Source organism: Phyllobacterium endophyticum (genome assembly GCF_003010935.1).
Lineage (GTDB): Bacteria > Pseudomonadota > Alphaproteobacteria > Rhizobiales > Rhizobiaceae > Phyllobacterium > Phyllobacterium endophyticum.
Genome location: NZ_PGGN01000004.1, coordinates 173,015 through 230,685, shown reverse-complemented (window position 1 = coordinate 230,685; position 57,671 = coordinate 173,015). Strand labels below are relative to the sequence as shown.

Annotated in this window: 52 protein-coding genes, 1 other RNA gene and 2 pseudogenes (1 of these 55 cut by a window edge); 32 read left to right on the top strand and 23 right to left on the bottom strand. The window is 56.8% G+C overall.

Features of this window, described 5'->3' with window-relative positions; genetic code table 11:
• The first annotated feature begins 140 nt into the window (after positions 1-140).
• The 3 genes from CU100_RS19335 to CU100_RS19325 are packed head-to-tail and all read left to right on the top strand — an operon-like array spanning position 141 to position 2,645.
• Positions 141-1,181, top strand: coding sequence for a methionine ABC transporter ATP-binding protein (locus tag CU100_RS19335; RefSeq protein WP_106718651.1), 1,041 nt, complete (start codon positions 141-143; stop codon positions 1,179-1,181).
• Positions 1,171-1,836, top strand: a complete 666-nt coding sequence (locus tag CU100_RS19330) for a methionine ABC transporter permease (RefSeq protein ID WP_106718230.1) — start codon at positions 1,171-1,173, stop codon at positions 1,834-1,836. Before CU100_RS19335 ends, CU100_RS19330 begins: the two co-directional genes overlap by 11 nt.
• A gap of 29 nt (positions 1,837-1,865) precedes the next feature.
• The gene (locus CU100_RS19325; RefSeq protein WP_106718650.1) at positions 1,866-2,645 is read left to right on the top strand and encodes a MetQ/NlpA family ABC transporter substrate-binding protein; all 780 of its coding nucleotides are present in this window, start codon (positions 1,866-1,868) and stop codon (positions 2,643-2,645) included.
• A 25-nt stretch (positions 2,646-2,670) separates the two neighbouring features.
• On the opposite strand, the gene ugpC is transcribed toward CU100_RS19325, so the two are convergent.
• The 9 genes from ugpC to CU100_RS19280 all read right to left on the bottom strand — a co-directional run bounded on the left by ugpC (position 2,671) and on the right by CU100_RS19280 (position 11,536).
• Complete coding sequence (gene ugpC / locus CU100_RS19320; RefSeq protein WP_106718229.1) at positions 2,671-3,750, bottom strand: sn-glycerol-3-phosphate ABC transporter ATP-binding protein UgpC; 1,080 nt, start codon at positions 3,748-3,750, stop codon at positions 2,671-2,673.
• Positions 3,751-3,757: 7 nt separating this feature from the next.
• Positions 3,758-4,606 carry a sn-glycerol-3-phosphate ABC transporter permease UgpE gene (gene ugpE / locus CU100_RS19315; protein ID WP_106718228.1) on the bottom strand — a complete coding sequence of 283 codons (849 nt, stop codon included), beginning with the start codon at positions 4,604-4,606 and terminating at the stop codon, positions 3,758-3,760.
• A gap of 9 nt (positions 4,607-4,615) precedes the next feature.
• Complete coding sequence (gene ugpA, locus CU100_RS19310; RefSeq protein ID WP_106718227.1) at positions 4,616-5,506, bottom strand: sn-glycerol-3-phosphate ABC transporter permease UgpA; 891 nt, start codon at positions 5,504-5,506, stop codon at positions 4,616-4,618.
• A 65-nt stretch (positions 5,507-5,571) separates the two neighbouring features.
• Positions 5,572-6,882 (bottom strand): sn-glycerol-3-phosphate ABC transporter substrate-binding protein UgpB, encoded by a 1,311-nt coding sequence (ugpB, locus tag CU100_RS19305; RefSeq protein WP_106718226.1) that lies wholly within the window; start codon positions 6,880-6,882, stop codon positions 5,572-5,574.
• A gap of 153 nt (positions 6,883-7,035) precedes the next feature.
• Positions 7,036-7,635, bottom strand: a complete 600-nt coding sequence (pncA, locus tag CU100_RS19300) for a bifunctional nicotinamidase/pyrazinamidase (RefSeq protein ID WP_106718225.1) — start codon at positions 7,633-7,635, stop codon at positions 7,036-7,038.
• 53 nt (positions 7,636-7,688) lie between these two features.
• A complete protein-coding gene (nagA, locus tag CU100_RS19295) occupies positions 7,689-8,849 on the bottom strand; it encodes an N-acetylglucosamine-6-phosphate deacetylase (RefSeq protein ID WP_106718224.1) in 1,161 nt (386 codons plus the stop codon).
• Positions 8,846-9,856, bottom strand: a complete 1,011-nt coding sequence (locus CU100_RS19290) for an SIS domain-containing protein (RefSeq protein WP_106718649.1) — start codon at positions 9,854-9,856, stop codon at positions 8,846-8,848. Before CU100_RS19290 ends, nagA begins: the two co-directional genes overlap by 4 nt.
• Positions 9,857-9,873: 17 nt before the next feature.
• On the bottom strand, positions 9,874-10,662 hold the full coding sequence (locus CU100_RS19285) for a GntR family transcriptional regulator (protein ID WP_106718223.1): 789 nt from the start codon (positions 10,660-10,662) through the stop codon (positions 9,874-9,876).
• Positions 10,655-11,536 (bottom strand): BadF/BadG/BcrA/BcrD ATPase family protein, encoded by an 882-nt coding sequence (locus CU100_RS19280; RefSeq protein WP_106718648.1) that lies wholly within the window; start codon positions 11,534-11,536, stop codon positions 10,655-10,657. The genes CU100_RS19285 and CU100_RS19280 overlap by 8 nt, the downstream gene beginning before the upstream one ends.
• A gap of 199 nt (positions 11,537-11,735) precedes the next feature.
• Between CU100_RS19280 and CU100_RS19275 the strand changes: the two genes are divergently transcribed.
• From CU100_RS19275 to CU100_RS19230, 10 genes are all read left to right on the top strand, one after another.
• Positions 11,736-12,647 carry an N-acetylmuramic acid 6-phosphate etherase gene (locus tag CU100_RS19275; RefSeq protein ID WP_106718222.1) on the top strand — a complete coding sequence of 304 codons (912 nt, stop codon included), beginning with the start codon at positions 11,736-11,738 and terminating at the stop codon, positions 12,645-12,647.
• 55 nt (positions 12,648-12,702) lie between these two features.
• Entirely contained in the window at positions 12,703-13,962 is a 1,260-nt protein-coding gene (locus CU100_RS19270) for an ABC transporter substrate-binding protein (RefSeq protein ID WP_106718221.1), read from the top strand.
• 151 nt (positions 13,963-14,113) lie between these two features.
• Positions 14,114-15,064, top strand: coding sequence for a carbohydrate ABC transporter permease (locus CU100_RS19265; protein WP_106718220.1), 951 nt, complete (start codon positions 14,114-14,116; stop codon positions 15,062-15,064).
• Between the two features lie 12 nt (positions 15,065-15,076).
• A complete protein-coding gene (locus CU100_RS19260; protein ID WP_106718219.1) occupies positions 15,077-15,916 on the top strand; it encodes a carbohydrate ABC transporter permease in 840 nt (279 codons plus the stop codon).
• Entirely contained in the window at positions 15,913-16,974 is a 1,062-nt protein-coding gene (locus CU100_RS19255; RefSeq protein WP_106718218.1) for a Gfo/Idh/MocA family protein, read from the top strand. The genes CU100_RS19260 and CU100_RS19255 overlap by 4 nt, the downstream gene beginning before the upstream one ends.
• A gap of 28 nt (positions 16,975-17,002) precedes the next feature.
• The gene (locus CU100_RS19250) at positions 17,003-18,007 is read left to right on the top strand and encodes an ABC transporter ATP-binding protein (protein ID WP_106718647.1); all 1,005 of its coding nucleotides are present in this window, start codon (positions 17,003-17,005) and stop codon (positions 18,005-18,007) included.
• A gap of 41 nt (positions 18,008-18,048) precedes the next feature.
• Positions 18,049-18,240, top strand: coding sequence for a type II toxin-antitoxin system HicA family toxin (locus tag CU100_RS19245; protein ID WP_342588318.1), 192 nt, complete (start codon positions 18,049-18,051; stop codon positions 18,238-18,240).
• Positions 18,241-18,249: 9 nt separating this feature from the next.
• Positions 18,250-18,639: a type II toxin-antitoxin system HicB family antitoxin gene (locus tag CU100_RS19240; protein WP_106718217.1), complete on the top strand. Its 390-nt coding sequence runs from the start codon at positions 18,250-18,252 to the stop codon at positions 18,637-18,639.
• 120 nt (positions 18,640-18,759) lie between these two features.
• Positions 18,760-19,806: an L-glyceraldehyde 3-phosphate reductase gene (gene mgrA, locus CU100_RS19235; protein WP_106718216.1), complete on the top strand. Its 1,047-nt coding sequence runs from the start codon at positions 18,760-18,762 to the stop codon at positions 19,804-19,806.
• A gap of 89 nt (positions 19,807-19,895) precedes the next feature.
• Positions 19,896-21,215, top strand: a complete 1,320-nt coding sequence (locus CU100_RS19230; protein ID WP_106718215.1) for a UDP-glucose dehydrogenase family protein — start codon at positions 19,896-19,898, stop codon at positions 21,213-21,215.
• Positions 21,216-21,225: 10 nt separating this feature from the next.
• Here CU100_RS19230 and CU100_RS19225 read toward each other — a convergent pair whose 3' ends face one another.
• The 6 genes from CU100_RS19225 to CU100_RS19200 all read right to left on the bottom strand — a co-directional run bounded on the left by CU100_RS19225 (position 21,226) and on the right by CU100_RS19200 (position 27,971).
• A complete protein-coding gene (locus CU100_RS19225; RefSeq protein ID WP_245419130.1) occupies positions 21,226-22,908 on the bottom strand; it encodes an ArnT family glycosyltransferase in 1,683 nt (560 codons plus the stop codon).
• A gap of 13 nt (positions 22,909-22,921) precedes the next feature.
• Positions 22,922-23,242 (bottom strand): lipid-A-disaccharide synthase N-terminal domain-containing protein, encoded by a 321-nt coding sequence (locus CU100_RS19220; protein WP_106718214.1) that lies wholly within the window; start codon positions 23,240-23,242, stop codon positions 22,922-22,924.
• Entirely contained in the window at positions 23,235-23,966 is a 732-nt protein-coding gene (locus CU100_RS19215; protein WP_106718213.1) for a glycosyltransferase family 2 protein, read from the bottom strand. Before CU100_RS19215 ends, CU100_RS19220 begins: the two co-directional genes overlap by 8 nt.
• 221 nt (positions 23,967-24,187) lie before the next feature.
• Positions 24,188-25,840 carry a thiamine pyrophosphate-binding protein gene (locus CU100_RS19210; protein ID WP_106718644.1) on the bottom strand — a complete coding sequence of 551 codons (1,653 nt, stop codon included), beginning with the start codon at positions 25,838-25,840 and terminating at the stop codon, positions 24,188-24,190.
• Entirely contained in the window at positions 25,824-27,011 is a 1,188-nt protein-coding gene (locus CU100_RS19205) for a CaiB/BaiF CoA transferase family protein (RefSeq protein WP_106718212.1), read from the bottom strand. Before CU100_RS19205 ends, CU100_RS19210 begins: the two co-directional genes overlap by 17 nt.
• 3 nt (positions 27,012-27,014) lie before the next feature.
• A complete protein-coding gene (locus CU100_RS19200; protein ID WP_106718211.1) occupies positions 27,015-27,971 on the bottom strand; it encodes an alpha/beta hydrolase in 957 nt (318 codons plus the stop codon).
• Positions 27,972-28,603: 632 nt separating this feature from the next.
• Between CU100_RS19200 and ettA the strand changes: the two genes are divergently transcribed.
• The 3 genes and pseudogenes from ettA to bluB all read left to right on the top strand — a co-directional run bounded on the left by ettA (position 28,604) and on the right by bluB (position 31,682).
• Positions 28,604-30,253: an energy-dependent translational throttle protein EttA gene (gene ettA / locus CU100_RS19195; protein WP_106718210.1), complete on the top strand. Its 1,650-nt coding sequence runs from the start codon at positions 28,604-28,606 to the stop codon at positions 30,251-30,253.
• A 120-nt stretch (positions 30,254-30,373) separates the two neighbouring features.
• Positions 30,374-30,983 (top strand): annotated as a pseudogene (locus CU100_RS19190) (MOSC domain-containing protein).
• A 12-nt stretch (positions 30,984-30,995) separates the two neighbouring features.
• Positions 30,996-31,682, top strand: a complete 687-nt coding sequence (bluB, locus tag CU100_RS19185; protein WP_106718209.1) for a 5,6-dimethylbenzimidazole synthase — start codon at positions 30,996-30,998, stop codon at positions 31,680-31,682.
• Here bluB and CU100_RS19180 read toward each other — a convergent pair.
• Positions 31,675-31,992 carry a DUF2293 domain-containing protein gene (locus CU100_RS19180; RefSeq protein WP_106718643.1) on the bottom strand — a complete coding sequence of 106 codons (318 nt, stop codon included), beginning with the start codon at positions 31,990-31,992 and terminating at the stop codon, positions 31,675-31,677. The genes bluB and CU100_RS19180 overlap by 8 nt on opposite strands.
• Before the next feature lie 124 nt (positions 31,993-32,116).
• Between CU100_RS19180 and CU100_RS19175 the strand changes: the two genes are divergently transcribed.
• Together CU100_RS19175 and metF are read left to right on the top strand one after the other, a co-directional pair.
• Positions 32,117-33,124: an ArsR/SmtB family transcription factor gene (locus CU100_RS19175; RefSeq protein ID WP_106718208.1), complete on the top strand. Its 1,008-nt coding sequence runs from the start codon at positions 32,117-32,119 to the stop codon at positions 33,122-33,124.
• A complete protein-coding gene (metF, locus tag CU100_RS19170; RefSeq protein ID WP_106718207.1) occupies positions 33,124-34,053 on the top strand; it encodes a methylenetetrahydrofolate reductase [NAD(P)H] in 930 nt (309 codons plus the stop codon). Before CU100_RS19175 ends, metF begins: the two co-directional genes overlap by 1 nt.
• A 493-nt stretch (positions 34,054-34,546) precedes the next feature.
• Here metF and CU100_RS19165 read toward each other — a convergent pair whose 3' ends face one another.
• Positions 34,547-35,488 carry a DMT family transporter gene (locus CU100_RS19165; RefSeq protein WP_407070362.1) on the bottom strand — a complete coding sequence of 314 codons (942 nt, stop codon included), beginning with the start codon at positions 35,486-35,488 and terminating at the stop codon, positions 34,547-34,549.
• 139 nt (positions 35,489-35,627) lie between these two features.
• Between CU100_RS19165 and CU100_RS19160 the strand changes: the two genes are divergently transcribed.
• Both CU100_RS19160 and CU100_RS19155 read left to right on the top strand, forming a co-directional pair.
• Positions 35,628-36,854 carry an alanine racemase gene (locus tag CU100_RS19160; protein WP_106718206.1) on the top strand — a complete coding sequence of 409 codons (1,227 nt, stop codon included), beginning with the start codon at positions 35,628-35,630 and terminating at the stop codon, positions 36,852-36,854.
• A 63-nt stretch (positions 36,855-36,917) separates the two neighbouring features.
• A complete protein-coding gene (locus tag CU100_RS19155) occupies positions 36,918-37,169 on the top strand; it encodes a hypothetical protein (RefSeq protein WP_106718205.1) in 252 nt (83 codons plus the stop codon).
• A gap of 89 nt (positions 37,170-37,258) precedes the next feature.
• Here CU100_RS19155 and CU100_RS19150 read toward each other — a convergent pair whose 3' ends face one another.
• Complete coding sequence (locus CU100_RS19150) at positions 37,259-38,470, bottom strand: lytic murein transglycosylase (RefSeq protein ID WP_106718204.1); 1,212 nt, start codon at positions 38,468-38,470, stop codon at positions 37,259-37,261.
• Positions 38,471-38,587: 117 nt separating this feature from the next.
• Positions 38,588-39,406: a glycoside hydrolase family 25 protein gene (locus CU100_RS19145; protein WP_106718203.1), complete on the bottom strand. Its 819-nt coding sequence runs from the start codon at positions 39,404-39,406 to the stop codon at positions 38,588-38,590.
• Positions 39,407-39,619: 213 nt separating this feature from the next.
• Between CU100_RS19145 and CU100_RS19140 the strand changes: the two genes are divergently transcribed.
• Positions 39,620-40,642: an alpha/beta hydrolase family protein gene (locus tag CU100_RS19140; protein ID WP_146141879.1), complete on the top strand. Its 1,023-nt coding sequence runs from the start codon at positions 39,620-39,622 to the stop codon at positions 40,640-40,642.
• A gap of 4 nt (positions 40,643-40,646) precedes the next feature.
• On the opposite strand, the gene CU100_RS19135 is transcribed toward CU100_RS19140, so the two are convergent.
• Both CU100_RS19135 and CU100_RS19130 read right to left on the bottom strand, forming a co-directional pair.
• Positions 40,647-41,303 carry a class I SAM-dependent methyltransferase gene (locus CU100_RS19135; RefSeq protein ID WP_106718201.1) on the bottom strand — a complete coding sequence of 219 codons (657 nt, stop codon included), beginning with the start codon at positions 41,301-41,303 and terminating at the stop codon, positions 40,647-40,649.
• Positions 41,304-41,308: 5 nt separating this feature from the next.
• Entirely contained in the window at positions 41,309-42,562 is a 1,254-nt protein-coding gene (locus tag CU100_RS19130) for a DUF3419 family protein (protein ID WP_106718200.1), read from the bottom strand.
• Positions 42,563-42,837: 275 nt separating this feature from the next.
• Between CU100_RS19130 and CU100_RS19125 the strand changes: the two genes are divergently transcribed.
• Positions 42,838-44,760: an LTA synthase family protein gene (locus tag CU100_RS19125; protein ID WP_407070355.1), complete on the top strand. Its 1,923-nt coding sequence runs from the start codon at positions 42,838-42,840 to the stop codon at positions 44,758-44,760.
• A gap of 8 nt (positions 44,761-44,768) precedes the next feature.
• Here CU100_RS19125 and CU100_RS19120 read toward each other — a convergent pair whose 3' ends face one another.
• Positions 44,769-45,281: a GNAT family N-acetyltransferase gene (locus CU100_RS19120; protein ID WP_106718199.1), complete on the bottom strand. Its 513-nt coding sequence runs from the start codon at positions 45,279-45,281 to the stop codon at positions 44,769-44,771.
• Positions 45,282-45,284: 3 nt separating this feature from the next.
• Positions 45,285-48,920, bottom strand: coding sequence for a hydantoinase B/oxoprolinase family protein (locus CU100_RS19115; RefSeq protein WP_106718198.1), 3,636 nt, complete (start codon positions 48,918-48,920; stop codon positions 45,285-45,287).
• A gap of 222 nt (positions 48,921-49,142) precedes the next feature.
• Here CU100_RS19115 and CU100_RS19110 point away from each other — a divergent pair, with 222 nt between their 5' ends.
• The 10 genes and pseudogenes from CU100_RS19110 to CU100_RS19065 form a co-directional block, all read left to right on the top strand.
• Positions 49,143-49,517: a hypothetical protein gene (locus tag CU100_RS19110; RefSeq protein WP_106718197.1), complete on the top strand. Its 375-nt coding sequence runs from the start codon at positions 49,143-49,145 to the stop codon at positions 49,515-49,517.
• Positions 49,518-49,660: 143 nt separating this feature from the next.
• Positions 49,661-50,380 carry a J domain-containing protein gene (locus CU100_RS19105; protein ID WP_106718196.1) on the top strand — a complete coding sequence of 240 codons (720 nt, stop codon included), beginning with the start codon at positions 49,661-49,663 and terminating at the stop codon, positions 50,378-50,380.
• Entirely contained in the window at positions 50,377-51,141 is a 765-nt protein-coding gene (locus CU100_RS19100) for a peptidoglycan recognition protein family protein (RefSeq protein ID WP_106718195.1), read from the top strand. The genes CU100_RS19105 and CU100_RS19100 overlap by 4 nt, the downstream gene beginning before the upstream one ends.
• Before the next feature lie 214 nt (positions 51,142-51,355).
• A complete protein-coding gene (locus CU100_RS19095; protein WP_106718194.1) occupies positions 51,356-52,108 on the top strand; it encodes a lytic transglycosylase domain-containing protein in 753 nt (250 codons plus the stop codon).
• An 87-nt stretch (positions 52,109-52,195) separates the two neighbouring features.
• Positions 52,196-52,629, top strand: an RNA gene (gene rnpB, locus CU100_RS19090) — RNase P RNA component class A.
• Positions 52,630-53,032: 403 nt separating this feature from the next.
• Complete coding sequence (gene mraZ, locus CU100_RS19085; protein WP_106718193.1) at positions 53,033-53,491, top strand: division/cell wall cluster transcriptional repressor MraZ; 459 nt, start codon at positions 53,033-53,035, stop codon at positions 53,489-53,491.
• The gene (rsmH, locus tag CU100_RS19080; RefSeq protein ID WP_106718192.1) at positions 53,491-54,498 is read left to right on the top strand and encodes a 16S rRNA (cytosine(1402)-N(4))-methyltransferase RsmH; all 1,008 of its coding nucleotides are present in this window, start codon (positions 53,491-53,493) and stop codon (positions 54,496-54,498) included. The genes mraZ and rsmH overlap by 1 nt, the downstream gene beginning before the upstream one ends.
• Before the next feature lie 3 nt (positions 54,499-54,501).
• Entirely contained in the window at positions 54,502-54,984 is a 483-nt protein-coding gene (ftsL, locus tag CU100_RS19075; RefSeq protein WP_183635437.1) for a cell division protein FtsL, read from the top strand.
• Between the two features lie 77 nt (positions 54,985-55,061).
• A pseudogene (locus CU100_RS19070) lies at positions 55,062-56,723 on the top strand (peptidoglycan D,D-transpeptidase FtsI family protein); the annotation flags it as partial.
• Positions 56,724-56,792: 69 nt separating this feature from the next.
• Positions 56,793-57,671, top strand: partial view of a UDP-N-acetylmuramoyl-L-alanyl-D-glutamate--2,6-diaminopimelate ligase gene (locus CU100_RS19065; RefSeq protein ID WP_106718190.1) — the 5' portion only. Its footprint extends 591 nt past the window's final position; the window shows 879 of its 1,470 coding nt (coding positions 1-879); the start codon lies at positions 56,793-56,795; the stop codon falls past the right edge of the window.

Genomic DNA, 57,671 nt, shown 5'->3' with positions numbered 1-57,671 from the left:
TGTATAGACGGCCGTAAAAAGGCAACAGGGCGGACGTGCGAGCGCCGCAAATGAATATGGCTGTTATAAGAGACGCGGCAACGAGCGCGCCGCAAGTGCTTCCGGTTGACAAAGCGACCATGTCCAGGACGACCAATCCAATGGTTGCGTTCGAACGCGTCTCCAAGCGCTTTGCCGCTGGGAAAACCGGCGCCGAAGTGGTGGCGCTGGACGACATCGAACTCGTGGTACCCCGTGGGTCGGTAACCGGAATCATCGGACGTTCCGGCGCGGGAAAGTCAACTCTGATCCGGCTCGTCAATGGACTGGAAAAGCCAAGTTCAGGCCGTGTTCTCGTCGACGGTGTGGATATTTCGGGAGTGGACGAAAAGAACTTGCGCGCTGTGCGCCGTTCGATTGGCATGATCTTCCAGCATTTCAATTTGCTCTCCTCGCGTACTGCCTTCGGCAATGTCGCCTTGCCGCTGGAGATTGCCGGCATGGGCAAGCAAGACATAGAAAACCGCGTGGGGCCTCTGCTAGATCTGGTCGGCCTGGCTGACAAGCGTGGGCGTTATCCTTCGGAGCTTTCAGGCGGTCAGAAGCAGCGCATCGGCATCGCCCGAGCGCTTGCGACCGAGCCGAAGCTTTTGCTCTCCGACGAAGCCACCTCGGCACTTGACCCGGAAACTACGCGTTCAATCCTTGCCTTGCTGCGGACGATCAACAAGGAACTCGGCCTTACCGTTCTTCTGATCACCCATGAAATGGAAGTTGTGAAGGCCATCGCCGACCATGTGGCGGTCATCGACGGTGGCCGCATCGTCGAGAAGGGGTCGACATTCGATGTGTTCACCGGACATACACACGAAACGACGCAGGCGCTGCTCGGCGGCCTTGCGGGCATGCACCTGCCGGAGTTCCTGACGAGCCGTATGTCGCCGCAACCCGAGCCCGGCTCGCGCACCATTCTCCGTGTCATATTCAAGGGCGAGAATGCGACGGAGCCCATGCTTGCTCGACTCGGCAGCGAACTGGGTATCGAAGTCAACATCATGGCCGGTGCGGTCGATGAAATTGCCGGACGTCCATTCGGTATGCTGGTGGTTTCCCTGCGTGCCGACGAGGTAAAAATTGCTGCGGCCCGGCAGTTCCTCGCCACTCACGGCCTGTTATCGGAGGTGGTAGGTTATGTCCGCTGACATCATCGCTCTTATCGTCAAGGCTACGGGTCAGACATTGTACATGGTGGCGGTCGCTGGCCTGATCGGTTCCCTGTTCGGTATCCCCCTCGGCGTTTTTCTGGCGACGAGCGGCCGGGGTGAACTTTTTGCTGCACCTTGGGTCAACAAGGTGCTTGGCGCCATCGTCAACGCGACGCGTTCCACGCCATTCATCATCCTTGTGGTTGCCATCATTCCGTTCACACGGCTCGTCGCCGGGACCTCGATCGGAACCACTGCTGCAATCGTTCCGCTGACGATTGCGACAATTCCCTTCGTTGCCCGACTGGTCGAAACAGCAGTTCGCGAAGTCGATCCTGGTCTGACTGAAGCAGCGCGTGCCATGGGTGCAAGCCCGATGCAGATCGTCTTCAAGGTGCTGCTTGCCGAGGCCCGGCCCGGCATTGCGTCCGCGCTCACCCTGACGATCGTAAGCCTGATAGGATATGCGGCAATGGTCGGCGCGATTGGCGGCGGTGGTCTGGGCGACCTCGGTATTCGCTACGGCTATCAGCGCTTCATGCCTGACGTCATGGCGGTGGTGGTCGTGGTGCTTATCGTGCTGGTCCAACTCGTCCAGAGCGCAGGCGACCGGTTGGCGCGGCAATTCGACAAGCGCAGCCGGCCCCGTTGAATTCATATAAAAAGCAGGAGTATGAAATGTTGAAAAAAATACTTGGCGTAGCAGCCCTGGCGGCTATCCTCGGCGCGACCGGTGCGCTGGCCGAAACTATCAAGATCGGAGTTACACCCGGCGAGCACGCGCAAATTCTGGAAAAGGTCGCGGAGGTCGCCAAGCCGAAGGGTCTCGATATAGAGATTCTGGAGTTCTCAGACTACGTCGTACCAAATCAGGCGCTGAACGACGGTGAGCTCGATGCAAACTCATTCCAGCACAAGCCTTACCTCGACAATCAGATCGCTGATCGCAAGTTCGATCTGGTCGATGTCGCCTATACAGTCAATTTTCCCATGGGCGTCTATTCGAAAAAGGTGAAGAGTTTCGATGAGTTGGCCGATGGGGCAACCATCGCAATTCCGAACGATCCGACGAATGGTGGCCGTGCCCTGCTGATCTTGGCCGACAGGGGCGCGATCAAGTTGAAGGAAGGCACAGGCCTGAAGGTGACGCCTGCCGACATCACGGAAAACAAGAAGAACTTCAAGTTCGTCGAGCTTGATGCCGCCCAATTGCCGCGTTCGATTGACGACGTGGATGCCGCCGCGATCAATACCAACTACGCACTCGAGGCGGGTCTCGATCCGATGAACGGCACGATCCTCAAGGAAGGCGAAAAAGCACCCTACATCAATCTTATCGCTGTTCGCACCGCCGACAAGGACAAGCCTTGGGTGAAGACGCTCATCGAGTCCTACCACTCGGATCCGGTGAAGCAGTTTATTCTTGAAAAGTACAAGGGTGCCGCTGTTCCAAGCTGGTAACGTGCAGTTGAAAGAGAGTCTCAGCTTACTCGGATGAGATTCTCTTTCCGTCGGTTCCAAAGAGATGCAGCTTGTCCGCCGGTATGATCACACGCAGGTGATCCTCGGTCTGCGAGGTTGAGCGGCCAGGAACCCTCACCACAACACGTTCACCGCCAACCATGCCATAGACGTAACTTTCCGCGCCCACCGGCTCGACGCCGAGGACCTTGAGATCAAGAGCCAGCCCTCCGGCATGCGTGTCTGTGCCAGCGGATACTTCAAGGTCTTCGGGACGGAAACCGATCAACGCTCCATTGCCTGGAATAACCAGTCCTTCAGCACCGATGCGTGTGCCATCACCCAGCACCAGTCCCGAGCCGTCGGCTGTGACCGGCACGAGATTCATGGGCGGTGCGCCGATGAAGCTGGCGACGAACGTGCTGGCCGGCTTCTCGTAAATATCGAGCGGTGCGCCGATCTGTTCTACCGAACCGGCGTTCATGACAACAAGAATGTCTGCAAGTGTCATGGCTTCAAGCTGGTCATGGGTAACATAGACGCTCGTCACGCCCAACTGCCGCTGCAGGTTCTTGATCTCGACCCGCATCTGGCCGCGCAGCTTGGCATCAAGGTTGGAAAGTGGCTCATCGAAAAGAAACACTTTCGGACTGCGCACTATAGCGCGGCCCATGGCGACACGCTGGCGCTGGCCGCCTGAGAGTTCCTTGGGGCGGCGTTCCAGAAGCTGAGTCAGTTCAAGGATTTGGGCCGCATCTTTCACACGTTTGTCGATCTGGTCCTTTGGCATTCCACGGTTTCGCAGACCGTAGGCCATGTTGTCGTAGACTTTCATATGCGGATAGAGCGCATAATTCTGAAATACCATCGCGATATCGCGTTCGGCAGGTCCGAGGTCATTGACCAGCTTGTTGTCGATTTTGACGGTGCCATCCGTAATGGATTCGAGCCCCGCGATCATGCGCAAGAGGGTCGATTTCCCGCAACCCGAGGGACCGACCAGCACGCACAGCGCACCATCATCGATGGCGATGTTGATGCCCTTCACTGCTTCGACGGAGCTACCATAGACTTTGCGGACATTTGTCAATTCTACATTTGCCATATCGGTATCATTTCTCCGTTTCGACCAAACCGCGCACGAACCATCGCTGCATCAACACGACGACGAGGACTGGAGGCAGTATGGCGAGAATGCAGGTCACCATCACCAGGTGCCATTCGGTATCGGCATCGGCGAAGGAAATCATTTTTCGCAGACCAATGACGATGGTCGACATGTCGTTGCGGTTCGTCATCAAAAGGGGCCAGAGATATTGCGTCCAGCCATAGATGAAGAGGATCACGAAGAGGGCCGCGATATTGGTCTTCGACAGCGGTAGCAGAATATCCTTGAAGAACCGCCATGGTCCTGCGCCGTCGACGCGTGCAGCTTCGACAAGTTCGCCGGGGATTGTCATGAAAAACTGGCGAAAGAGCAGGGTTGCGGTTGCAGAGGCCATGAGCGGCAGGATCAACCCCGTATAAGTGTCGATCAGACCGAGATCGACCATAATCTTGTAGGTGGGCAATATGCGGACTTCGACGGGCAGCATCAGGGTTATGAAGATGAGCCAGAAAAAGATCATGCGCCCGGGAAAGCGGAAAAAGACGATCGCGTAAGCCGACAGGATCGAAATACAGATCTTGCCGATCGCAATTCCGAGAGCCATGACCAGAGTGTTGAACAGGAGCCGATCCACGCCGACACCACCGATGCGGCCTACGCCACCGAAGAGCGCTGCCGAGTAATTCTCCCAAAAGTGCCCACCGGGCAGCAATGATAATGGCGGGCGCAGGATTTCCTGGAGCGATTGGGTCGAGGCGATGAACGTATAGTAGATCGGGAACGCCACGATCAATATACCGATGATCAATATGGCATGGGCGATCAGCCGGCCGATGGGATTGTTCTGGATCATGATCTGTCCTCAGCCATAGTGCACTTTGCGCTCGACATAGCGGAACTGAATCGCCGTCAGACCGATGACAATGATCATGAGGATCACTGATTGAGCGGCCGAGTCGCCAAGGATGAGATTGACGAAGCCGTCATTGTATACCTTGTAGACCAGTGTTTCCGTAGCCTTGCCTGGGCCGCCTCCGGTTACCGCGTGAATGATGCCGAACGTATCGAAGAAGGCATAGACGGTATTGACCACCAGCAGAAAGAACGTTGTCGGAGCAAGCAGCGGAAAGACGATGGTCCAGAAGCGCTTTGTTTCGCCTGCCCCATCGATGGCTGCGGCTTCGATCAGTGATTTCGGGATGGACTGCAGGCCGGCGACGAAGAACAGGAAATTATAGCTGATCTGTTTCCATGCGGCTGCCGAGACGATCAAAACCATCGCCTGATCGCCATTAAGTAGAGGGTCCCAATTATAGCCAGTCGAGCGGACAAGATAGGCGAGAGTGCCCATAGACGGATTGAACAGAAAAAGCCAAAGCATGCCGGCAATAGCCGGTGCGACCGCATAGGGCCAGATCATCAGCGTTCGATAGATGCCTTTGCCGCGGATAACCTTGTCGGCCATTACGGCAAGGAGCAAGGCAAGCGCCATAGCGATGAGCGCAGTGGCTACGGAGAAAATCAGAGTGACCTGGAGCGAATTAAGATAGTTCGGGTCCCCGAGTACCCGCCGGAAATTGTCGAGACCAACAAACTGCGTGGACAACCCGAAAGGATCCTCCCGCAGAACGGATTGATAGATTGCCTGTGATGCGGGCCAATAAAAGAATATTGCTGTGATGGCGAGTTGTGGTGCCAGGAGAACATAGGGCAATAGCTTGTTTGGGAAAGTGACGCGCGTTGACGATGCCATGAATGTCCCGTTCGTAAAAAGCCCCGCCCGCAGGATTACGGACGGGGCGGTCACCACGTGAAAATCTACTGGCCGATTGCCTGTTTTATTGCAGCATTGCCACGCTTGACGGCATTGTCGAGAGCCTGCTGGGCAGTCTGCTTTCCAGACAGCATGTTTTCGAATTCCTCATTCTGAATATCGCGAACCTGCGGCAGGTTGACAAGCCGGACACCCTTGGAGTTTTCGGTCGGTGCCTTGCCCATCATCTGCTGGATCGGCGTCTCGCGGCCGGGATTCTTGTCGTAGAATCCAGACTTTTTCGTTTCCTCGTAGGCCGCCAGAGTTACCGGCAAATAGCCCGAAACCTGATGCAGGCGGGCCTGGATTTCGGTCTTGGAGAGGAAATTGAAGAAGGCTGCTACGCCCTTGTACTGGTCGTCGCTCTTGCCTGCGAAGACCCAGAGGCTTGCACCGCCAGGGATCGTGTTCTGGGGAGCGTCCTTTGCCTCGGGCTCATAGGGCAACTGTCCGGTGCCGTAATTCATACCCGACTTGATGACATCACCAAGACCGCCGGACGAGTCGTTGTAAATGCCGCATTCGCCCGAAAGGAAAAGCTGTTTGGCTTCAGAAGTACGGCCTCCGTAACGGAAAGTACCATCCTTCGCGAGATCGGCGAGTTCCTGGAAGTGCTTGACGTAGATCGGTGCGTTGATCTCCAGCTCGACATCGGTGCCGCCGATGCCGTTTTCGTTCGAACCCCAGGGCAGGTTGTTCCAGGCGGCGAAATTTTCCGTGTGGATCCAGGTCAGCCAAGCCGATGTGTAGCCGCATTTGGCAGCACCGCTTGTCTTGATTTTCTTCGCTGCTTCCCAGACTTCCGGCCATGTCTTCGGCGGATTGCTGTCGTCGATCCCGGCCTTCTTGAAAATGTCCTTGTTGTAATAAAGGATTGGCGAGGAGCTGTTATAAGGGAAAGACAGCATCGTGCCGTCGGGTTTGGAATAATAGGCGACGATGCCAGGCAGGTAGAGGCTCTTGTCGAACTTGGCACCGCCCATGGAAAGGATGTCGGCCACGGGCTTGATCGCGCCCTCGGCAGCCATCATGACCCCGGTGCCGGCGTCGAATACCTGGATAATGTCAGGTGCCTGCTTGGCGCGGAAGGCCGCGATGCCTGCATTCAGCGTCTCGGGATAAGTGCCTTTGAACACCGGAACGACCTTATAGTCGCTCTGGCTTTCGTTGAATTCCTTGGAAAGCGTATTGACAACCTCGTTGTTGGCACCAGACATCGCATGCCACCAGCTTATCTCCGTGACGGCGAACGAGGAGGTGGATGAGGCGAGGACAACGGCGAGGGCCAGGCTCAGTGAAGTGCCGCGAAAGGTCATATGAATCTCCCATAACATACAAGGCGTCATCTAGGTGCGCTTGGGAGCAGTATCCTCATTATGTGACAGACAAACAACAGTTTTATGGCCGCAAACTCATATCCTGGTTGAAGGCTGTGGAAAAATGCTCAGCTGTTCACTCTTGAGGGCCTGTCAAACCAGCACAACGCCGGCCTTGCGCATCTTTGCCGTCATGGCAGCGAGCGAACCGCCCAGATCGATGCCGCGGCATGCATCGAGCAGCACCTCTGCGGTAAACCCGTGCTCGATAGCGTCCAGCGCGGAATATGCGACGCAATAATCCGTCGCGAGGCCAGCGAAAGTTACATTCGTGATACCGCGCTCGCGCAGATAGCCGGCAAGGCCGGTAGGGGTCTTGCGATCGTTTTCAAAGAACGTCGAGTAGCTGTCGATGTGAGGATGGAAACCTTTGCGGACCACCAGCTCGGCTTTTGTCCAGACCAGATCGGGGTGAAAGTCTGCCCCTGTCGAACCCTGGATACAATGATCCGGCCAGAGCGTCTGCTCACCATAGGGCATGACGATCGTTTCGAACGGTGCCTTGCCTCGATGCGAGGATGCAAAGCTCGAATGCCCTTGTGTATGCCAATCCTGCGTGAGGATAACGCGATCGAAGCGCTGGATAAGCTTGTTGATGATGGGGACGATCTCATCGCCGCCATCTACCGCCAGGGCGCCCCCCGGACAGAAGTCGTTCTGCACATCGACGACGATCAGCGCGTCCTTGGCCATCTCGGTTCTCCCATGAGGTGATGGTGATAAGTATGGCCGGCGGGCCTGTTCCGTCAACGGACGTAGTGAGAGTCTCCGCCAATCCAGACGTGATCGACCTCCAGCTCGTCGTCGAGATGTACGATGTTTGCACTATAGCCCGGGGCGAGCCGGCCATAATGATGGTCGATGCGGATGCTTTCGGCCGGATAGAGTGATGCCATCCGGAGGGCTTCATCCAGCGGTAGACCGAGTTCGCGGTGCACGAAGCGGACGGCGGAGATCATATCGAGGTCGGCACCTGCAAGCGTACCATCGTCCAGTGTAAGGCGACCACCGGCGCGCGTTATCGTACGGCCATTGAGCGTGAACGAAGTTATGTCGGTGCCTATCGTCGACATCGCGTCCGTGACCAGGAATATCTTCGCCGGCCCCTTCTTCGCTCGCAGCGCGATCCTCATCGACGCCTTGTCGACATGAAACCCGTCGGCGATCAATCCGGCCGACAGGTCACCTGATTCAAGTACGGCACCCACGACGCCTGGACTGCGATGGCCAAGTTGGCTCATGGCGTTGAACAGATGCGTTGCCATGGTTGCGCCTGCATCCTTGGCCGCCATAGCTATTTCGTAGGAGGCGCCGCTATGGCCGAGACTGACGATGACCCCCGCATCTACCATCGCCCTGATCTTGTCAGCCGGCACGGTTTCCGGTGCGACGGTGGTGAGCAGCACCGGCAAATGCTGCACGGCTTCGATGATGGCGAGCAGATCGGCGTCGCCCATTGGCCGGATCAATTTGGGGTCGTGCGTACCCTTATGCGTCAATGACAGGTGCGGCCCTTCTAGGTGCAGGCCAATGAAGCCTGCGACTTTTTCCTGGGCGGCTGCCTTACCAGCGGCGATAGCTGCTGCCGTGATTTCTGGCGTGTCGGTAATCAACGTCGGGAGCAAAGCAGTGGTGCCGAACGCAAAATGCGCATCGCATATGGTGCGAATAGCGTCGACATTTGGCCCGTCGTTGAGAAGTACGCCGCCACCGCCGTTGACCTGGACGTCGATGAATCCCGGCACCAGCTTGCCGCCATTCAATTCGACATGTCGAATGTCATTCGACACATCCGATCGCGCCGTGATGCTCTTGATCACGCCACCCTCGACAACCAGCGCTGAATCCCTGTGCCAGATTTCGCCGTCGAAAATCTCGGAGCCCGTCAGGGCATAAATCGTGCTCATATGGTTTCGGTCACTTTTCGTAGATGCGGCGGTTCGTCGGGATTGAGCCCGCGGCTGCGGGCGAAGCCTTCCACGAAAGCATAGAACGAGACAAGCAGCGCCAGTGGATCGGTCAGCGGGTGTGAGGTTGCCACAAACGGCAGTCCAGTCGCTTTCGATGGTTTGGATGATGTCAAAAAGACCGCAGCGCCTTGCTCGGCCAAACGACCTGCAGCGTCGACCAGGGAATCTTCGGCTGCATCTCGTGCCGCGAGAACAAGGATCGGGAAGCCCTTGCCGACAATCGCTTTGGGCCCATGCATGACTTCCGCAGCACTGAACGCTTCCGCGTGAACCGCACTTGTTTCTTTGAACTTCAATGCCATTTCGTTAGCAATAGCCAGCGATGGACCGCGTCCCAGCACGAATAGCGAATTCTCGTCCGTCACCGCGCCTGCAAAGGGCGACCAGTCACAGGCGACTGCCTTGGCAAGAGCCGCCGGAAGATCGTCAATGGCGGCCAGCAATTTCCGATCACCCGTCCAGTGACCGATCAGTGCCAGGCCGGCAACGGCCGAACTTACGAACGATTTCGTGGCGGCGACACTGCGTTCTGCCCCGGCCAGAATGTCGATCGGGAAGTCGACGGCATTGGCCAGATCAGAGTTGATGACGTTGGTGATGGCGATGGTAAGCGCTCCACTGTCGCTTGCGGCTTTGGTCATGCTGACAATATCCGGGCTTTTGCCCGATTGCGAGATGGACAGTGTTGCAGCGGAGCCGAGCTTCAACGTCACCCCGTAGATCGATGCAACGGAAGGACCGAGCGAGGCGACGGGAATACCTGCGGTAAGCTCACTCGAATATTTCAGGAACGCACTTACATGATCGGACGAGCCACGGGCGATCGATGCAAGGAAGGGCGGGTTCTTCTCGCGCAACTTTGCGCCAGCGGCAGCAAGGGTCTCGCGGGAGGCGTCGAGGAACCGAGCTGTCACATCGGGGATCGATACGATTTCTTCCCGCATGAGGGTCGTTTTGGTGTTCACAGCACTGCTCCTGATATTTCCGAAGATTCGCCGAGCTTCAATTCGGCGACGAATTCATAGGCGTCGGCCCGGTATATCGACCGGGTAAACTCGATCACCTTCCCCGACTCGAGATAAGATATCCGCTCGATGTTCAAGCTGGCGGAACCCGCCGGAACCTGGAGCAGTTTAGCATCATTTTCCTTCAGTATGGCCGCTGAAATGCGTTGGATGGCTCTTACCGGGCGGTTTCCGCTCTCTGCCAATACCGCATAGAGTGAAAGTGTGACGAGTTCCGGATTTGGCAGTACATGAATGGACAGCGCGGCTCGTTCGATAGCCATTGGCGTATCGTTGGCCACGCGTAATCGGCTGATCCGGGCCACCTTTTCTCCGGACGATAACCCGAGCGTTACCATTTCTTCTGGCGAAGGTGCATAAACTCCGCGGTCGAGCCACGTGGAGCGGACGATCATTCCACGCCTTGCCATGTCTTCCGTGAAAGATGTGAGGTGGGACAAGGATTGCTCGACGCGTGCCGAACGCGGTGCAACAAACGTGCCGGACCCATGACGCTGAACAAGAAGGCCTTCATTCACGAGGCCCTGAACGGCTTTGCGAACGGTCACCCGCGATATCTCCGCGATTGCAGCAAGTTCTCGCTCTGGCGGCAGCGCATCTCCGGGCATAAGCCTCCCGTCGCGCACCGCTTTTTCAATCAACCGTTGAAGCTTGACGTAAAGCGGACCGCCGACTGCAGAACTATCGTTCAGCGAGGGGAGAATATCGATCAGTCCGTCACCCATGAGCAACCTCCCTTGATGCGAAATTGCGCGCAGCGAGCTGGACTGCGCCTGTCAGCGCATCATTCGATGGTGCCTGCAGTATGGCGCGATAATGCGGTGACAGACGCGCACCGTAGAGAGCGCCGAGGCCCCCCAACAGGGAAAGGCGCATCCCGGTATCGGGCATGATGGCGTCCAGCCCTTCCTCGATCTGCGCAAGGGTCTTGTCCAAAAGAGCAAGCGCGACTTCGTCGTTCTTCGAGGCATATTCGAAGACAAGGGGAGCAAACGTGCCAAAATCACTCGGCGTTGCCGAATGAGCGAATTGAACGATCCGGTGCGGATTCCCACCGAATCGTTCCATGATGGCATCCGTCATCAACGAGCGGCGGTGAAACCGATCGTAGGCTAGCAAGGTCTCTTCCAGGGCGTCCCGACCAAGCCTGGCGCCGCCTCCGAGATCGCTAACCTTGAAGCCCCAGCCGCCGGCGAAACGGATATCGTTGCCGAGCCTCGTCACATAGGCCGAACCGGTGCCGAGTATCACTACAGTACCGTCATGATCGCCGAGTGCACCCTGAAGCGCGATCAGCCCGTCTGAATATACAAGCGATTTTTGAAACGGCAGCAAGGCTTCGAGCTTTGCGCCGTTGCCGCCAACATTGGCTCCCGCCAGACCGAGCACAGCAAAAACCGTTCCGCTGGCGGCAGCGTCAATGCCCGCCGCCTTGAATGCTGCTTCCGTCGCATCAAGTATGTTCAGGCGCGCGGTGTTCATGTCGGTCATGATATTGGCCGAACCACTCCTGCCGATGCCAATAACATTGCCGTTCAAGTCGGCCAATGCCGCCCTGCAGGCCGTTCCACCACCGTCAATTCCAAGGAGATAAGTCACGTTCAATCGTCCTCCAGCACTCAGAATACCAATAAAATACCAATAGCCAAGCGTTAATTTCTGTGTGACCTCTGTTTTCTTAATGTAGCTGATTTTGCTTACTAAATTGCCTATGGACTAAATGATTGCCGATTTATTTTAAGAATTGCTGGACAAGTGGTATTTTTTTGGCATTAATTATGGGAACGAGGAGCAAACAGTGGCACTTACCCGCACAGAGCAGCACAACGACAAGGCATGGGGGCTGGACGAAAGATCTCCAGTAGATGTTTTGCGGCTGCTGCATGAGGCGCAGCTTGAAGCTGCCGCTTCGGTCGTGCAGGCCATGCAATCAATCGCAGAAGCTTCCATCATCGCTGCCACCACGCTCGCGTCAGGTGGGCGTCTTGCCTATGCCGCAGCGGGCAGTTCAGGGCTGATGGCGATGGCGGATGCGCTTGAACTGCCCGGCACCTATGGTATTGCTCCCGACCGTGTCGTTATTCTGTTGGCTGGCGGTGTCGCCAGTCTCAACCGTCTGGCGGGAACCTACGAAGATGACGCCAGCCAGGCCGCTAGCGATATTTCAGCGGCCGGACTTGTCGCAGGTGATTGCCTGATCGCGATTTCCGCCAGCGGCACAACTCCCTATGCACTCGCCGCAATCGACGAAGCGAAGAAACGCGGCCTCAAGGTCATTTCGATCGCCAATAATCCTGCCGTGCCGATGTTTGAAAAGGCGGACGTAGCGATTGCGCTGGAAACACCGGCGGAAATGGTTGCGGGTTCAACCCGCATGGGGGCGGGCACCGCGCAGAAAATCGCACTCAATCTGTTGTCCACTTTGATGGCCATCCGTCTTGGTCATGTCCATGACGGGTATATGGTCAATCTCGTAGCGGACAATATCAAGCTGCGCGAGCGTGCAACGCGCATCGTCTCGGCGATCAGCGCTTGTGATGAGAGCCATGCAGCAAAATTGCTGAAAGCAAGCGGCGGCTCGGTCAAGCTGGCGATTCTTCTCGCCGCTGGTGCGGAGAACGCCGAAAATGCATCAAACCTTCTCGAAAGCAATCAACAGAGGCTTCGCCCGGCGCTTTCGGAACTCAAAGAGGGTCTCGGTTCTCGTTAAGAATCCGGGGCTCTCATCAACGGCACTGCTCAAAAGGGTGCAACAGGAGACTAAAATGGGAAGCACGACTTTAAAAACTTTGCTTATGGCGACGAGCATTCTGGCTACTGCCGGATTTGCGCGCGCTGCCGACACAACTCTGACGATCGAAAGCTGGCGTACCGACGACCTTAGCGTCTGGCAGGAAAAACTCATTCCCGCTTTCGAAGCCAAGAACCCGGGTATCAAAGTGAAATTCGCTCCGACGCCGCCGACGGAATATGATGCTGCCCTCGGTGCGCGCTTCGATGCCGGCAGTGCTGGTGATATCATCACCTGCCGTCCTTTCGACAAGTCACTGGAACAGTTCAAGCGCGGCAATCTGACGAGCCTCAATGACCTTCCGGGCATGAAGAACTTCTCTGACGTAGCCAAGTCCGCGTGGACGACCGACGACGGCAAGGACACGTTCTGCGTGCCGATGGCATCGGTCATCCACGGCTTCATCTACAACAAGGACGCCTTCGACAAGCTCGGGATTGCCGTTCCGACGACAGAAGCCGAGTTTTTCGCGGCTCTCGACAAGATCAAGGCCGATGGCACGTACATACCGATGGCCATGGGCACCAAGGACCTCTGGGAAGCCGCGACGATGGGCTACCAGAACATCGGGCCAACATACTGGAAGGGCGAGGAAGGTCGCGCCAAGCTCATCAAAGGCGAGGCAAAGCTGACTGATCCCGAGTGGGTCGAGCCCTACAAGGTTCTTCTCAAGTGGAAGGATTATCTCGGTGATGGCTTTGAAGCACAGACCTATCCGGATAGCCAGAACCTGTTCACCCTTGGACGTGCGGCTATCTATCCGGCCGGTTCGTGGGAAATCGGCCTGTTCAATACGCAGGCGCAGTTCAAGATGGGAGCATTCCCGCCGCCGGTGAAGAATGCCGGTGACGCCTGCTACATCTCGGACCACAACGATATCGGTGTTGGCCTGAATGCCAAGAGCGCGCATGCGGAAGAAGCAAAGAAGTTCCTGGACTGGGTCGCCTCGCCGGAATTCGCCGAAATCTATGCCAACGCTCTGCCGGGCTTCTTCAGCCTGAATTCAACGCCGGTAAAGATGCAGGATCCGCTGGCACAGGAATTCGTGTCATGGCGTGAAAAGTGCAAGCCGACAATCCGTTCGACCTATCAGATCCTGTCGCGCGGCACGCCGAATCTCGAGAACGAAACTTGGGTTGAAGCGGCCAACGTCATCAACGGCACGGATACGCCCGAGGCTGCCGCCAAGAAGCTTCAGGACGGTCTCGACAGCTGGTACAAGCCTGCGAAATAATTAGTCTATTGCCGGGGCCGTCTTTGCGATGGTCCCGGCTATTTCCTTATCTGGTCGCCGGGTCCGCCCTTGCGCTACCATGATCGAAAAGCGGCAGTCGCGGGCCGCGTTCTTCTGCGACCAATAATCATAAGCAGGGGTCTCAAAATCAATGAGCACAGTCGAACAATCATTTGTCAGTCAAGGCGAGGATAAGCGGCGCCGGCGCTGGCACATCCTTGTTTTCCTGTTGCCAGCCCTGCTCGTCTACACGGCTGTGATGATCCTGCCGCTTGTCGAAACGCTCCGGCTTTCGCTGTTCAACGTCAGGGATAACCAGAGTGTCTTCGTTGGCCTCGACAATTTCCAGGTCCTGTTCGGCGATCCGCGATGGGCCGCCAGCTTCTGGAATGCGCTGCGCAACAACTTCGTGTTCTTTGTCATCCATATGCTGGTTCAAAACCCGATCGGGGTAGCCCTTGCTGCGCTGTTGTCAGTGCCGAAGCTGCGCTTCGGTGCCTTCTATCGTACCGCAATGTTCCTGCCGACATTGCTGTCCTTTGTCATCGTAGGGTTTATCTGGAAGCTCATTCTCTCGCCGATATGGGGCGTTTCGCCTTTCCTGCTCGATCTGGTCGGACTGAAATCGCTGTTCTCGCCGTGGCTTGGCAAGCCTGGCAGCGCCTTGATCGCTGTTTCGCTGATCTCGGTCTGGCAATATGTCGGCATTCCGATGATGCTGATCTATGCCGCCATGCTGAATATTCCCGACGAGGTTCTTGAGGCGGCGGAATGCGATGGCGTTACCGGCTGGAGCCAATTCTGGAAGATAAAGCTGCCGCTTATCCTGCCGTCCATCGGCATCATCTCGATCCTGACTTTCGTCGGCAATTTCAATGCGTTCGATCTGGTTTATACAGTTCAGGGTGCGCTCGCGGGACCGGACGGCGCGACGGATATTCTAGGCACCTTGCTTTACCGGACGTTCTTCGGTTTTCAGTTGCAAATCGGCGACAAATCCATGGGCGCGACGATCGCGACAGTGATGTTTCTCATCATTCTGTCGGGTGTCTGCCTCTATCTGTTTGCCATCCAGCGGCGAATGCGCCGCTATCAGTTCTGAGGGCTCGAGATCATGGCAAAGCCAACAGCATCGCCCGTCCGCACCGGTATCGTCCATCTGGCGCTCATCATCTATACGCTGATCGCGTTGTTTCCGGTATTTCTGACCGTCATCAACTCGTTCAAGGATCGTGCATCGATTTTCCGCGATCCGCTGGGATTGCCTACGCCGTCGACCTTCAGCCTGATCGGCTACCAGACTGTACTTGGACAGGGTGATTTCGTTCTGTACTTCCAGAACAGTTTCATCGTGACAGGCGTCTCGATCTTCTTCGTCCTTCTGTTCGGAGCAATGGCAGCTTTCGCACTGTCGGAATATCGCTTTCGCGGCAATACGTTGATGGGGCTTTATCTGGCGCTTGGTATCATGATCCCGATCCGCCTCGGCACGGTGGCGATCCTGCAGGGCATGGTTGCTGCCGGACTGGTCAACACGCTCACCGCTCTCATACTCGTCTACACCGCACAAGGCCTGCCCCTGGCCGTCTTCATTCTAACGGAATTCATGCAAACCGTGTCGGATGATTTGAAGAATGCCGGGCGCATCGATGGCTTGTCTGAGTACTCGATCTTCTTCCGGCTGGTGCTGCCACTCGTGCGGCCCGCTATGGCCACTGTGGCTGTTTTCACCATGATCCCGATCTGGAACGATCTTTGGTTCCCGCTCATCCTTGCGCCGAGCGACGCTACCAAGACCGTGACGCTCGGCTCGCAGGTGTTCATTGGCCAGTTCGTGACCAACTGGAATGCGGTGCTTGCGGCGTTAACGTTGGCTATTGTGCCGGTTCTTGTTCTCTATCTCATTTTCTCGCGGCAGCTCATCCGCGGCATTACCTCGGGAGCGGTAAAATGATCGAAGAAAAGCCGGTTCGGGTACTCGTGGCGGGACTGGGCAATATGGGGCGCAGCCATGCGCTCGCCTATCACAACAACCCCGGCTTCAAGATCGTCGGGCTTGTCAACCGTTCCGTTGTGCCATTGCCGGATGAACTTGCCGGCTACACGATCCACTCCTCCTTCGAGCAGGCGCTGGTGGACTTGAAGCCGGATCTTGTTTCGATCAATACCTATTCCGATAGCCATGCGGGATATGCGATTGCCGCCATGGAGGCAGGCGCGGACGTTTTCGTCGAGAAGCCATTGGCAACGACGGTTGCAGACGCAGAGCGCGTTGTGGCCGCCGCCAGAACACATGGACGCAAACTGGTCATCGGCTATATCCTCCGCCACCACCCCTCCTGGATGCGACTGATCAGCGAGGCACGCAAACTCGGCGGCCCCTATGTTTTCCGCATGAACCTCAATCAGCAATCGAGCGGCGCGACGTGGGAAACGCACAAGTCGCTGATGAAGACCACGTCGCCTATCGTCGATTGTGGTGTGCACTACCTCGATGTCATGCTTCAAATTACCGACGCCAACCCCGTTCAGGTGCGCGGCATGGGCGTGCGCCTCTCCAATGAGATTGACCCCGACATGTATAATTACGGTCATCTCCAGGTGTTGTTCGATGACAAGACGGTCGGCTGGTACGAGGCCGGGTGGGGACCGATGATCTCAGAAACCGCTTTCTTCGTGAAGGATGTGATTTCACCTAACGGTTGCGTTTCCATCGTCATGGACCAGAACGCAAAGTCGGATGATATCGACTCGCATACCAAGACGTCTACCATCCGCCTGCACTCGGCGAAGACCGGCCGGGATGGCCGCTTCGCCGGGGCCGACGAACTTCTAAGCATGGCCGGCGAACCGGAACATCAGGAACTGTGTGATCTGGAACAGGCGTTTGTTCTCAAGGCCATACGCGAAGATCTCGACCTTGGCCGGCACATGCAGGATGCCGTGCGCTCGCTCGGTGTCTGCCTTGCTGCGGACCAAAGCGTCCGCACCGGCCAACCAGTTGATCTATGAATTTGAATCAAGAAGCGGGAACAAGACATTGGGTTCTTTGAAGATTGAAAATATCCGCAAATCCTTCGGTCAGGTCGATGTGCTGAAAGGCATCGATCTTGAAGTCAAGGATGGCGAGTTCGTGATTTTTGTCGGACCGTCCGGTTGCGGCAAATCCACATTGTTGCGGGTTATTGCCGGACTTGAAGACGCAACTTCGGGCGACATCCTCATCGATGGCAAAAAGGTCAATAATACACCGCCGGCCAAGCGCGGCATCGCCATGGTTTTCCAGACTTATGCGCTCTATCCACATCTTTCCGTTCGAGACAATATGGGGCTCGGTCTGAAGCAGGCCGGAAAACCCGCGGAAGAGATTAAGGAGCGCATTGGAATCGCCTCGAGCATGTTGTCGCTGGATGACTATCTCGAACGCCGTCCGGCAGAGCTTTCCGGTGGCCAACGTCAGCGCGTCGCTATCGGTCGTGCCATCGTTCGCGAGCCGCAGCTATTCCTTTTTGACGAGCCGCTGTCGAACCTCGATGCGGCCCTGCGCGTCAACACGCGCATCGAAATTGCGCGTCTGCACCGGCAACTCAAGGCGACGATGATCTATGTGACGCATGATCAGGTCGAGGCGATGACATTGGCCGACAAGATCGTCGTGCTGAACAAGGGACGGATCGAACAAGTTGGCTCGCCCATGGAATTGTACAATGCGCCGCAGACCGTGTTTGTCGCCGGCTTTATCGGATCGCCGCAAATGAACTTGATCGATGCCACAAAGCTGGGTCTAAGTGGCGCCAAAACGATTGGAATTCGTCCGGAGCATATTCAGGTCAGCAAGACATCCGGCGAATGGAAAGGCGCGGTTATCCATGTCGAACACCTCGGTGCCGATACGATCATCTATCTTCAGACCGATTTTGGCCCCCTGACTGTTCGCCTGTTCGGAGAGCACAGGTTCGATGTTGATGGCGTACTTTATGCAACTCCTGATGCAGGCCGGATATATCGGTTCGACAATGAGGACCAGGTCATAAAGGATGGCTAGCCTTCAGCACTTCGAAATTGACGGATCAGGTCTGAGTGTGTATGATGCGCATCATGAAGAGTGCGGACATTATCCGGGAACTTGTCATGGCAGGATGGATTTTGGACCGCATTCGTGGTTCGCACCACGTCTTCAAACATCCGGATCGACCTGGTTGTGTCGTTGTACCACATCCAAGGAAGGATTTGGGCGTGGGGCTCGCTAAGGCCATCTATAAACAGGCCGGCTTGTAGGAGGAAGATTTGCGTTATCCCATTGCCATTGAACCTGGTTCTGAAACCACAGCATTCGGGGTCGTTGTTCCTGATTTGCCTGGATGCTTTTCTGCAGGTGACACTCTGGACGAAGCGATGTCGGGCGCCGAAGAAGCCGCAGCCGCATGGATCGATGCCGCGCTTGATGCCGGAGAGTCAATTCCTGCTCCTTCGGGGTTGGAGGCGCTGCGAACCAATCCTGAATATGCAGGGTGGCTGATTGGCGTCATCACCCTCGACCCAGCGCTTCTGGACGATACTATCGAGCGTGTGAACATTACTCTTCCCCGCCGTGTCCTGCGTCGCCTTGATGCCTTGGCTCAAGCGGCCGGAGAAAGCCGCTCGGGATATATTGCTCACCTCACTCTGGAAAATTGAGATCACAGAACAGCCACTATTCATATCATGACATCACCATGCGTATGGGGCATAGTCCGGCGCGCGTAACAGGAGTCGTTTCCCTGCGCTGCTATACATGATGAGAACAGGACGGATGCTATGGGCTGGACGCCGGATTCAAAGCGCTACGATTCGATGAAATATAACCGTTGCGGCAGGAGTGGGCTAAAACTTCCAGCTATTTCATTGGGTCTGTGGCACAATTTCGGTCATGATACGCCGCACAATGTCAAGCGGGCGATCTGCCGGCAGGCATTCGACCTCGGCATTACGCATTTCGACCTTGCCAATAATTATGGCCCGCCTCCAGGGGCGGCTGAAGAAGCGTTCGGCGAAATCTTGCGAAGTGATTTCAAGGGCTATCGTGACGAGCTGATTATCTCGTCCAAGGCGGGCTACAACATGTGGCCAGGGCCCTACGGCGAATGGGGAAGCCGTAAATACGTCATCGCCAGCTGCGATCAAAGTCTGAAGCGTCTTGGCCTCGACTATGTCGACATCTTCTATTCGCACCGGTTCGATCCGGATACACCTCTCGAAGAAACGATGATGGCCCTCGATCACATTGTGCGATCCGGCCGGGCTCAATATGTCGGCATTTCGTCGTATAACTCGCACCGCACCCGCGAAGCGGCGGCTATCCTCGAGGAACTCGGGACACCTTGCCTCATCCATCAGCCAAGCTATTCGATGATCAACCGCTGGATCGAGGAAGACGGATTGATCGACACTCTGGAAGATCTCGGCATCGGCTCCATGGTGTTTTCTCCATTGGCGCAAGGCATGCTTACCGACAAGTATCTGAAGGGTGTGCCGGATCAAAGCCGGGCCGCGCAGGGGAAGTCGCTCAATCCAGATTTCCTGACCGAAAGCAATATCGCGAACATTCGTGCGCTCAATGAGATTGCGTCCAAGCGCGGCCAGACGCTCGCTCAGATGGCAATTGCCTGGGTTCTCAGGAAAGGCCGCATTACCACAGCGCTTATCGGCGCCAGCAAACCGCAACAGGTGATCGACTGCGTGAAATCACTTGAAAATCTCGAATTCACCGATGCTGAACTTGCCGAGATCGACAGCTTCGCCAGCGACGCGAATGTCAATCTCTGGGCCGCATCTGCAGAGCGCAAAGGCCCGCAGCGCAAGTAAAACACCACCCTCGATGCAAAGTGAAATTGGCATGGCGTTACGAATGTGCGAAACGTCTCGTCAGTAACTGATAAGGATTGGATCGTTCAATGAAGATTGCGATGATAGGTACCGGGTATGTCGGTCTGGTGTCGGGCGTCTGTTTTGCCGAGTTTGGTTTTCAGGTTACCTGTGTCGACAAGAATCCATCGATTATCGAGCGGCTGCAGGCCGGCGAAGTAACGATCTATGAACCTGGCTTGGACGAGTTGCTGGTGCGCAACGCGCGCGACGGGCGATTGACGTTCACGACTGAACTTGCGGCCACCGTTGCCGATGCCGATGTGATCTTTGTTGCGGTGGGCACGCCCTCGCGGCGCGGCGACGGCGAGGCCGACCTGCAGTATATACATGCGGCTGCCGATGAGATTGCCGCAGCGATGAAGCCAAACGCGGTCATTGTCATCAAATCCACCGTGGTCGTGGGCACCAATGCCGACGTGCGTGCCCGTATCGCCAAAGCGCGGCCGGATGTGCCGTTTTCGATGGTTTCCAATCCGGAGTTCCTGCGAGAAGGCTCCGCCGTCGAAGATTTCCTGCGGCCCGATCGTGTCGTTGTCGGCGTTCATGATGATGCCGGCGCAGCGGCGATGAAGCGCGTTTACCGGCCGCTATACCTGCGCGAGACGCCGATGATCGTCACGACGCTGGAAAACGCCGAGATCATCAAATACGCGGCCAACGCTTTCCTGGCCATGAAGGTTACGTTTATCAACGAAGTAGCCGACCTGTGCGAAAAAGCGGGAGGAAACGTACAGGATGTGGCGCGCGCCATCGGCATGGACAATCGTATCGGTTCGAAGTTCCTGCACGCCGGGCCGGGGTTTGGCGGATCGTGCTTCCCGAAGGATACACGCGCTTATGCTGCGACGGGACGCAAGGTGAACGCGCCGCAGACGCTCATCGAACAGGTCGTTACCATCAACGAGCAGCGCAAGCGTTCCATGGCGGAACGTGTGATTGAGGCAGCAAAGCAGACCGGAGCGACTTCGGTTGCAGTGCTCGGCATCGCCTTCAAGCCCAATACCGATGACATCCGGGAAGCTCCGGCGCTCGACATCATTCCGGCGCTGCAAAAGGCTGGCCTGACCGTGCGGGCGCATGATCCAGAGGCACGTGCAGCGGGAGAGGCCGTTCTGCCTGGCGTTGTCTGGTGCAAGTCCGCTTACGAAGCCGTCGACGGGGCAGGGATCACCCTTCTGCTGACCGAGTGGAATGCCTACCGTGCGCTGGATCTGAAGCGGGTCTCGACACTTATGAGCGGCAAGCTCCTGTTCGACTTGCGCAACGTTTTCAACGCGCAGGACCTTGACGGATCTGGCCTGGAATATCGCTCTGTCGGGCGGCCGCTGGTTGGCAATAGCGCCTGACTTCAGGCCGCTATTTGACCGCCCTGTACAGAGTTATAGTCGTGTTGCGGCCCTTGCTATAATTGATCCCGGTGAGGGTTGCGACTGCCGCAACTGACTTCTCGCCCTCTGGCAAAGCCTGGATGAAAGCGGTGCGCTCTCGTTCGTCCACCGCTGAAATGGCACAGGCAGGATCGCCGGTCAGATGTTTGGCTGCGCCCGCTCCATCGGTGAGAATTGTCGGCGTACCGGCAAGAAATACCAGGCTTGGTTCGGCATAGCTGGCGGAGGCCAATACGCTGTTCTCGCATTTTTTGACCGCGTTGAATGCATTGGCGATTGCGGGGCTCAGCCACATGGGAGTAAGTGCGGGGACTACGCCCCATGTCAGCAGTACAAGGGTAATAATCGCAAAGGTTGCAGCAGCTTGCAGCGCACGCTTCAGATTGTGATTCAACACCAGCCCGCTGGCAAATACCCCTGCAGCGAGCGCCGTGAAGAACGCGATGATTCCAGCAAATGAGAACGATCCGGTCATGACATAGGGCAGGACAAGTCCGGCGCCCATGAAGCCGAGTGTGGCTGCGGCCAGACCTACCAGCGTGAGCCGTTCCATCCATTTCTGCCAGCGCCAGCGATAGGGCTGCGTGGCGATACCCGTGTCGATGGCCCAGGCCATCATCAACAGAAGGGCCGGATAGGCTGGCAGGATGTAGTGCGGAAGCTTGGTCGGGATGAGTTCCGTTACCAGCCAGAACGGCACGTACCAGGCCATCAGAAAGGCTAATCGCGGATCTTCCCGAATGCGGCTCAAGGCTTGCAGGCCGCCACGAATGGCAAGAACGCCGAACGGCCAGATGAACACAACAAAGATCAGAGCAAAATAACCTGGCGGTGCGCCATGGCTTTCCTGCCCATCGCCGACCTTAGACAGGAAATCCTTGTTGACGGATTCGTTGAAGAAGGCACCGCCGCTCTTGATCGTAATCAAAATTAGCCAAGGCAGCACAATGGCCAGCAGGATGAGGATGCCGCTGAAAGGCTTCAGTCGTTTCAGCCATCGCCACTCGCGGTAGAAGAGGCTGAGCGATCCCATCGTCAAAAGCCCGACGAAGGGCGTTATCGGTCCCTTGATAAGAACCCCAATTGCCGTCGCCACCCAGAATATTATCGCTGGCGCCCATTTTCCCGCTGCCTGCCTGCGGCTCGCCATCCAGATTGATGCAAGCGCACCCTGCGCGATGACAACGGTTGCCAGCACAGTTGCGTCGGTCTTTGCGACGCGAGCTTCGAAGCCGAGCATGACGATGGCGGCAAGGGCGATGCCGGCCATGAGTCCGGCGCTCTGCCCGAATAGGAAGGCCCCCAGGGCCGCAGTTCCCAGAACTGCAATTGTTGCACCGGTCACCGAGACGAGGCGGTAAACCCAAACCGGTGCGCTCGTATCGTAACCAGTCAGTTTCAGCGCGGCACTCTGCAACCAGTAAATACCAATCGGCTTCTTGTATCGCGATGCGTCCTGAAAGCGGATGTCGACATAGTCGCCGCTCTCTGCCATTTGGCGCGTCGCCTGAACGTAGCGCGATTCGTCGCGGTCCAATGGCGGTATGGAGGCGATTCCCGGAACGAACGACACGAGACAAATGAAGATCAGCAACAGATAGTGAGCCGCGCGCAGCCTCATGCTGCCGGGAACCGGATAGGAATTCGTCATCAGCTATCCTTGCTTACGTGTCCTGCGTCATTGCCTTTTTTTCATTGGCGATGAGCCAAAGATTGCGGATGTAGACGAAAAGGCCGAGTCCCTGACCGGCGATGAACACAGGGTCCTTTCGAACGACGGCATAGATGAAAAGCAAAGCTCCGCCGAACAGCGAAAAGAACCAGAATGTCACTGGCACGACACTGCGCTTGGCGCGCTCCGAGGCAATCCACTGCACGACGAAGCGCATCGTAAAACATCCCTGGGCAAAAAAGCCGAGGAGAACCCACGCATCGAACTGGGCGATGAAGACCGAGTGCAGCCAATTGGTAATCGCATCAGCCATGACTGATCTCCGTAATCGTTGGAACGGTCTTGCGACGTTTTCTCAGCCACCAGACACCGTATAGGTCGAGAATACCGCGCAGGCCGCGGTCAAGAATGCCGTAGTTCGACTTGCCGTGACGACGTTCGCGGTCAACGACGTCGACATGAACCACGCCGTAGCCCTCACGCAGGACCAGCGCAGGCAGGTAGCGATGCCAGCCGTCGAAGAAAGGCAGTTCGCGGAAAAGCTGCGTGTGCACGGCCTTGAGGCCGCAGCCGCTGTCGCGCGTATCATCCTTGAGGATCGCGCTGCGCAGCTTGTTGGCATACCTGGATGCAAGCTGTTTCAGCTTGGTGTCCGTGCGCTTGAGCCGTTGCCCGGCTGCGATACCGGTTGCCGGCCCCGCTTCCAGCAATGCATCGGCCAGCAGAGGCAGATAGGCCGGATTGTTTTGACCATCGCCATCCATGGTAACCACAACCTTGCCTTTCGCGGCGAATACCCCGGAGCGAACGGCTGCGCTTTGGCCTGCGGACCTGTCGTGGCGGACGTGGCGCAACGGCTTTCCGGCCTTGATCCGCTCGCAAAGTGCCTCACCCGTCGTATCGGTCGAGCCGTCATCGACCACGATCACTTCGTAGCTGCGGCCTTCCATGGCTGCATCCACTTCATCGAGGAGAAAGGCTAGATTGGCGGCCTCATTTCGGCACGGAATGACGATTGTAATTGCCGGATTGCTCAAGTTGCAGGCTTTCGTAGTGGGACTTCAGGCGCGCTCATAACATCGAAAGCGCCGCCGTGCCATCCTCATTTGTCTGTCATCACCGCTGAGAGGTCTTTTGAAAAATTCAATGTGATGAGTCAATTGGTGCGGTTCTCGAGAGACCGGAGCGCAGCGGACATTCTTGTCCATGAGCATTGAAGCGCAGAGAAACGCATCAGATGACCGTCATAATGGATTTTTTAAGGCCTTTTGTTGCGGATGTCGGATAGGGTCCTTGCCGGTGTAATCGCTTCAGGATCGAGTTGAATCTCTATGATTGCGGGCTTGCCGCTCTCGACCGCCCGTTGCCACGCACCTTCAAACTCCTCCGTTGCGGCCACTGTCTCTCCGTGTCCGCCATAGGCGCGGGCAAGCATGGCGAAATCCGGGTTGGTCAGGTCAGTTGCTGACACTCGGCCGGGGTATTCCCGTTCCTGATGCATGCGGATTGTGCCGTAAATATTGTTGTTGATGACAAGAACGATGATTGGCAGGCCGTATTTTACAGCAGTCGCAAAATCCTGGCCGTTCATGAGGAAACATCCATCCCCGGCAAAGCATATGACCATCCGTTCCGGATTAAGCTGCTTTGCCGCTACCGCCGCTGGCAGACCATAGCCCATGGAACCGGATGTCGGCGCTGCCTGCGTCCCAAATCGCCGGAAGCGGTGGAACCGATGCAGCCACGTTGCATAGTTGCCCGCACCGTTGGTCATGATTGCATCCTCCGGCAGGACGCTCTCGAGATAGGACATGATCGGTCCCATTGCGACCTCGCCGGGTCCGGTCTTGGGCGGGGTCGACCAGGCGAGGTAGGATTCATGCGCGGTTTCCGCTTCCCCCGGCCAGTTGATGTGGGACGGCGGTGCGAGATGTTCGACAGCTTCGGCAAACGTGTCGGGTGCTGAATTGATCGCGAGGCTTGGGCGATATACCCGTCCAAGTTCATCCGCGTCCGGATAGACGTGGATTAATGTCTGCTTCGGATAAGGGCTGTCAATCAGCGTATAGCCGGAGGACGGCATTTCACCAAAACGCCCGCCAACAAGCAGCAACACGTCAGCTTCTTTCACCCGCGTTGCCAATGCCGGATTGATGCCGATGCCGACATCGCCCGCATAGTTGGGATGCAGATGATCGAACAGCATCTGGCGCCGGAAGGAGCAGCCGACAGGAAGATGCCATTTCTCGGCGAACCGTGTGATCGACCGGACAGCATGTTCGCTCCAGCGCGAGCCGCCGAGGATCATGAACGGCTTTGTCGCGCCTTGCAGAAGATCGGCCAGTTTCTCGATGCAGGCGGGTGAGGGACCGGTCTCCACCGGTTGCCATCCCTGCGCGGCCACTGCTTCAACCTTGTCCGTCAGCATGTCTTCCGGCAAAGCCAGGACCACCGGACCCGGTCGGCCCGAGGTGGCAACAGAAAACGCGCGCGTGACGAATTCGGGAATACGCCGCGCATCGTCGATCTCAGCAACCCATTTTGCAGTATTAGCAAAGAAGCGTCGATATTCCACCTCCTGAAAGGCCTCGCGCTCGCGGGCGTCGCGCTGCACCTGTCCTATAAACAGGATCAGCGGGGTTGAATCCTGCCTCGCGATATGGATACCGGGAGAGGCGTTGGTTGCGCCTGGACCACGCGTGACAAAGCAGATGCCCGGTTTGCCGGTAAGCTTGCCCCACGCCTCGGCCATCATGGCAGCACCGCCTTCGGCGCGGCACACCGTAACTCCGATTCCTGTATCGTAAAGTGCATCGAGAACAGCAAGATAGCTCTCGCCTGGCACGCAGAACAACCGCTCCACTTGATTGGCAGCCAAGGCTTCGACGATCAGTTCACCGCCCGTTTTCATCAGATGCATCCTTGAGTTCCCCGAGAATTTCAGCGCTGTGCTCGCCGAGACGCGGCGAGGGCCGTTGGTAGGAAAGCGGCGTTTTCGACATCACGATCGGCGTTCGCACCGATGGGATCGTGCTGCCGTGACTGTCCTCGAGATCAAGGCGCAATCGCCGCGATACGATCTGCGGATCGTCGAACATCTCGCCGATCTGGTTGATGGGCCCGGCGGGCACTGCATTGCGGGAGCAGGCGTCCAGTAGCTCGGCGCGGGTACGCTTTCTCGTTTCGGCTCTGATCAGTAAGGTCAGCTCGGCACGATTCTCCAGCCTTGCGCGGTTACTCAGGAAACGCGGATCGCTGGCAAGTCCCTCCAGGCCGACAATTGCGCAAAACCTTGCGAACTGCCCGTCATTGCCAACTGCAAGAATCATATGACCGTCTGATGTCGGTACAACCTCATAGGGCGAGATGTTCGGGTGTGCGTTGCCCATTCGGTGCGGGCTTTTGCCCGTCGCAAGATAATTCATTGCCTGGTTTGCCATGACAGCCGATTGCACGTCGAACAGTGCCATGTCGATCAACTGACCTTCGCCTGTCTTTGCTGCATGTGCGAGCGCTGCCTGGATGGCAATGACGGAATAGAGGCCAGTGAAGACATCGGCGACGGCCAGGCCGACTTTTTGCGGTTCGCGATCAGGTTCTCCGGTGACGGACATCAGGCCGGACATGCCCTGAATGATGAAATCGTAACCTGCTTGGCTGGCATAGGGGCCATCCTGCCCAAAGCCGGTAATCGAACAATAAACAAGACGCGGGTTTTCGGTGTTCAGGGATTCGTAGTCGAGCCCGTACTTCTTCAATCCACCGACTTTGAAATTCTCCAGAACAACATCAGCGCTACGGCAAAGCGCCCTGACGGTCTCCCGCCCTCCCGGGGTGGTGAAATCAAGCGTAATAGAGCGCTTGCCGCGATTGCAGGAGTGGAAATAGGCCGCAGAAAGGCTCTCGCCTTCGCTGCTGTTGATAAAGGGGGGCCCCCAGCCTCGTGTCTCGTCGCCTCCGGCGGGATTCTCGACCTTGATGACGTCAGCGCCGAGATCTGCAAGCACCTGTCCGGCCCATGGTCCAGCCAGGACGCGGGCAAGTTCGATAACCCGCACACCCGTCAAAGGAGCATCAGCCATATTTCAAGCACTCGCCAGTTTGGTCGGTCGTTTTGAGACCGAGCGCGAAGCCCAGTCTGCGAAATCCTGCATGATTGACTCCCGGTTCATCTCGTTCAGGCCTTCATGCCGCGTGTCTTCATAGATCTTTGTGGTGACATTCGTGAATCCGAGTTTCTCCATTCTGCTCTCAAGATCCCTTACAGCTTGGCCCTTCGCGGTAGCAGGATCTTCGGAGCCTCCGACGAGATTGAAAGGCAGCGAGTGCGGTACCTTGGAAAGCCGTGCATTATCTGCACCATCGAACATGAACTCGAGAATGTCACGCCACATGCTCACAGTCGGGTTCCATCCTGACAATGGATCGGTGAGATAGGCGTCTACTTCGTCCGGGTCGCGCGACAACCAGTCGGAGGCCGTGCGTGCATTGGCAATGCTTCGGCCCCATTGCTGGAAGGTCAATTTCGGCAGGATCATGCTCGGCACATCTGATCCGAGAAGCATCCGCTCTGCGCGCAGGATACCCTGAGCAATCCTGCCTGCAAGGCCCGCGGAGAAATTGGCATTCCAGATGGCCACCGCGTCCACTTTATCCGGGTGCGTCACGACGTAGTTCAGAGCAATCAGACCACCCATGGAATGACCAAACAAGATAACAGGCAGGTCGGGGTGACGCGCGCGTGCCAGGTTATTGATTGCGTCAAGGTCGTCGAGAACATAGTTCGGTCCGTCTGCGGGAGCGAAACGCCCCAACGGAGCTCCGTTCGCTCTGGTCAGTCCGTGCCCCCGGTGATCGTGGGCGTAAACATGAAAGCTCTGTTCGTTGAGGAACTCGGCAAAACGCATGTAGCGCAGCGAATGCTCGCTGACACCGTGGCTGATCTGAACAATGGCGCGCGCTCGGCCGCGAGATGCGGAAAACCGCATGGCAAGCGCCGCCCCTGTCGGGCTCGCAACCGTTTCAACGCCTTCGAAAGTCATTCAGTGCCTCCCGTCGCAGTTGAAGCGGTGGCGCATGAATAGTCAATCCGGAATAATTTCCAATGAAACGCGCTCAATTCAAAGCGCTGATGCACAAATAATAATCATCAGAAAACATATGCAACATTAATTTGCAAACCCCCTTGCAATCCTCAAAAACATGCCTCAGAAGTTCAGTCCGAAGGACGTCTTATCCTCGATTGTTGCAACTGCAAGTACGCTGTTAGGCGAGCCACGCGGGGATGCGGCAATTACGATCGACGCCTGCCAGTTACATGGCCGTTCAGGGGAGAAGAGGACGCTCCCCGACTGCGGCACCAGAGGGGAAACCGGGTGACGGAAATATCCGCGCCCGGTTTCGCTCGTTTGAGAGGTTGGCTTTGATCATTCAACGTCGCTTCCTATGAATCCACTTCCTTCTGTCCGGATAGCCACGCACAGCATTGCTATCCCGCAAATGGCGGCGTCAAACCAAATGGTCAGACTTGGGGTGAGGGCGTGAGAAGGATAGAGCTTGACCCCAGTGATTTGCCCGAAATAGTCCGTCCATCCATTGCCACAGGAGCCCCTTTCGCCTACATACGGCGCAAATTCATGTCCCTAAAATCCCGAACACCGGAGTGACGCGCGTTATGGCACGCCAATTCATCTATCATATGGCCGGCCTGAACAAGGCATATGGAACCAAGAAGGTTCTCGAAAACATTCATCTTTCCTTCTATCCCGATGCCAAGATCGGCATCCTCGGACCGAACGGCGCCGGCAAGTCGACGATCCTCAAGATCATGGCCGGGATGGACAAGGAATATACCGGCGAGGCGTGGCTCGCCGAAGGCGCGACTGTCGGCTATCTCGCTCAGGAGCCAGTGCTCGACCCGAGCAAGGATGTGATGGGCAATGTCATGGACGGGGTCGCCGACAAGAAGGCGATTCTCGACCGCTACAATGAAGTCATGATGAACTATTCTGACGAAACAGCCGACGAGGGCGCAAAGCTGCAGGATATCATCGATTCCAAGAACCTCTGGGATCTGGAATCGCAGGTGGAGATGGCAATGGAAGCGCTGCGCTGTCCGCCGGGCGATAGCGAAGTGACCAATCTTTCCGGTGGTGAACGCCGCCGCGTCGCGCTGTGCCGGCTCCTCCTGTCGCAGCCTGATCTCCTGCTCCTCGATGAGCCTACGAACCACCTGGATGCGGAAACCACTGCCTGGCTTGAGAAGCACCTGCGCGAATACAAGGGCTCGGTCCTGCTGATCACCCACGATCGCTATTTCCTCGACAATGTGACCGGCTGGATTCTTGAACTCGACCGCGGTCGCGGTATTCCTTATGAGGGCAATTACTCGGCCTATCTCGGCGCCAAGGCCAAGCGCATGCAGCAGGAAGGCCGCGAAGACGACTCGCGCCAGAAAGCTCTGGAACGTGAGCGCGAGTGGATATCGGCGAGCCCCAAGGCCCGTCAGGCGAAGTCCAAGGCGCGAATCAAGGCCTATGACGCCCTGGTCGATGCCGCCAACGATCAGCGCCCTGGCGATGCACAAATCCTTATTCCGGCAGGCGAACGTCTCGGCCAGGTAGTGATCGAAGCGGAAGGTCTCACCAAGTCTTTCGGAGATCGCCTATTGATCGAGAATCTTACGTTCAAGCTGCCGCCCGGCGGCATTGTCGGCATTATTGGCCCGAATGGTGCCGGTAAAACGACCCTGTTCAAGATGATCACAGGTCAGGAGAAGCCGGATTCCGGCACGATCCGCATCGGCGAGACGGTTCATCTTGGCTATGTGGATCAGAGCCGCGATCACCTGAAGGCAGACAAGAACGTCTGGGAAGAGATCTCGGGCGGCAATGAAATTATCAAGCTCGGCAAGTACGAGATGAATTCACGCGCCTATGTCTCGGCGTTCAATTTCAAGGGCGGCGACCAGCAGCAGAAGGTCGGCAATCTCTCCGGCGGTCAGCGCAATCGCGTACATCTGGCGAAAATGCTGCAGGCCGGCGGCAATGTGCTATTGCTCGACGAGCCGACCAATGATCTCGACACCGAGACGCTGGCGGCGCTTGAGGACGCCTTGGAGAAATATGCAGGCTGCGCCGTGATCATCAGCCACGATCGCATGTTCCTCGATCGCCTGGCGACGCATATTCTCGCGTTCGAGGGCGACAGTCACGTGGAATGGTTCGAAGGAAACTTCGAGGACTACGAAAATGACAAGATCCGTCGTCTAGGTCCGGACAGCGTCAATCCCAAGCGCCCGAGTTACAAGCCGCTGACGCGCTAGGTAGTGAGGGGGGCAAGCACACAGGCCCTTCCATCACCGTTTTTGACGAAGCTATCAGACATATTCGCTGGTGATCGTAGCCCGAACTTCTAGTATGCGGGAAATTCATGGAGTAGCGGAATGACTGACCTGTTTGGAACCCGGACAGAAATACTTCCTTCCCGCAAGATCAGCGGCCGGGTGAGCGGGTTATTTGAAGCACTCGCTGGCGATTTTGTCACGACGCCAGCCGCTTCGCTCGAGCTCACCTTCGAGGGTATTACCGGCGATTTCCACGCCGGTTCAACCCGCAGGTCGGGGGGGGCGCGAACCCTGGTATCCGCGCGGCACGGAAATGCGCAATGAGCGCCAGCTGTCCATTCTCGCATCGGACGAACTGGCCGATATTGCAGCTGGTATGGGATTGCCGGAGTTGAAGGCTGAATGGATAGGCGCCAATATGGTTCTCGATGGCATTGCCTCCCTCTCCATGCTGCCGCCACGGACGTTGATGTTTTTCGAGGGCGGCGTCACCTTGAAGGTGGATGGCCAGAATGCCCCGTGCAAGGTTGCAGGACGTTCCATCGGAGAACGTGCAGGCACAGACGATCATTTGACGACAGCGCTGGATTTCGTCCGGGTATCAAAACGTCTTCGCGGCATCGTCGCCTGGGTCGAAAAGCCGGGAATCATCCGGGCAGGCGAAAAGGTCGATGTGCGCGTGCCCGAGCAGTGGATTTATCATCCCTGAGGGGGAAGCGCCATGCCAGAAGTTTCGCAAGGTCCCCTTGCCGCCGAGACATTCTCAGATGATGAACGCGCGGCGGTCTATAAAGCCATCCACACGAGACGCGACGTTCGCGACCAGTTTCTGCCGCAGCCTATCCCGGGCGACGTGCTGATGCGGTTGCTCGACGCGGCGCATCACGCACCCTCGGTCGGATTCATGCAGCCCTGGAATTTTATAGTTATCCGGGAGGAGGCGCGAAAGGCACAGATACATCGTGCATTCACCCGCGCTAACGAGGAAGCTAAGCTCCTGTTTGGGGACGAGCGTCAGGCGCTGTATTCCTCGCTGAAGCTCGAAGGCATCTTGAAAGCGCCGTTGAATCTGTGCATCACCTGTGACCGCACGCGCGGCGGCAAGGTAGTGCTTGGACGTACGCATAACCGGCAGATGGATCTGTATAGCACGGTATGCGCGGTGCAAAACCTGTGGCTCGCAGCTCGCGCCGAGGGGATCGGAGTAGGCTGGGTCAGCATCTACCACGATCAGGACGTGCGCGGTGTCCTCTGCGTCCCTGATCACGTCGAGATCATAGCCTATCTCTGTATCGGCTATATCAGTGAACTCTACGATGCGCCCGAACTGGAAAAGCGCGGCTGGCGCAACCGGCTGCCGCTGCAGGAGCTGATCTTCGAAGAGGTATGGCAGCAACCTGCTAGCTAGGGTCCTCCTCGTCGGGATCGAGCAGGCGCGTTGCGCGCCATTCCGTCAACTTCCGATTGATCGCATCAAGTACGAAGAACCGGGCGGACTCTTTGTCGTAACCCTCATCGCGTAAAGCGTCGTAGTCAGTGTGTTGATGGCGGACATGAGCAACCGCCGCAAGCCACACGGCAATAGGCGGTGGAAGGGACCTCATATGCGGCGCGCCGGCAGCGGCTCTTATCGGCTCGGAATCCGAATAGGGCACAGCCGGCAGCAGTAGCGTCAGGGCTTTGTTGATTGCGCGCTGCCGGTTTGTCCCTGTGCTCATCCGGCTATCCTGTATGATTCCTTCCATATTTCAAACGCGGCGAAATTTGTCGTCAGCGGCAAAAACAGCTTGCGAAATTGCGATTTCTCACATAAACATATCTTTATGTCTTTTGAGGTGAATGATGGACAAACGTGATCTCAATCTTGACCTGATGGTCGATACGCTCAAAGCGGCGGCGGAGCCAAGCCGTCTGCGTATTCTGGCATTGTTGTCCCGTGGCGATCTGACCGTCTCGGATCTTACAACCATTCTTGGTCAGTCACAGCCACGTGTCTCGCGACACCTCAAGCTGCTGTTCGAAGCCAGTCTCATCAATCGTTATCAGGAGGGTTCCTGGGCTTATTTCCGCTTGGCGGAATCGCTCATCGTCGGCGACATCGCTCGCTCGCTCCTGCATCGGCTCGACTATGCCGATCCTCTGCTGGAGCGCGATCTTGAACGCCTCTCTGCTGTCAAACTGCAACGCCGCGAGCGTGCTGCAGCCTATTTCAGTGCCAATGCCACCAGCTGGGACGCGATCCGATCGCTGCATGTTCCGGATGGAGCGGTAGAAGACGCTCTGATCAAGATCATCGGTCGCAAGCCCTTCCAGGCCATGCTGGATGTCGGGACAGGCACTGGCCGCCTGCTCGAACTGTTCTCGCCGCTTTACGTGCGCGGTGTCGGCATCGACATCAATCGTGACATGCTGACCATTGCACGTTCGAATCTGGACCGGGACGGCATCACGAACGCCCAGGTGCGCCACGGGGACGTTTATTCGCTGCCGGTCGAGCGAGAGTCTTTCGACCTGGTGACCATTCATCAGGTGTTGCACTTCCTCGACAATCCGGCTGAAGCAATTCGCGAAGCGGCCCGTGCCATGCGGGCGGGCGGGCGAATGCTGATCGTTGATTTTGCCCCGCACGAGCTGGAATTCCTGCGCGACAATCATGCGCATGTGCGGCTGGGCTTCAATGACAGGCAAATGCGTGAATGGCTCACCGAAGCCGGTTTGATGCTTGAAGAAAGTCACGAGCTTGAGCCGAAAGACAAAGATAAGCTTACGGTCAAGTTGTGGCTGGCACGCGACCCGCGCCTGCTTATGGCCGATCCTGATTTAAACTCCCGCGTCACGGAGAGCGTATAATGAGTTTTTTCCGACAGTCCCGCCGTTCCGATCTCGGTACGAACATCCGGGTTTCGTTCGAATTCTTCCCCCCAAAGACCGAACTCATGGAAGAGCGGCTTTGGGAAACCGTGACGCGTCTTGCGCCTCTCAATCCGGACTTCGTGTCGGTGACCTATGGCGCCGGCGGCTCGACCCGCGAACGCACGGCACGCACGATCAAGCGCATTCTGACCGAAACGGACGTCAACGCGGCGGCTCACTTGACCTGCGTCGATGCGACCAAAGAAGAGGTCGATGCGATTGTTCGCGAGTTTGCAGCCATGGGAGTCAAGCGCTTCGTGGCGTTGCGCGGCGACCCGGCTGGCGGCGTGGGCGCTCATTATAAACCTACACCCGGTGGCTATGAGAATGGTGCCGAACTGGTGGCTGGTTTGAAGGCCTTTGCCGATTTCGATATTTCCGTTTCCGCATACCCGGAAAAGCATCCGGAAAGCCCGGATTTTGCTACAGACATCGACATGCTGAAGCGCAAGGTCGATAACGGCGCTACGCGAGCGATCACACAGTTCTTTTTCGAGAACGATCTTTATGAACGCTACGTAGAAAAGGTTCGCCGCGCCGGCATCTATATTCCGATCCTGCCAGGTATCCTGCCGATCCATAATTTCGCGCAGGTTACGAATTTCTGCTCCAAAGCTGGAACGCACATTCCTGCCTGGCTGGCCGAGCGGTTTGATGGGCTGGAAAATGATCCGCAGACGCATGCTCTGGTCTCGTCAGCGGTTGCGGCCGAACAGGTGCTTGATCTGGTCGAACGCGGTATCCAGGATTTCCACTTCTACACGATGAACCGGGCTGATCTGCCCTTCGCAATCTGTCATCTCATTGGCATTCGTCCCGCCAGTGGAAACGCGGTCGAGGTCAATCTGGCTGGTGCTGCTGCCTGAAGGATTGTGAATAGGGAAACGGCCCGGTTGCTATAACCGGGCCGTCCAGTTGTTAAGTCGCTTAACGGTCAGAGACCATCTTTGTAGCGTTCTTTCTTTGATTCAGGGGATTAGTCCTACGACCATTGCACCGATAAATGCGAACGCTGCACAGATCATAAGGACATTCATCGATCGAGTTAGTCCCATCGTTTGTCTCCTGCAGTTAACCCATTCATCATAGCGCAAATTCGCCACATAAAAAGCCCAAATATTACGCTCCTGTGACATCTAGCCTAGAATTTTTTTGCGCAACAACACTAAGTTTCTGAATTTAAACCCATTTAGAGCGGTTAAAAAATGTTACTTTGACGAGAAATAGTAATGCGAGCGGTATATTTTTGCACTGCAGCAAAAATGACACACGACCCCTCTATTGCTTAGCTCTGCCACATTTGAGACAGATTTAAGTCGCGGACTTTAACAGCAGGGTAGTAGCCAGACGTTGAAAACTCTACGCTTTTGAGCGCTTCCTGATAGCTGCAACAAATCGTCCGTCTATGGTCAATAGTCCGAGCCCGATCAACGCCATTCCGAAGAAGTCGTGCACGGCCAATACTTCGTCAAGAAAAACCGTTCCGAGCAGGATGGCACTCACAGGAACGATCAGGGTGACGAGCGATGAGTTGGTCGCCCCGGCAGCGCGGACGATGGAAAAATACAGGATATAGGCGAAGGCAGTCGACAGGAGTCCGAGACCAAGAATGGCGGACCAAACGCCGCTATCAATCGATGCCAGATCCGGTACTCCGTCATATATCAGCGCTGTCGGAATCATGATCAGCGTCGACGCCGTCATCTGGCCTGTCGACGTTACGGTGGATGGAACCTCTTTGAAGCGCTTGGCAAGTATACCGGCAAATGCATAGGAGAGGGTTGCGCCGATTACGGCTGCTTTTGCCCAAAGCGGACCGCCCAACCCGGTAAGCGCGCCTGGCCCGACCATGACAATGAGACCGAGCAGCCCGAGAAGAATGCCGCCAAGCTTGTTCGCGGTAACCTTCTCGTCAACCGTAAGCACGGCAGCAATGAGCACTGTCCAGATCGGCGTCATGGCGTTGAGAATCGACTCGACACCAGCGCCAAGAACCGTCTGTCCGATAAAAAGCAGCGAGAAAGGGATTACGTTCATCAGCAGCCCCAGCCCTGCAAAGCCGAGCGCATGCTCCCGGTAATCCCAGAAACGGATGCCGCGGCAAAGGAGATAGAGGTGCAGAGCCAAAGCTGCAATCGCTACGCGGAACAGCACGAGCGTCAGCGGCGGCACAACTTGAACTGCAACGCGGGCAAAGAAGAACGAACTGCCCCAGATGGTGCCGAGCAATAGCAACTGGAACCATACGAATCCGGACATCGAAAGTGGATCGCGCGAAGCCGCTTGGGTAGTGGACAAAATTCTCAACCTTTCGGCCAGAGTGCAGTACCAGCGCTTTTATGCATGTGCCGGTAAAAAGCCACCCGTTTCTTGCGAGAATATCCGACTTTCGCCCGTCACGTGTCCTTGCTAGAACGCTGACATGACGCAGAACACTCAGATGCAACGATTCGCCTCCGCCCGCGATGCAGCGCTTACCCTGCGGCCAGATCAGCCCGTATATTGCTTCCGCCCGCAGGTTCTGATCGAGGATGCCCATCAGTTCATGAAAATGTTCCCGGGTGAGACCGCTTATGCGGTCAAGACCAATGGAGAAAACCTTGTGCTGGAGACGCTCGCGCGCAATGGCATCAATACGTTCGATGTAGCCTCGCCGGGGGAATTTGCCGCCGTTCGCAAGGTCGCGCCAGACGCGCAAATGCTTTACATGCACCCGATCAAGGCCCAGTCGGACATCCGGCTCGCTCTCGAGACGTATGGCATTCGTGTTCTGGCGGTGGACCACGAAGATGAGATCGCCAAAATCACGCGTATCGTTCGGGCGCTCGACATCGATCCGGCCAGCATAACGCTCTATATACGCCTGCAAACCAAAGGCCATGCGGCCTATGAGCTGTCGAAGAAGTTCGGTGCGGCACCGGCACATGCAGTCGAGCTTCTGCAGCGTTCTGACAAGGTCGGCTACAAGGTTGGCCTGTGTTTCCACGTAGGCAGCCAGATCGAGGATCCGGATACCTATGAGCGTGCCTTGAGCTCGGCTGACTGGGTGCGCAACCGCGCCGGGGTGCCCTTGGCTGGTCTGGACGTCGGTGGTGGCTTTCCCGCCGAATACAGACATGATCCGCGACGCAAGCAGGTCGAAATGCCCTCACTCGGCCAATTGATGTCGCGGCTTCGCGGCGATATCGTTGAATATGGCTTTGGTAATTTGCCCCTTGTGGCAGAGCCTGGCCGCGTCATCGTCGCCCGCTCTTTCTCACTTATTGTCCGAGTGCTCTTGCGCAAGGGCAGGCGGCTCTACATCAACGATGGCATATGGGCATCCCTGTCGGACTCTTGGACCGGCAAGATCACGCTTCCCGCCCGCTTTATCCCCGACCCTGCCAAGAAGCACCGCAATGGCGATCCAAAGGAAATTGTGCCGTTCCGCGTCTGTGGCGCAACGTGTGACTCAGTTGATATTCTGTCACGCCCGTTCTGGCTGCCGGAAACAGTCGATACTGGCGATTGGATCGAGATAGGAAATATCGGCGCCTATTCTCTGTCGCTGCGCACCCGCTTCAACGGTTTCTATCCCGACACTTTCGTTGAGGTGGAAACACCTTTCGACGAGGGCGACAGGCCGGAAGGCTTCGCCTCGCTGGAGACGATGGCGCCTGCGCAGTAAGTACAGCTTCCTGACGTTCCTATCGATTTAAAGATGTAATAATGCTGACATGCGAATAGATACATGCAAGATCTTTACGATGAAGGCATCAGAACTGTAGCAGTGTTTTATCCCGACCTTGTTTCAAAGGACAAGGATGGAAAATATTCTGCGACAAAAACACTTTTAGCAGCAACAAAAGCAAAACTTGATGTAATTGCATGGACAGTCGAGTATCAGACGCCCTCAAGGGGCGGCGATGAAATATATAATACGTTGACGTCCTCGCCAAGAACGGTGCAAAGGGCGTATTCTCCAATTGGCCCGAAACGGTAAGCTACTACGCAAGTTGTATGGGCCTGAAATAACAAGCAATAGCCCCAGTCAGAGAATTGGGCGCTCCAATTCTCTGGTGACTATCGAACTTATAGCCTGCTCAGAAGCTCCGGTGTCGGCCAGGAATCAGCCGGCATACCCAGCCGAATCTGCTCCTCGCGCACCGCATCGCGTGTGAGAATGCCGAACACGCCATCGATCTTTGGTCCCATATCGTGTCCGCGGGCCGCAAGCTTCTGCTGCAACTCTTTCATCTGTTCAGGGCTCAGCCCCTGTTCAGGTGTCGTTGGCTCAAGCGGGCCAGCGCCAGCCAGCCGGGTAGCGAAGTAAGCTGCCGTTGTCGCATAGATGATCGATTTGTTCCATTCGACGAAAATATCGAAATTGGCGTAGGAAAGAAATGCCGGTCCTTTTCGCCCCATCGGCAATAATAGCGATGCATCGCCATCGTCCGGACCAAGCGGTCCTTTCATGCCGGTAACGCCCCACGCGGCCCATTTTGAATGTGGCAGGCGGTTTGTCCGCATGGCGTTTTCCCAAGGCAGTTCCTGCGTGAGCTTTACTTCTTCCAGCCATGGTTCACCCTTGCGCCAACCGAGATCACGCATCACACGTGCAGCGGTCATGATGGCGTCCGGTGCGCTGTGTTTCAGATCGACCTTGCCATCGCCATCACCATCGACGCCGCGTTCGAGATAATCGGTTGGCAGCATCTGCATCTGGCCGATCTCGCCAGCCCAGGCGCCAGTCGTCTTGGCATCGACGACACCGCGATCGAAGAGCTTCAGAAGAGCAATCAACTGCGGGCGAAAGAGCTCCGGGCGACGGCAATCGAATGAGAGAGTGAGCAGAGAGTTCAGCGTGTCGAAATCACCTTGAACCGCGCCGAAATCCGTCTCCAGCCCCCAGAAGGAAGCGATCACCGGGCCCGGTACGCCGAATTCTGCTTCGGCCCTGGCAAAAATGTCCGCATATTTCTTCAGGTTTGCCGCACCCTGTTTCAAACGGTAGTCAGAAACCATGCGCGACGAAAACGTAAGAAAGGTTTGATTGAAGACACCTTGTGCGCGATCGCGCTCCAACACCTTGTCATCCATCGATGCCTTGAGGAGTTCACTCAACCCCTTCTCGCCCACGCCTGCTGCTCTTGCCTCGGCAATCAGCCCATTGAACCACGGCTCCAGTTCGCCGCCGCAGGCAGGCTTCGCAACAACCGGTTGCTCAGCCGCTACGTGATCCAGCGCGTGGGCGCTTGATAGGGAGAAGAGGCTGGCGGCAAGTGCAATCGATAGTTTGTTCATCGGGAAAATCTCATGGGTACAGAGCGCAACAAGATGACGCGCGGACTTTCCTGCTAATGCACGAATATGCCGATGGCGTGAAGTCAAAGAAGCGGGAGAAGGCGCCGGTTCTGAGCTTTATCGCACTTTGTTGCGCACCAGCCACTGTTTCCAGGCGCTCTCATTGCCCGCAAACACATTGATGTCAGCGTCGCCCCGAATGCCGGGAATTGCTCCAGTCCCGGTATATTGCCAGAACGTCCAGGGATGCGGTCCGTATTTCTCGTCCGGATGACCCGCAACCGAGCGCAGCCAAAACGGATAGGCTGAGAGTTGCCGCAGATCGTTATCGTCGAAGAAATCGACAGTCGTATAGATGATCGGCCGCTTGCCATAGTGGCGTTCAACGATATCCAGGAATGTGCGCATTTCGCTGCGGACAATGGCGGCGTTCGGGCGGAGCTTGCAGGAAGGAGATGCGGCGTTCCACTCCATGTCGAGCACAGGTGGCAAGGCGCCAGGATCATTGGGAACATGCTCGATGAACCAGCGCGCCTGCTCCTTTGCAGTACGGCAGAAATAATAGAAGTGATAGGCTCCGCGTGGAATACCGGCAGCACGTGCCCCCGCCCAGTTCTGCGCGAAGCGTTCGTCGAACCGGTCGCCGCCTTCTGTTGCCTTTATGAACACAAAGGAAATCCGGCTACCGCGTACCGTCTGCCAATCAATCGTAGATTGATATTTGGAAACGTCTGTTCCATGGATCGGATAGCGCCACGGCGTCCTGCCTGTCCAATCGTGGGGATCGCTATCTCCAAAGCGCGGCGCGCTTATACTGCCAGATGGGGCTGCAATCTGTTGAATGGCCGAAGGCCGCTTGGCTTCCGAGAAGTCATAGTCAACTGTTGTGCAGCCAGCAAGCAAGAGGGTCAGTAGAGTGGCTGCAAGTTGTTTCATGAAGGCGTTCCGTGATCGAATCGTGGGCTGTGCGACTTACGCATCGATACTGATGCTTCATTATGCTTAACAGATCGTGAGCGACTGTGCCCCTGGCGATCGTCGCAGAGATAATAGCCTCCATTTTGGTGGCTGCATGATGTTCTGGCCCGTGTTACTCGTTGCAACCTGAGTTTGAGTCTGTCAGCTCGGATCGCCATTTGGGGACAGGAAATGATGAGAAGACTTGGCTTGCTGGTTTTGCTCGTCGGCTTGGTAGCGTTCGCAAATGCCTTTTTGGCAACCTGGGTAACGATCGACCGGAACGACCTCGCAGTTTCCACCGGACAGACCGGAAGCTGTGTCCGCCCGGATATTCCCAGCTTCTGGAGGAATTATCGCGGCTATCCCGACTATGATAATGAATTGATTGCCGACTATTTTGGCATCTACGCCGCCTATGCATCCAACGCGTATCAGCCGATCCCTCGCGAACGTTTCAAATTGCAGCCAGACAGTTTCGGCTGGACGCCCCAAGGCGAACCGATCGTCAGGCCGGGCGGCTTCTATGCAGAGCTCTATTACCGCAAGGCGGCTGATCGCTTGTCGGTGATGGTGGTCTTCAGGGGCAAGGACAGCGCCACCAGCCTGACCGATCTGATCAGCGAAAACACCTACTTCACCCAGATGATAAATCCCTGGGATCAATACCGCACAGCGCGTAAGGAGTTTGCCAGGATCCGCAGGGAGGCACAGCGGAATTCGGACGGTGTTCCGGTCGAGTATATCATGGTCGGGCATGGACTTGGTGGTGGGCTCGCGCGCCACATGGCAGCGGCGTTTCCCTGTACGGCCGCCATCGTTTTCAATTCATCGTTCATATCGAACAATCGCCGCTTGGCGGAGCAATATGATGGGCAGGTCGTCGATCTCTTTGCCGATAACTCGCTTCCCTCGAGAATGGCAATCCTTCCAAACCCCCGTGCGTTCTTCCGTGTTTCGCGCGTGCACCAATGGTATCGCGTCCGCAATGCCGGAAACTTCTCCGGGCCGCAAGGGATGCAAAGGGCGGCCGTTGCCATGGCGCGAATACCGGTCATGTGTCTGCTTCGTTCCGACTGCGAATTGAACAAAACCACCAGCGGGGATGCTCCGGAAGCCAACCCGCAAAGCAACCGCACGGCGGCGGATATGTCGATGCTTTACTGTCTTGCCGGGCCGAACTCGGAAGGTTCGAAGGGAGATTTGTGCAAATAGATTCTCAGTATCTGCGCCGGATTACGGAGATCCAGGCGAATCCCCTGTAGAGCCGGCGAGCCTCGCTTTCGCAATGCGTTCCGGCGGCTATCCGCTCTGCCACGTCGAACAGGTCCTTGCGCGGTGTGACGTGATACCATTCCAGCCATTTATAAAGCGCTGTCCTGGTGAATCCCGGCAGGTCCTTCAGGTCGCCAAAATCGACGATGTGCAATGAACCACCGGGCGCCAGATGGCTGGCGGCTTGGCGAATGACGTCTTGCCATTGCGGTATCATCGAGACTGCATAGGAGATGAAGATCCGGTCGAACTCACCCCGTCCGAAAAGTGCTACCGGGTTGAAATCGGCGGCGTCGGCGTAGGCGAGACCAACCCGATCGCTCAACCCGGCTGCCGCGGTCTTCCTGGCGGCAGTCGCCAGCATTTCATTGGAGATGTCCAGGCCATGCAGGGAAGCGTGGGGGTAGCTTTTGCCGGCCAGGATCAGGTTTCTGCCGGTACCGCACCCAATCTCGAGTATACTTCCATTCTCAGGAGGATTCAGGCCGGCGATCATGGGATCGCGCCCGAGAAGGTAATACTTGCGCGTCACATCGTAGAAATGGCGCTGATGCCGATAGACCCTGTCCATCAGCGTGCGATGTTCGATCTTGGCGAGCATAAGCTTCAATCCCCGAGCGTGTAGAGATGGAAGCCCCCATAGATCGACGAGCGGTCTCGCGCGTGGAGGGCAAGCGATTGCTTCTTTTTGTATTCCCATCGCCCAAGGACGGCATCGTCGATGCGACCAGGCAGGATGGTTGGCTCCGCCGCAGTTCGAAATATGACCCTGGCTTCCGGAGCGGCGGTGCGCGTGATTTCGTGCCAAAGTTCGTTGAGCTGCGCGTCGTTCATCCAGTCCTGCGCGTCGAGGAGTATGAAGCGGTCAACAGATGCCGCGGGCTTGGCCGCCAGGAATTCGGTCAGTGACGCGTTGACGACACTCATTCTCCCGGCGCGCTCCCGCACGGTGGCGAAATTGCCGCGTGAAAGATATGGCGGCAAGGGCCCCGTTTCCGCGTCGTCACTATAGCCGCGGCCAAAAGCCTGCCATGCGAAATAGTTTTCGGAAAGCGGAAAGCCGCATGCGAGTTTCTCCAGGCGACCACGCAGAACCTGAGCCATGTCGCCGTTCCCGGCGGTAGCCAGAGCATCATATTGCTGCGGCGGAATGCCCAAACCAAACAGCGAGGATTTTCGTTTCGTTGCCCAGCGGATCATACGCTTGTCAAAGAGCGGGGCAAGCGCGCTGTCGAAATAAACGCGCTGCTCCTCCATCGTCGATGATTTGAGGATGTCGCGCGGATCGATGCCGTAGAGTTTCGCCACGCGGTGCCCCATGCCGATGAACAGTCCGAGCAACCCGTGGCGATAGAGGTCGCGCGAAAAGATCGTGATACGCCGGCGTCCCGACAACATGCGCTTTTCCCAATAGGCGCGGCTGGTGGGATCCAGATGATGACGAATAAACCGCTCATAGGCAGCAAGATTGGCCTTGTCGTCGGCTGTGCCATAGAAGCGGTAGAACGCATCGTAATTTGGCAGGTTCGCCACTGCCGCAAGCTTCAGACGATTGAAGGCGACGTGGGCGGTGTTCAAGTCCACGGCCTCGACACTCGCGGGATCAGCGGTAAGATAGGACATGGCGTTGCAGCCGCCGGACGCTATGGTGACAATACGGTGCCCGGAGCCGATTTGCAGGGCCTCCATGTCTACTTTTGGGTCTTCCCATATCTGCGGATAGACCAGTCCCTTGAAGACATAGGCAAAAAGCCGCTCGGACAGCCCCGCACGTGACAGGATGCTGTTTTGACGGATCGCCTTGTCGAGCTTCGCGCGGCGCGGGAGAGGGGCATTTGTGGATCGTCTGGCAAACGGCATCTAATCGAATCCCCTTTGTTGGAAATTCCTGCTCGCCTAACATTTCGATGTAACAGCCGGGTGACGTGCTGACCTAGTGACTTGCTGTATCGATTCAACTTATCCGCGCAAGTTGTTGCTACTCCGTTGTTCTCACTATGTGACAGCGCTGCAGGATATTTGATCAAATTGAGCTAATTGGTTGATTTTCCCACTTTTCCGGGAACCGTTGGTTGTTATATGTCGTTACGATGACGGTTTTGTAACAGCCGCCAAAGCAGGCGGTGGAGATAGTGGTGGACAGGCAGATCGGGCGAGCTGAACTTGAAACTGATGGTGTGCTTCGACCCGATACTTCCACGGTTCAGTCCCCTGCGATCCCTGTTTACCTACGGCACGTCAGCCATTTCCTCGCGGTTTTCGTCCTCTCGACACTTCTGGTTTTTGCCGTGGAGCTGATATCACGGGGCTCGTTCTCGGATACAATGCTGTTTTTCCAGGAACTCTACAGGCCTGCGTGGACGACTGTTGGCTTGTACGCGCTTGTCATGATCGCGTTCGATGCGCTGCTTGGACGTTCCCACAATGGGTTGCTGGTAGTTGCTCCAGGCGCATTACTGTTCACATGGATCGGCCGGCAGAAAGCGCTGTATCTCGGTGATCCGCTTTATCCGACGGATTTTCTTTATTCACGCCAGATTGTCGATCTTCTGCCATTGCTGGCAAGAGAACGTCCATGGACCGCCTTTGCCATTGCGGTAGCTACGATACTGGCGGTTGCCGGATTGATCCTGACGTGGCGGTACTGGCGCCAACGCACGTTGAGATTGAACGCCAAAGGCAGGCTGTGGCGGCTCGCGGTCGTGGTTCCGGTGCTGGTCTCGTTCGTCTCAATCATGGACTACAACAATTTCTCGTGGGCTCGCGATCGGCTAAGGGTGCAGCCGATCATGTGGGACCAGAAGGAGAACTACGCGCATAATGGTTTCACCATGGCCTTCGCGCTCAATCTGCCGATGGTCAATGTATCCGCTCCGCAAGGCTATTCGCCTGAGGCGATCAACGCGATGTCCGTGCGGTCTTCAGCCTCCGGTACAGGGGAGAAGCCCGACATCATCATGGTGATGAGCGAGTCCTTCTGGGACCCCACGCGGCTACCTGGGGTAAGCTTCAACCGCGATCCGATCCCGACGGTACGTGCCAGGCAGTCGGGCGCAGTTTTCTCCCCTGAGTTCGGCGGGATGACGGCCAATGTGGAGTTTGAAGCGCTTACCGGCTTCTCCAACGCCTTTCTACCCTATGGCAGCATTCCCTATCAGCAATATGTCCGCCACCCATTGCCTTCCCTTGCAACGTTCCTGAAAAGCGAAGGCTACGCGACAAAAGCCATTCATCCCTATCGCGAATGGTTCTGGAATCGCCGCAACGTATATCAGGCGTTCGGCTTCGACACCTTCCGCTCGGAGGAAAATCTGCCCAGGCTCGCCTCGCGGGGACCGCTGGTTTCCGATGCGTCCCTTATTGAAGAAGTCATTCGTGAGGCCGATGAAACCGAAGGTCCGTTCTTTTTCTTTACTGTGACGCTACAGGGTCACGGCCCTTACGAACCCTACCGCTACAAGAATCCATCGATCGATGTTGCGACAGAATCAGGCGTTGCGGAACGCGAAGCTATCAGGACCTATTCTGAAGGTGCCGCCGATGCGGACCGGAGTTTGAAGAAGCTCATGCGATGGGCTGCCAAGCGCCAGCGTCACACGATCCTGGTATTTTTTGGCGATCATCTGCCTCCGCTGGGCGATGCCTATATCTCCACAGGGTATATGAAGGGACGCGTCGCAGACAGGCGCGCTCCTCTCGCAGATATGCTGAAACAACATGAAACCCCCCTGGTTATCTGGTCAAACCAGACAGGAACGGACCATGGTATCGGCACGGTCAGTCCCTCGTTCCTGCCCTTGCATGTACTTGAACTTGCCGGCTTAAGCCACCCGTATTACACGGGCTTTCTCGGGTCGATTCGCGATCGGTACAAGGTTATAGATCGCCATATGCTCTTATCTTCGGAGGACGTGTCTACTCCGGACTGGAGCGAAAAGAGCGATACCGATCCGCTCATCAACAGGTTCCGGTTATTGCAATACGACATGATGTTTGGCGAACGGGCGGGGCTCGACAAGTTCTTCCCTGAGATGAAGGCGCATGGGCCAGCAAGCTGAGCCTGCTTTCATCTGAGGTCAAGCCGCAGTAACTCGTCGTCATACGATTGCCCGTCAACGCGCAGTGCATCTTTCTCCAGACCGAACACAGTAAAGCCAAGTCCGAGATAAAGCGTTCGCGCGGATATGTTTGCGGCCATGACCGTTGCGTGCAGCGTATCGACATGCAGGTGAGCATAATCAATGACGGTTTCGGTCAAACGTTTCCCGAGATTGTGCCCGCGCCAGTCATTGTCGACGAACACGCCCCACAGCAAGCCCTTGTGCCTTTGTTTGACCTTGGTGCTCATGGCAAATCCGGCCATACCCACTAGAACCCCATCCGCGAAGGCACCGAAGACAGCGTTGGGTCTGTCATCGAGGCGCCGGCGGATTTCCTCAATACCAAGCTCGCGTTCCTCTTCATAGCTCGAACCGAAAGCCTCTGGCGCGCTGCGCAATCCATGCAGTCGCAGCGCATGAAAGGTTTCGGCATCGCTGCCGTTCAGAATCCTTATCGAGGGGTCAGGTGCGTGCGCCATATATCAGCTTCCGATCCTGCCATAGCCGCCCGGCGTCGGCGTCGTCACGATGACGGCTTCACCTGCCTCGAGCACAGTCTGGTCGCAGGCTCCCAATATGTCGACCCTGCCATCGATGCGTCGAACCTCGGTCTTGCCAACTTCACCACTGCCGCCGCCATCGAGGCCTTCGGGCGGGCGGTTGCGATGGGATGAGAGGATGGAGCAATCCATACGTTCGAGAAACCGGATAGTTCGCTCGGTACCATCGCCTCCCGGCAACTTGCCGCGGCCGCCGGTGCCCTCGCGGACGTGGAAATCCTCAAGCAGGACCGGGAACCGCATTTCCAGTATCTCCGGGTCGGTGAGGCGCGAATTCGTCATGTGGGTGTGAACACCGGGTGTTCCGGAGAATCCCCTCCCATTGTTGAAACGACCGGCTGGCGAACCTGAACAGATGGTCTCGTAATATTGATACTTGTCATTGCCGAAGGTCAGGTTGTTCATTGTCCCTTGCGCATTCGACATCGCTCCCAAAGCCGAGAACAACGCGTTGGTGACGTGTTGGGACGTCTCCACATTGCCCGCCACGACTGCGGCAGGGTAGCTTGGCTTGAGCATCGACCCGTCGGGAATGACGATGTCGATCGGCCGCAGGCAGCCAGCATTCATCGGGATCGCGTCCTCAACCATGACGCGGAACACATAAAGCACCGCCGCGCGCGCTACGGGTTCAGGTGCATTGAAGTTGTTCTTCATGACAGGCGATGTGCCCGTGAAATCGACTGTCGCCCGGCGTGCCGTCTTGTCCACGCTTATCTTGACCTTGATGATCTGTCCCGTGTCGGTCGCGTAGGAACATTCCGAATGTTCCGGCAGACGGTCGAGAACGTTGCGAACGCTCTCGGCGGCGTTGTCCTGGACATGCCCCATATAGGCCTCGACGACGTCCAGACCGAAATGAGCGATCATCTTCCTGAGTTCATTGACGCCTTTTTCATTGGCGGCGATCTGCGCCTTCAGGTCCGCGATGTTCTGGTGAACGTTGCGCGCGGGCCATGGATGGTCGGTCAAAAGTTCTGTCAGTTCTTTCTCGCGGAAGCGGCCGCGCTCAACAAGTCGGAAATTGTCGATCAGAACCCCTTCTTCATCCACTGTCGTTGCAAGTGGCGTCATCGAGCCAGGCGCCGACCCACCGATGTCAGCGTGGTGACCCCGGGAGGCCGTGTAAAACAGAATTGTCCTGCCCGTCTCGTCGAAGACCGGGGTAACGACGGTAATATCGGGAAGGTGCGTGCCGCCATTATAGGGTGCATTGAGCGCGAAGACGTCACCCGGGTGAATATCGCCCTCGTTGAGCTTGATGATCGTTTCGACCGAACGATCCATTGAACCGAGATGGACCGGCATATGCGGTGCATTTGCAACCAGCGCGCCATTGCGATCGAAAACCGCACAAGAAAAATCGAGCCGCTCCTTGATATTGACGGAATAGGCGGTGTTTTGCAGCGTCACACCCATCTGTTCGGCAATTGACATGAACAGATTGTTGAACACTTCCAGCATGATCGGGTCGGCCTGCGTACCGAGAGCAGCGGCGCGGGCCTTCTTTTCGATCCGGCGCATCAGAACATGGTTTAGCGGCGTGATTTCCGCCTGCCAGCCTGGCTCCACAACAATTGTCTGGTGTGTCTCGATGATCAGGGAAGGGCCCTTGATCCTGTGTCCGGGTTTGAGTTTCGCGCGTTGGAACGTGAGCGCATTGTGGAACGCGCCCCCGGAGTAGAGCTTGCAGGTTTCATCAGCGTCGGGCACCGAACTGTCTCGATGTTCCTCGCTTTCAACCTGGTTGTGCCCTCGACTGTCTGAGCCCTCGACCCCGACAGCTTCGACGACGATATGCTTGTTGTCGTAAATGAAACCAAACTGCGCCTTGTGTGCCGCTTCAAACGCGGTTCGTGCCTCATCGATGGAGAAATTACTGAAATCGACCGGGATCGTCGTGTCGGTGCCATCATAGCGGAGATGAAGGATAGGGCGTGAAGTAACGTATTCCTGCGGCACGCCCTGTCCGGTGATTTCGATGGTAACAGCGTCGGCGAGACGGTCCGACAGCCGCCGTATCTCGCGGAGTGTCTCCAGGGACAACGCTTTCACCAAAGCCTGCTGGCGCGAGGCAAAGATGGAGGACAATCCGATCCCGTACGCCGAGAGCAGACCGGAGAACGGATGTATGAGCACGGCTTCCATGCCAAGCGCATCGGCAACAAGACAAGCATGTTGGCCTCCGGCGCCGCCGAAACAGTTGAGGAGATACCGGGTAACGTCGTAGCCGCGCTGCACGGAGATCTTTTTCACGGCGTTCGCCATGTTTTCGACGGCAATGGTGACGAAGCCTTCGGCAACCTCTTCCGGTGTTTTCCCATCGCCTATTTCAGAGGCGAGCGCAGCGAACTTCCGTGCCACTATTTCGCGGTCCAGGCGTTCATCCTGGCCCGGGCCGAATATCGCTGGAAAATATTTAGGCCGCAACTTACCGAGCATGACATTGGCATCAGTCACGGCCAGGGGCCCGCCGCGTCGATAACACGCCGGACCTGGATTGGCCCCGGCTGAATCGGGCCCAGCCTGGAAACGACCAGCGCTGTAATGCAGGATGGAGCCCCCGCCCGCCGCTACCGTATGGATGCGCATCATGGGCGCGCGGATGCGAACCCCCGCGACTTCCGTATCAAAGGCGCGTTCGTAATCGCCCTCGAAATGTGCGACATCCGTCGAAGTGCCGCCCATGTCAAAGCCGATCACCTTGTCGAAGCCGGCAAGCTTTGCTGTTTCAACCATGCCGACGACCCCGCCAGCCGGACCCGAAAGAATGGCATCCTTGCCTTGAAACAAATCTGCCGCCGTCAGACCTCCGGAAGACATCATGAAGGAAAGGCGCGGGCCGCCACCGGAGTTGGCCGCGATGCCGAGCTCCCGCGCGACCTGCTCGACATACCGACGCAGGATAGGGGAGAGATACGCGTCGACGACTGTGGTGTCGCCGCGTCCGACGAGCTTGGCGAGTGGTGAGACTTCATGGCTGACCGAAACCTGACCGAAGCCCAGTTCGCGTGCGACCCGGGCTGCCGTCTGTTCGTGTTCGGGGTAGTTCCAGGCATGCATGAAGACAATGGCAACTGCATCTATGCCGGAGCTCTTGATTTCCGCCAGCTCGGCGCGGATTTGTTCCAAATCAGGGCATATTTCCACCGTGCCGTCTGATCGCACACGCTCCCCGACTTCGACCACTCGCTCGTATAATTGTTCGGGAAGAATAATCTCCTTGGCGAAAATATCGGGCCGCGCCTGATAGGCGATCTTCAGCGCGTCCCGAAAGCCTTTGGTGATGACGAGTGCGGCTCTGTCACCCTTGCGCTCCAGCAGAGCATTCGTTGCGACGGTTGTTCCCATCCTGACCTCGCCAATGCGACGGGAGGGTATAGGGTCAGCCTTTTCGACGCCAAGAAGCTCGCGGATGCCCTGGATAGCGGCGTCCTTATAAGCTTCCGGATTTTCGGAAAGGAGCTTGTGTGCTAGCAGGCGCCCTCCAGGATCACGTGCGATAATATCGGTGAACGTCCCGCCGCGATCGATCCAGAAGTCCCATTTTTCGCTCATTTATCCGCTCGGCCTCAAAATTGGTAATGCGCAAGATATCAACTGGCGACAATAGACAGGCGGGGCGGACAAGTGCAATCGGCCCCGGCGTTGGGCTCGAATTTTCTGTAGTGAACGTGTTATCCACACGCGAATTGCCGGGAACCGAAAACAAACTCCACCTTCGCCTTATTTTCGATAAGGTGGATACGAGGGGCAACTGCGACTTGTGGAGAGGACATCATGAAAAACAGGATTATCGTTTCGCTGGCGGCGGTTTCGCTTCTGGCGCTGGCCGGATGTGGCGAAAGCGAGCAGAAATCGGAACCGGCTCCGGCAAAGGTTGAGCAGCCAGCACCTGCACCCGCTCCGGCTGCACCAGCGGCGACTGCCACGCCAGAGCCGGCGCCTGCGACACCGATGAACGCTGACGAGACCTTGACCAAGATCAAGGAGCAGGCAGCGACCATGACGCCCGAGCAGAAGCAGGCCGCCGTCGCGACCGCCCGAAAGGCGGCTGAGGATGCGGCAACGGCAGCTGGTCAGACACCCGAGCAGGCCAAGGCTGCTGCGGATTCTGCGGAAAAAACCATCAAGGACGCGCTCGGGGTCCAGTAAAAGAGCGCAGGCAAACGGCCAGCCTGGCTGCTGGCCGTTTCTCCATTGCTTCCGACTTCCTGCGTCAACCCGTCCCGCCAAAACTGCTTTTGTCTTGCGATATCTCTCTCGCATTTGCGAAAGAATTTGAATAAAACGGGCATATGTCGATTTGGCGCCGCATCAGCGATTTCATTACCAGTACAGCGATCGATGCCTTTTCGAGCGTCATCGAAGCTGTGCGAACTACATTCGAAGGCGATCCGGAAACGCGGCGGCGGGTGGCATTTTCCATTGCAATGATTGCGTTGTCGGCCAAGATGGCGAAGGCCGATGGTGTGGTGACGCAAGTCGAAATCAACGCTTTCAACGACATCTTCGACGTACCCCAACAATATCAGGGTCAGGTTACGCGCCTCTATAATCTCGCCAAGCAGGACGTGGCTGGTTACGAGGCCTATGCCGCTCAACTGGCCTCTCTGTGCGGCTCAGGCCAGCGCAATTGCAAGATGCTCGAGGACATCCTTGATGGGCTCTTTCACATTGCCAAATCTGACGGCGCTTTGCACGACAAAGAACTGATATTTCTTGGCACTGTTGCTGAGATTTTCGCACTTGATGAGGAAGAGTTCGACAGAATTCTCGCCCGCCATGTCGGTCGCGGCCAAGCTGATCCATATGTGGTTCTCGGCTTGCCGCGCGATGTCAGCTTTGAAACCGCACGCAGGCAATATCGGACGCTGGTTCGCGAGAACCACCCGGATATGCTCATCGCGCGCGGTGTTCCCGAAGAATTCATTGCCATAGCCAATCACCGCATAGCCGCAATCAACGCGGCCTGGGATCGCGTCGAGAAAGATCTCAAGGCGTTCGAGCCCGTATGAGCGCGTTCAAGCCTGATCATCCGGGTGCCGATGTTCACGCTTCGCCAAATTTCGGCCCGCGCAGGGAGGGGAAACGCCCTTCCATCGTCGTCCTGCATTATACCGGCATGGAGACCGGCACGGCGGCGGAGAGCTGGCTGGCGAATCCGCTCAGTGAGGTGTCGGCACATTACGTCGTTCACGAAGGAGGGCGTATCGTGCAGATGGTTCCAGAGAACGAACGCGCATGGCATGCGGGGCAGAGCTCATGGAAAGGGGAGGCAGACATCAACTCCTCTTCGATCGGGATCGAGATCGTCAATGGCGGACCGCTTCTCGACTTTCCGCAGTTTCCCGATCAGCAAATCGATGCGGTGATTGACCTCTGCAAGGGGATAATCTCCCGTCACGCGATACGACCGGAGAATGTTCTGGCGCATTCGGATATTGCCCCGGGGCGCAAGATCGATCCAGGCGAGAGGTTTCCGTGGTCGACCCTCTATGATGCAGGCGTCGGCCATTGGGTAGCGCCGTCGCCGGTGCGCGGCGGACGTTTCTTTTCACTCGGTGATGAAGGGCAGCCGGTCGAAGCCCTGCAGTCTCTGCTCGCGCTATATGGCTATGACGTTCCCATCGACGGGGTGTTCGGAGCATCGACACAATTGGGCGTTTTAGCCTTTCAGCGCCACTTTCGCGTCCAGAAGGTCGATGGAGTCGCGGACGTGTCAACCGTCGAGACCCTGCACAGGCTGCTTTCGGAGCTTCCGGGTTTCGCTCGATAAACTATTGAGTCGAAAAGGCTTTTTCGAATCACTTTGTGCATTGCAGCATATATATTTCAATGGGTTACACAAAGTTATTTGGTCCATCAATATTCGGCTGCATTGCGCCGTCAAATCCTAGCTCCAGTGTTCCGGGCATGGCCCTTGTGCTTTGTGGGTACGGAACGATCCTGGCGCGCACGTTCGTGCGGCTCAAGCTTCTAGACGGAAAACGATGACAAAAAATTTTGGTATGATTTTCGCCCTCCTTGGGGCGATGGCTTTCTACGGCTCGAATTCAGCAGCTGCTGCTCCGAAGGAACCAACGAACCTGGCTGACTATATCAAGGTAAAGCGCGCGGAGGCTGCAAAAGTGCAAGCTGCGAGCAAGTCTGCGAAATCGGTGCGCGCAAAGGACCCGGTCAAGCGCAGCGTGGCAAAAGCTCCGGCCACGAAGAAAGTTGCGTCAAAGGCGCAGCGGGTAAACAGGAAGGCTTCGACATACAAGCGTCCGGTGGTTCAGGCGAAAGCTCGCGTCAAGACTGTTGTGCGAAACGAAACGATCAACCGTGTTGATACGATGACCACGGGCAGCGTCGCTTCTGCAAAGCCGTCGACCAATTATTCGACGATCATCAGCTCCTATGCTTCGTCCTATGGCGTTCCAGTTGCCTTGGCAAATGCCGTCGTGAGGGTCGAGAGCAATTATCGTCCCGATATGACCGGAAGCGCTGGTGAAATCGGGCTGATGCAGATCAAGCTCGAAACGGCACGCGGCCTTGGTTATACCGGTTCGCGTCAGGCGCTCTATCATCCGGAAACCAACATCCGCTGGGGCATGAAATATCTTGCCGGTGCGCACAAGCTCGGCAATGGTACAACCTGCGGTACGATCTTGCGCTACAATGCGGGTCATGGCGCAACGCGGATGAATCCGATCTCCGCAAATTATTGCAGCAAGGTAAAACTGCAAATGGCTGCCATGTGAGGTTGGGACTAGTCTTCCCAGGGGCATATTCCGGCTGACTCCCTTTTTTTATTGCGTTTTCTTTCTGAAGCGCATTTATACGGGTCGCCAGCTGGCCGGGCAGCCGCGCATGTCATACGCCGAAAGGCGGCATGTGAGGAAAGTCCGGGCTCCATGGAAACACGGTGCCGGATAACGTCCGGCGGGGGTGACCCCAGGGAAAGTGCCACAGAAAGGAAACCGCCCCGTCTTTCGTTGCGCCGCATACGGTTCGCGTGGGACGCAAGGAATGACGGGGTAAGGGTGAAAGGGTGGGGTAAGAGCCCACCGCGCAACTGGTAACAGGGGCGGCATGGCAAACCCCACCGGGAGCAAAACCGAATAGGGACGGCGTGCCGGGCGAAAGCCCGGCGATCAGTTTCCGGGTCAGTCGTCCGGGTGGGTTGCAGGAGGCGGGTGGCGACATCCGTCCAAGATGAATGGCTGCCGCGCTGGATGAAGATCCAGCCATACAGAACCCGGCTTACAGGCCAGCTGGCAATTTCAACAGACCGATTTCGCGGCGCTTGTCCGGTACCCCGGGCATGAACGCCCTTACAACTTGATGAAGAGTCCTAACCCTTCATTAAGCTTAATGAGCGATAAATTCAGAATCGCCGGTAGTGTGCTGAAATCGCGGCTCATTCCCATCTTACACCTCGTAATCCCATTGACGCCCATAGTGCCCCATGATATCGATCGGTTTCATCAGTAGCGTTCAGTCGAGACGGTGTTTCCCGAAATACGATTTGGCATGCAAGGCCTGGCATTCGGATCAGTTTGCCGGCGCTCGAACTCCTGTTGGCAGTGCTCGTCCTTCGATTCAATCGATGCTCCGGGCAGAACTGAAGATGGCAGATGCCCCGAAGATCGACGTGATAGGGGCGGAAACGGCGGTATTGGATTTTGAACCGGTTCCTCGGACATGTAACGAACAAGATCGATGCAAAGGGGCGGGTTTCCGTCCCGGCGCACTTTCGTTCGATAATCCAGACGGCCGGTCATACGGAACTTTACGCCCTTCGTTCCCTGCATCTGCCGGCGCTCGATGCGGGTGGTCCGGAACTTCTGACACGATTCGACAAGCGTCTGGACAGCGAGGATCCCTTCGCGGAAACGTCGGACGACATGTCGTTCTATCTTCACGCGGATGGGGGATTTCTGAAGCTGGACGGGGATGGACGGATAACGGTTACAGATTTCATGCGCGAGCATACGGGCATTTCGTCGGACGTGACGTTCGCGGGTGCCAACACACATTTTCAGATGTGGCACCCGGACAAGTTCGAAGCGCACCGGGCAAAGGTCCGGCAGCGCCTGGCGGAAAAGCGTCGCCAGGAAAACGTGCACGCGGGGAACAGCTGATGCCGGAATCTCCACATGCGAGCGATGGCCGCCACATTCCTGTCCTGCTCGACGAGGTGATTGCGGCACTCCAGCCGGAGAAGGGTCAGCGGATCATCGATGGAACGTTCGGCGCCGGCGGCTATACCAGGCGTATTCTTGAAACCGGAGCTTTCGTCACGGCTGTTGATCGCGACCCTTCGGCTATCGAGGCCGGTCGTGCGATGGAGAATGAATTTGCCGGTCGGCTGACCCTTGTACAGGGTACATTCTCGACGCTGGATCAGGTGGCGTTGCTTGGCGCGCCCGACGGTATCGTCCTGGATATTGGTGTCTCGTCCATGCAGATCGACGAGGCCGAGCGCGGCTTTTCGTTCCAGAAGGATGGCCCGCTCGACATGCGCATGTCGAGCTCTGGTCCAAGCGCTGCCGATGTGGTCAATCGTCTGAAGATCGGCGACCTGGCGCGCATTTTCAACTTTCTCGGCGAGGAGCGTCATGCCGGGCGCATTGCCCGCATGATCGACAAGCGCCGTACCGCCGAGCCATTCACCCGCACACGCGATCTCGCCAATGCGATTGAAGCACTGGTTGGCAGAAATCCGAAGGTGCCGATCCATCCTGCGACGCGGGTATTCCAGGCTTTGCGCATTTTCGTCAATGATGAGCTTGGGGAACTGGTGCGTGCGTTGCACGCCGCCGAACGCGTCCTGAAACCCGGTGGCCGGCTTGTTGTCGTCACGTTCCATTCGCTGGAAGACCGCATTGTCAAACGCTTTTTCTCGGATCGTTCGGGTGCGGGCGGGGGATCACGTCATCTGCCCCAGCGCGACCAGCGGCTTGCAAGCTTCACGCCTGTCGGCAAGGGAGTTGTCATACCCGCAGAGGACGAGGCCCTTCGCAACCCGCGCGCCCGCTCTGCCAAGCTGCGTGCAGGCATCCGCACCGTAAATCCTGCGCTGGCGGAGGATCATGCAATCTATGGCCTGCCAAATCTTCCTGTGTTCATCGAAACGGCGAGGAACTGATCCGTGCTGCGTACCTTCGACATAATATTGATAGGGCTGATGATCCTTGCGGCCGCCGTGACCTACAAGATCAAGCACGATGCCGAAAAGCAGATGACACAGGTCACCCGGCTGCAGCGTATGATAACCGATGAACGAGATACGATCGACCTGCTAAAGGCCGATTGGAGCCTCTTGACCCAACCGAACCGTCTGCAAAAACTCGTCGAGACGTTTCAGGGCCAGCTCGATCTGCAGCAGGTGGAAGCGCAGCAGATCGTTAGCCTTGACGAGTTGCCGCAGCCGAAGCCCGCCTCGCTTGATCTCGATGATGCAGCGAACATCATCACCGAGGCAAATGCAGGTGACACGATCAAGCCGGACACGACGGTTACGGGCAGTGTCGCAAAGCCGAAACCCGTCACGAAGAAGGTTGAGGCGGCAGCGCCGAAGCCTGTCAAACGGGTAGTTTCGAATGCAACCCCTAAGAGCGTGGGGCTCTATTGATGACTGCGACCTGGATCAAACGGAAGAAAACCGAACTGGAAACAGTCAAAGCCCCCGCGTTCGCGCTGGATGCCAGGAAGAAGAAATCCGGCAATCGCGCCCGCAATCGTGTCGTCATGGCCATAGCTTGTTTCGTCGGCATATATGGGATCATCGGCGGGCGGCTCGTTTATTACGGAATGCAGGAAGACACGACGGGCTATAATGGTCCGACCGGAGCCGTGCTCGCGTCGCGCCCCGATATCCTCGACCGTAATGGCGAGGTCCTTGCCACCGACATCAAGACAGCATCGCTCTATGCCGAACCTCGCAAGATTGTCGATCCGGATGAAGCGATAGAGCTGCTTTCGACGGTTCTGCCCGATCTCAACTTCGAACAGACCTATAGCCGCCTCAAGAGCGGGACAGGATTCGCCTGGCTGAAGCGCGGAATGACACCGCAGCAAAAGAGCCAGATCATGGCGCTGGGCATTCCGGGCATAGGGTTTCGCACGGAGAAGTCGCGCTTCTATCCCGGTGGCCCCACCGCCTCGCACATCCTTGGCCTCGTCAATATCGACAACCAGGGTACTGCCGGCATGGAAAAGTACATCGACGAGCAGGGGCTGTCGGATCTGCGCGATGTCGGCCTTGCCGACAGCCGGTCGCTTGAACCGGTGAAATTGTCCATCGATCTGCGGGTCCAGCATGTCGTCCGCGATGTCGTGGTGACCGCCATGCAGAAATACCGGGCAATTGCCGCCGGTGCCGTGGTGCTCAACATTCACACGGGCGAAGTGCTTGCGATGGCCTCTGCGCCAGACTTCGATCCCAACAATCCGTTCAACGTGTTGGACAAAGATCACCTCAACCGCATGTCTGCTGGAACATATGAGATGGGCTCCACCATCAAGAGTTTTACGACGGCGATGGCGCTCGATTCTGGTAAGGTGAATCTGCAAAGTACTTTCGACGCGAGGCGCCCGATCACCATAGGTCGCCAGACGATCCGCGATTTCCACGGGAAGAATCGTATCCTGACAATGCCGGAAGTGTTCATCTATTCTTCGAACATCGGCTCCGCGAAGGAGGCGGACGTTGTTGGTATCGAAGGACACCGTGAATTCCTGCATCGCATGGGTCTGCTTGATCGGATGCAGACGGAATTGCCCGAGGTCGCCCGTCCGATGGAGCCGAAGGTCTGGAAGAAAGTGCATTCCATTACCATTGCCTTCGGTCATGGCATGGCAACGACGCCCCTGCAGACGGCAGTCGGCGCGGCTGCATTGATGAATGGCGGCAAGCTGATCCAGCCGACGTTCCTTCCTCGCACGATCGATGAGGCAAGCAAGGTTGCAAAGCAGGTCGTCAGCGAGAAGACCAGCGAGGATATGCGCTATCTCTACCGGCTCAACAGTGAGACGGGTTCGGGCGGCTCAGGCTCTCGCGCCAATGTCAAAGGCTATCGGGTTGGCGGCAAGACCGGTACGGCCGAAAAGGTTATCAACGGACGCTATTCGAGCGATGTTCGCTTCAACGCCTTCGTCGCAGCATTTCCGATCGACAAGCCGGAATATGTGGTTTTGACCATTATCGATGAGCCCAAGGCGGAGGAAGGCAAAGTTGGTGCGACCGCTGGTTTCAATGCGGCGCCGATGGTTGCAGATATCATTCGCAGGTCCGCTTCATTCCTGGGGGTACAGCCTGATTTCCGCGAAGAACAAGAATCCGCTCCATTGATGGTAAACTTTGACCAATAACCTAGCGAAACGCGAATCAACGGGTCGTGTTTTCGGCAGTTTTCAAGTGAAGATGAGTCCAGTCCGGCCATGAAACTGAAAGATCTGAACGGCATTCCCGCCCTGGCCATCTCCGAACTCGGAGATAAGAACATCCGTGGCCTTACGTCGGATTCCCGTCAGGTCGAGCGTGGTTTCCTGTTCGCGGCATTGAAAGGCTCTAAGGCCGACGGTGTGGCCTATGCTGCTGATGCGGCTGCGCGGGGAGCGGCTGTCATCGTAGCGTCGCGAGGGGCGAAGCTTGGCAATATTTCCGTGCCGATCATCTACGTCGATGACGCTCGCCGGACGTTGGCTCTGGCTGCTGCCAGCTTCTACAAGGCGCAGCCCGACGTCATGGTTGCCATCACGGGCACGAGCGGCAAGACATCGGTCGCTTCTTTTACGCGTCAGATCTGGGCGCAGGCGGGCTTTGCCTCCGCCAGTATCGGCACGACAGGGGTCGTTTCGCCGAAGCGCGATGACTATGGCTCGCTGACGACACCGGACCCGGTCGAACTCCACAAATTGCTCCGGGAACTCGTCGACGAGGGCGTCACGCATGCGGCGATGGAAGCGTCGTCGCATGGTCTGGACCAGCGTCGGCTGGACGGTGTCAGGCTCTCGGCAGGTGCCTTCACCAATCTCGGCCGCGACCATATGGATTATCATGCGACCGTGGATGAATATCATGCGGCCAAGCTGCGCCTGTTCAGAGAGCTTCTGCCGAAGGGTTCGCCCGCAATCATCTTTGCGGATGATCCGTTTTCCAAAGCGACTATCGCCGCTGCCACTGACGCCGGTTGCTTGGTTTTGACCGTTGGTCGAAAGGGCGATTTCATTACGGTTAAACGCGTCGAGCACGAGCGCTTCCGCCAGCACGTCGAAGTCCACATTGCCGGTGAGATCTTTGAGATTACCCTGCCGCTT

Coding starts and splice junctions, on each gene's coding strand:
- CU100_RS19335 (WP_106718651.1), top strand. CDS start 141: ATGGTTGCGTTCGAACGCGTCTCCAAGCGCTTTGCCGCTGGGAAAACC.
- CU100_RS19330 (WP_106718230.1), top strand. CDS start 1,171: ATGTCCGCTGACATCATCGCTCTTATCGTCAAGGCTACGGGTCAGACA.
- ugpC (WP_106718229.1), bottom strand. CDS start 3,750: ATGGCAAATGTAGAATTGACAAATGTCCGCAAAGTCTATGGTAGCTCC.
- ugpE (WP_106718228.1), bottom strand. CDS start 4,606: ATGATCCAGAACAATCCCATCGGCCGGCTGATCGCCCATGCCATATTG.
- ugpA (WP_106718227.1), bottom strand. CDS start 5,506: ATGGCATCGTCAACGCGCGTCACTTTCCCAAACAAGCTATTGCCCTAT.
- ugpB (WP_106718226.1), bottom strand. CDS start 6,882: ATGACCTTTCGCGGCACTTCACTGAGCCTGGCCCTCGCCGTTGTCCTC.
- pncA (WP_106718225.1), bottom strand. CDS start 7,635: ATGGCCAAGGACGCGCTGATCGTCGTCGATGTGCAGAACGACTTCTGT.
- nagA (WP_106718224.1), bottom strand. CDS start 8,849: ATGAGCACGATTTATGCCCTGACGGGCTCCGAGATTTTCGACGGCGAA.
- CU100_RS19290 (WP_106718649.1), bottom strand. CDS start 9,856: ATGCGGGAAGAAATCGTATCGATCCCCGATGTGACAGCTCGGTTCCTC.
- CU100_RS19285 (WP_106718223.1), bottom strand. CDS start 10,662: ATGGGTGACGGACTGATCGATATTCTCCCCTCGCTGAACGATAGTTCT.
- CU100_RS19270 (WP_106718221.1), top strand. CDS start 12,703: ATGGGAAGCACGACTTTAAAAACTTTGCTTATGGCGACGAGCATTCTG.
- CU100_RS19265 (WP_106718220.1), top strand. CDS start 14,114: ATGAGCACAGTCGAACAATCATTTGTCAGTCAAGGCGAGGATAAGCGG.
- CU100_RS19260 (WP_106718219.1), top strand. CDS start 15,077: ATGGCAAAGCCAACAGCATCGCCCGTCCGCACCGGTATCGTCCATCTG.
- CU100_RS19255 (WP_106718218.1), top strand. CDS start 15,913: ATGATCGAAGAAAAGCCGGTTCGGGTACTCGTGGCGGGACTGGGCAAT.
- CU100_RS19245 (WP_342588318.1), top strand. CDS start 18,049: ATGATGCGCATCATGAAGAGTGCGGACATTATCCGGGAACTTGTCATG.
- mgrA (WP_106718216.1), top strand. CDS start 18,760: ATGGGCTGGACGCCGGATTCAAAGCGCTACGATTCGATGAAATATAAC.
- CU100_RS19230 (WP_106718215.1), top strand. CDS start 19,896: ATGAAGATTGCGATGATAGGTACCGGGTATGTCGGTCTGGTGTCGGGC.
- CU100_RS19225 (WP_245419130.1), bottom strand. CDS start 22,908: ATGACGAATTCCTATCCGGTTCCCGGCAGCATGAGGCTGCGCGCGGCT.
- CU100_RS19220 (WP_106718214.1), bottom strand. CDS start 23,242: ATGGCTGATGCGATTACCAATTGGCTGCACTCGGTCTTCATCGCCCAG.
- CU100_RS19210 (WP_106718644.1), bottom strand. CDS start 25,840: ATGAAAACGGGCGGTGAACTGATCGTCGAAGCCTTGGCTGCCAATCAA.
- CU100_RS19205 (WP_106718212.1), bottom strand. CDS start 27,011: ATGGCTGATGCTCCTTTGACGGGTGTGCGGGTTATCGAACTTGCCCGC.
- CU100_RS19200 (WP_106718211.1), bottom strand. CDS start 27,971: ATGACTTTCGAAGGCGTTGAAACGGTTGCGAGCCCGACAGGGGCGGCG.
- ettA (WP_106718210.1), top strand. CDS start 28,604: ATGGCACGCCAATTCATCTATCATATGGCCGGCCTGAACAAGGCATAT.
- bluB (WP_106718209.1), top strand. CDS start 30,996: ATGCCAGAAGTTTCGCAAGGTCCCCTTGCCGCCGAGACATTCTCAGAT.
- CU100_RS19180 (WP_106718643.1), bottom strand. CDS start 31,992: ATGAGCACAGGGACAAACCGGCAGCGCGCAATCAACAAAGCCCTGACG.
- CU100_RS19175 (WP_106718208.1), top strand. CDS start 32,117: ATGGACAAACGTGATCTCAATCTTGACCTGATGGTCGATACGCTCAAA.
- metF (WP_106718207.1), top strand. CDS start 33,124: ATGAGTTTTTTCCGACAGTCCCGCCGTTCCGATCTCGGTACGAACATC.
- CU100_RS19160 (WP_106718206.1), top strand. CDS start 35,628: ATGCAACGATTCGCCTCCGCCCGCGATGCAGCGCTTACCCTGCGGCCA.
- CU100_RS19155 (WP_106718205.1), top strand. CDS start 36,918: ATGCAAGATCTTTACGATGAAGGCATCAGAACTGTAGCAGTGTTTTAT.
- CU100_RS19150 (WP_106718204.1), bottom strand. CDS start 38,470: ATGAACAAACTATCGATTGCACTTGCCGCCAGCCTCTTCTCCCTATCA.
- CU100_RS19145 (WP_106718203.1), bottom strand. CDS start 39,406: ATGAAACAACTTGCAGCCACTCTACTGACCCTCTTGCTTGCTGGCTGC.
- CU100_RS19140 (WP_146141879.1), top strand. CDS start 39,620: ATGATGAGAAGACTTGGCTTGCTGGTTTTGCTCGTCGGCTTGGTAGCG.
- CU100_RS19135 (WP_106718201.1), bottom strand. CDS start 41,303: ATGCTCGCCAAGATCGAACATCGCACGCTGATGGACAGGGTCTATCGG.
- CU100_RS19130 (WP_106718200.1), bottom strand. CDS start 42,562: ATGCCGTTTGCCAGACGATCCACAAATGCCCCTCTCCCGCGCCGCGCG.
- CU100_RS19120 (WP_106718199.1), bottom strand. CDS start 45,281: ATGGCGCACGCACCTGACCCCTCGATAAGGATTCTGAACGGCAGCGAT.
- CU100_RS19115 (WP_106718198.1), bottom strand. CDS start 48,920: ATGAGCGAAAAATGGGACTTCTGGATCGATCGCGGCGGGACGTTCACC.
- CU100_RS19110 (WP_106718197.1), top strand. CDS start 49,143: ATGAAAAACAGGATTATCGTTTCGCTGGCGGCGGTTTCGCTTCTGGCG.
- CU100_RS19105 (WP_106718196.1), top strand. CDS start 49,661: ATGTCGATTTGGCGCCGCATCAGCGATTTCATTACCAGTACAGCGATC.
- CU100_RS19100 (WP_106718195.1), top strand. CDS start 50,377: ATGAGCGCGTTCAAGCCTGATCATCCGGGTGCCGATGTTCACGCTTCG.
- CU100_RS19095 (WP_106718194.1), top strand. CDS start 51,356: ATGACAAAAAATTTTGGTATGATTTTCGCCCTCCTTGGGGCGATGGCT.
- rsmH (WP_106718192.1), top strand. CDS start 53,491: ATGCCGGAATCTCCACATGCGAGCGATGGCCGCCACATTCCTGTCCTG.